We start from the raw sequence: 57,671 nt of genomic DNA, 5'->3' as shown, positions 1-57,671 counted from the left end.
GCGTCGACGCCGGTCGCGATCGATAGCGGACTGACCGTAGCGGACGGCAGCAGCACGACGCTGGCGTCGGCGACGGTGCAGATCACCGGCAACTTTCATGCAGGCGAGGACCTGCTGCTGTTCGTCAACAACCCGGCGACGATGGCCGACATCACCGGCTCGTATAACAGCGGCACTGGTGTGCTGACATTGACCTCGGTGTCGCACGCGACGCTCGCGCAATGGCAGGCCGCGCTGCGCTCGATTACCTTCGACGACACAGCGGTCACGCCGAACAGCGCGACCCGTACGATCTCGTTCACCGTCAACGACGGCAGCAACAGCAGCCCGATCGCGACCCGCACGGTGAGCGTGACGGATACCGATCAGACGCCGATCCTGACCACCTCGGGCGGATCGAGCGCTTTCGCGGCAGGTGACAACGCTTTGTCGACGCCGGTGGCGGTGGATTCCGGCATCACCGTCTCGGACCTGGACAACACGACGCTGGCTTCGGCGACGGTATCGATCACCGGCAACTTCCATGCGGGTGAAGACTTGCTGTCGTTCATGAACGTCAGCGCCTCGACATTCGGCAACATTACCGCGTCGTACAACGCGGCGACGGGCATGCTGACGCTGAGTTCGGCTGGCGCGACGGCGACGCTCGCGCAATGGCAGGCGGCGTTGAGCGCGGTCACTTATACGGACACGGCCGTGACGCCGAGCAGCGCGACACGCACGGTGAGCTTCTCGGTCAACGACGGCACGGCAACGAGCGCGACCGTGACGCGTACAGTCACCATTGCGGATACGGATCAGACGCCGGTGCTGAGCACGTCGGGCGGCTCGGCCTCGTTCGTCGCGGGCGACAATGCGCCGGCGACGCCGGTGGCGATCGACTCCGGCGTCACGTTGTCGGATCTGGACAACACGACGCTCGCGTCGGCGACGGTGTCGATCACCGGCAATTTCCATGCGGGCGAAGACGTGTTGATGTTCGTCAACAATGGAGTGACAGAGGGCAACATCACCGGCAGCTATAACGCCACCACGGGGGTATTGACGCTGACTTCGGCTGGCGCGACGGCGACGCTCGCGCAATGGCAGGCGGCGCTGCAGGCGGTCACTTACACGGACACGGCCGTGACGCCGAACAGCGCGACACGCACGGTGAGCTTCACCGTCAACGACGGCACAAAAACGAGCGCGACCGTGACTCGCACGGTCACCGTCGCGGATACGGATCAGACGCCGGTGCTGAGCACGTCGGGTGGCTCGACCTCGTTCGTCGCTGGCGACAACACCACCTCGACGCCGGTGGCGGTCGATTCCGGCATCACGGTGTCGGATCTGGATAACACGACGCTCGCATCGGCGACGGTGTCGATCACCGGCAATTTCCATGCGGGCGAAGACGTGTTGATGTTCGTCAACAATGGAGTGACAGAGGGCAACATCACCGGCAGCTATAACGCCGTGACGGGGGTGTTGACGCTGAGTTCGGCTGGCGCGACGGCGACGCTCGCGCAATGGCAGGCGGCATTGCGTGCGGTGACTTACACGGACACGGCCATCACGCCGAACAGCGCAACGCGCACCGTCAGCTTCTCGGTCGACGACGGCATCAAGGATAGCGCCGCCGGCACGAAAACCGTCACGGTAACCGCCACCGACCAGACGCCGATCGTCAGCGCATCGACCAGCGGCGCGAACTATATTTCGGGAGCATCGGCGCAGAACATCGACAGCGGTCTCACGCTGAGCGATGCCGACAATACGACCCTGACCACGGCGACCATCCAGTTCACGTCCGGCTTCCATAACGGCGATCTGCTGGCCTTGAACTACGTCGCGGCGACGATGGGCTCGGGTCTCTCGGTTTCGTTCAACGGCGCGACGGGCACGCTGATTGTCAGCGGTGGGCCGAGGACGCTGGCGCAGATGCAGGCGATTCTCGACGGCGTGCAGTTCTCGACCTCGGCCGGCGCGGCCCTCGGCACGCGCACGCTGTCGGTCACGGTGTCGGACGGCACCAGCACCAGCGCAGCGGTTTCGTACGACATCGACGTGGTCAGTTCGGCGCCAATCGTCTCCGTGTCGGGCAGCAGCGCGGCGTTCGTCGCCGGGGACAACACGGTGTCCACGCCCGTCGCGGTGGATAGCGGCCTCACCGTCAGCGATCCTTTGACTGCGATGCTCGCGTCGGCGACAGTGTCGATCACCGGCAACTTTCATGCGGGCGAAGACGTGCTGATGTTCGTCAACGACGGATTGACAGACGGCAACATCACCAGCAGCTATGACGCGGCGACGGGGGTATTGACGCTGACTTCGTCGGGTGGGACGGCGACGCTCGCGCAGTGGCAGGCGGCGCTGCGTTCGGTGACCTACACGGACACGGCCATCACGCCCGACACCGCGACCCGCACGATAAGCTTCACTGTCGACGACGGTACGCAATCGAGCGCGACGGTGACGAGTACCGTCACCATCGCGGACACGGATCAGACGCCGATACTGACCACATCGGGCGGCGACACGTCGTTCGTCGCGGGCGACAACAGCGCGTCCACGCCGGTTGCGATCGATACGGGCATCACCGTGTCGGATCTCGACAACACGACAATGGCTTCGGCGACGGTGGCGATCAGCGGCGGCTTCCACGCGGGCGAGGATGTGCTGTCGTTCACGAACTACAACGCAGCGAATTTCGGCAACATCGTCGCGTCGTATGACGCAGCGACCGGCGTGATGACGCTCACGTCGGCGGGCGCCACGGCAACGCTTGCGCAATGGCAAAACGCATTGGGTTCGGTGACGTACACCGACACGGCCGTCACACCTGATACCACGCAACGCACGATCAGCTTCACTATCAACGATGGCGTCAAATCCAGCGCAGTCAGCACCCAGGCGCTCGATGTGACCGCCACCGATCAGACTCCGATCGTCTCGACCACGACCGGCGACGCGAGCTTCGCATCGGGCGACAACACAGCCAGTACGCCGGTTGCGATCGACACGGGCATCACGGTATCCGACCTCGACAACACGACCTTGGCTTCGGCGACGGTGGCGATCACGGGCGGCTTCCACGCGGGCGAGGATGTTCTGTCGTTCACTAACGGCAACGCGGCCAGCTTCGGCAACATCACCTCGTCGTACGACGCGACAACCGGTGTGATGACGCTGACCTCAGCGGGCGACACGGCCACGCTTGCGCAATGGCAAGCCGCCTTGCGCTCGGTCACTTACACCGACACAGCCGTCACGCCCGACACCGCGCAGCGCACGATCAGCTTCACGGTCAACGACGGCGTCAAGTCGAGCGCGGTCAGCACGAAAGCGCTCGATGTGACGGCCACCGATCAGACGCCGATCCTCACGACCACGACCGGCGATGCGAGTTTCGTTTCGGGCGACAACACCGCCAGCACGCCGGTGGCGATCGACACGGGCATCACCGTGTCGGACCTCGACAACACGACGCTGGCTTCGGCGACGGTGGCGATCACGAGCGGCTTCCACGCGGGCGAAGATCAACTCGCGTTCACCAACAACAACGCGACCAGCTTCGGCAACATCACCTCGTCGTACGACGCGACAACCGGCGTCATGACGCTGACCTCCGCAGGCGACACAGCAACAATCGCACAATGGCAAGCCGCACTGCGCTCGGTCACCTACACCGACACAGCGGTCGTCCCCGACACGACGCAACGCACGATCAGCTTCACGGTCGACGACGGCGTCAAATCGAGCGCGGTCAGCACGAAAGCGCTCGACGTGACGGCGACCGATCAAACGCCGCTCGTCACCACCACAACCGGCGACGCGAGTTTCGCGTCGGGCGACAACACCGCCAGCACGCCGGTTGAGATCGACACGGGTATCACCGTATCCGACCTCGACAACACGACGCTGGCTTCAGCGACGGTGGCGATCACGAGCGGCTTCCACGCGGGCGAAGATCAACTCGCGTTCACGAACAACAACGCAACGAGTTTCGGCAACATCACCTCGTCGTACGACGCGACAACCGGCGTCATGACGCTGACCTCCGCAGGCGACACAGCAACGCTCGCGCAATGGCAGGCCGCCTTGCGCTCGGTCACCTACACCGACACGGCGGTCACACCCGATACCACGCAACGCACGATCAGCTTCACGGTCAACGACGGCGTCAAATCGAGCGCGGTCAGCACGAAAGCGATCGACCTCAGCGCGACCACGCAAACGCCGACGATCGTCGGCGGCACCGGCGGCACGCCGACCTTCGTGGCGAGCGGCGCGGGCGCAACGCCGGTCGCGATCGACGGCGGCATCTCGATCAGCGATGCCGATGCGAGCGCGCATCCGTCGTCGGCGCTCGTGTCGGTGAGCGGCAATTTCCAGCCGGGCCACGACGTGCTCGCGTTCACCAGCAGCGCGGCGACCGGCAACATCAGCGGCAGCTACGACGCCGCCACGGGCGTGCTGACGCTGACCTCGGCGGGCAACACGGCGACCCTCGCGCAATGGCAGGCCGCGCTCGCAGCAGTGACCTACGCGGACACCGCCGCCGAAGTCACCAGCAGCACCCGGACGATCAGCTTCGCGATCGCCGTCGACGGCAAAGAGAGCGGTGTGGTCACGCGTACGGTGAACGTCGCCGCCGCGCCGACCACCGTGTCGGCCACCGGGGCTCCGCCGAATCCGGCCACGCCGACCACGTTGCCGCCGCGTTCGCCGTTTATCGGCAACGGCAGCGACAACGGCAGCGGCAGCGGCAGCGCCACGCCGGTAAACGCGCCGTCGCCGTTCGCGAATGCGCCCGATTCGATCGTCGCGTTCCCGATGAATCTCGGCGACTCGATCTCGAATCCGCTGATCGTGCTCGACATCTTCGCCGACACGCCGGACATCGGCTCGATCCCGGCGATCCACACGTCGACCTTCACCGCCGACAACTTCGGCGACCTCGGCGCGAGCAATGGCGCAGGTGGCGCCGCACATCGCTATGGCTCGCTGTCGCAAACCTCGGTGGAGAATCTGCAGGCTGTTTCTGCGCCGCAGGCCGCGCCGCTCGCGCTCGATCTGCCGAACCTCGCGCTGCACCTCGACATCGCGCCGAACCAGCCGTTCTCGGTGTCGCTGCCGGTCATGCTCGGCGGAGCTGAAGGCTTGCCGGTCGGCACGGACGCGCATGTCGAACTGCGTCTCGCGGACGGCCGGCCGCTGCCTGGCTGGCTGCACTACGACCCGGTGCGCGGCACGTTGAGCGGCAAGGTCCCGGCTAATCAGGGCGCGCTGGCCATCGCGATCATCGCGAGCGATGCGGCGGGTCATCAGACGCGCCGTGAAGTCGCCATCAATTTCGGCACGACTCGCGATTCCACGTCGCACGGTGCGGTTCATGGCGCCACGCGCGCGCCGGTGAAGGCCACGCCCGCCACCCACGCGCCGCATGCCGCCGTCACGCCCGCGAAGCCTTCGCTTGCCGAGCAGTTCGCCCGCGCGCACGCGTCGCTGCATGTCACGCGTCCCCCGGTTGCTCACGCTGCCACGCTGCCTTCCGCTGCAGAGACGGCTGGCCGGGGCGTCGCATGAACTCACGATTTTTTCCCGCTCCCATAACCTTGAAGAAGAGAGCCTCCGAAGTGAACATCTCGATCGCTGCGGTGCGTACACCGCGTCCTGCGCTGCTGGCCCTGTCGCTTGCCGTGATCTGGTTGTCGGGCTGCGCCGTCAAGCCGGTCCCTTTCACCGACGCCGAACGCACGCAGACGGCGCAAACCGATCGCACATCGATGTTCGCGCAGCAGCAGGCGGTGTCGGGTCCGATCACGCTCGACGAAGCGATGGCGCGCGCGATTCGCTACAACCTCGACCACCGGCTGAAGATGATGGAAGAGGCGCTGGCGCAGAAGCAACTCGATCTGTCGAATTTCGACCTGCTGCCGAAGCTCACCGCGCAAGCCGGTTATACGACGCGCAATCATCCGCTCGCGTCGTCGTCGACCAACGTGTTCACCAACGAGCAATCGCTCGCGCCGTCGTATTCGACGGACAAGAACGAGCGCACCGCCGATCTCTCGTTCTCGTGGAATCTGCTCGACTTCGGCGTCAGCTACTACGAGGCGAAAGAGCAGGCGGACCATGTGCTGGTGCTCGAACAGCGCCGCCGCAAGGTCGTGCAACTGATGATGCAGCAGGTGCGCGAAGCGTACTGGCAAGCCACCGGCGCGCAGCGTCTGCATGACCGGATCGGGCCGTTGCTCGACCAGGCGCGCCAGGCGCTGAACGATTCGCGTCAGGCGCAAAAGGAGAACCTGCGCGCGCCGATGGAGACGTTGAACTATCAGCACGCGCTGCTCGATCTGATGCGCCAGCTCGAAGAAATCCGCGATCAGCTCGACGAAGCCAAACCGCGTCTCGCGGCGCTGATGAACCTGGAGCCGGGCAAGGATTACACGCTCGCGCCGCCTCAGGACTTCGCCGCGCCGAGCTTCGACATGCCGATGGAGAAGATGGAAGAAACCGCGTTGGAGCGCCGCCCGGAACTGGTCGAAGCGAGCTACAACGAGCGGATCAGCGTCAACGAGACGCATAAGGCAATGGCGAAGATGCTGCCGGGGATCGAGTTCAGCCTCGGCACGCATTACGACAGCAACAGCTTCCTGGTCTACAACGCGTGGCGGGCGGCCGGTATCAGCGTGAGCTGGAACCTGCTGAATCTGCTGAACGTGAAGAACATTCGCGGCATGGCGAGCGCGCAGCTCGAAGTGGCGAAGACGCAGCGGCTCGCGCTGAGCATGGCGGTGCTGACGCAGGTTCACGTCGCGCGGACGGAACTGGGCGCGAAGCAGCGCCAGTTCGATCTGCTCAAGCAGATGAACGACGTGGATCAGCAGATTCTCGAACATACGCACAACGCGACGCAGGCAAACGCGCAGGGCAAGCTCGATGAAATCCGCGCGGCAACCGGCGCGATGATGTCCGAGTTGCGCCTGTATCAGAGCTACGGCGAGCTGGAAAACGCGTACGGCCAGTTGCTCGCCACGCTCGGTCTGGACCCGGTGCCCGACACGGTGCAGGGACACGACCTCGCGTCGCTGCAAAAGTCGATCGACGAAGAACAGCAGCGCTGGGACGCGTTGGGCCGTCCCAACAGCACGCCTGCCGCTGCCGACGCGGCCGGTGCGGTCGCAGTCACTGCCGCAACGGCCACCACTGCCACGGCCACCACGAACTCAGCAACCGGAGTGAAGACGCAATGAAGTTGTCGCAGTTCGCAGATCAGGTCGTCAGGCAGTTGGCAGGCGTAGTTGGAATGGCAGCGATGTTGTTCTCCATGCAGACGGCGCTCGCCGTGCCGCCTGCTGCTCCTCCCACCGCACCGGCTGCCTCCCCCGCGCCGGGCATGATGCCGGTCGCAGCCGCCACGCAGCCGGATCTTTCCGGCGACGCAGGCCGTATCCGCATTCAACTGGTGTCGCGCGATCAGGTCGATCTGTCGAGCGAAATCGCCGCGAAAATCGCCACGCTGCCGTTCCGCGACGGCGATTCGTTTCGCGCGGGTCAAACGCTGGTGTCGCTCGATTGCTCGCTGTACGCGGCGCAGTTGCACAAGTCGCAAGCCGAAGCGGGCGCGGCCAGCGATCTGCTGCAGGTCGACCAGCGCCTCGCGCAACTGCATTCGGTCGGCGAACTCGAAGTGCAGCAGGCGGCCGCGAAACTCAAGGCAAGCAACGCCGAAGTCGCCTACATGCAGGCGACCGTACACAAATGCGTGATCGCCGCGCCGTTCGACGGCCGCGTGTCGAAGCGCTCGGCCGCGCCGCAGCAATTTGCGGAAGCGGGCAAGCCGCTGCTGACGATCGTCGACACGAGCCATCTCGAACTGAAGATGATCGTGCCGTCGAAGTGGCTAGTCTGGCTGAAGCCCGGTCACGCGCTGAGCGTGCAGGTGGATGAAGTGGGCAGGACCTATCCGGCGAAAGTGGCGCGCATCGGCGCGCGTGTCGATCCGGTCACGCAGACCGTCGACGTGACCGCGGCCCTCACCGGCAGCGTGCCGGAACTGCTGCCCGGCATGAGCGGCTGGGCCACTTTCGCGACGCGGTAAGCGCCATGACGCCCACTTCCGATATCCCGGCCGCCGAAGAAGCCGCCGCGCAAAGCAACGTGCGCATCGACGCACAACAACTCGCGTTGCTGTGGCAGCTCGCGTCGCGTGCCCGCAGCGCGGCTAGCGAGGCGATCCTCGGCTTTACGGTGGTCAACGAGACGCTCTCGCTGATTCCGTACCGGCAGGCGGCCTGGTGGCGCGGCACCGCGCCCGGCACGGTGGCGGCAGTCTCCGGGCTGCCGCAAAGCGATCCGAACGCGCCTTACGTGCAGTGGCTCGGCGGACTGTGCCGCGCGTTGTCGCGCGGCACCGCAGCGGGCATCGACGTGCCGCCGGTCTCGCAGCCGCATGCGTTCACGGCGGCGGATCTGCGCGAGGACGCGCCGCACATCGCCGACGAGTGGGACGCATGGTGGCCCGCGCACGGTTTGTGGTTGCCGCTGACCGATCGCCACGGCCATCCGCTCGGCGGCCTCGTGTTCGCGCGCGATGCCGCGTGGACGCCCACCGACTACGCGTTGCTCGCGGAACTCGCGCAGGTCTGGGCGCATGCGTTCGAGGCGTTCGGTCCGCGCCCGTCGTGGCTCGAACGGGCGCGGGCGGTGCTGCGCCCCGGCAAGCTGCAGCGCCGCCTGCTGATCGGGCTGGCCGTGCTGTGCGTGATTCCCATGCGCCTGACTGTGCTCGCGCCCGCCGAAGTCACGCCGAAAGATCCGTTCGTGGTGCGCGCGCCGCTCGATGGCGTGATCGACCGTTTGTACGTGCAGCCGAATCAGCCGGTCAAAAGCGGCACGCCGCTGCTCGGTCTGGACGCGACCACGCTGCAATCGCGCTACGCGGTCGCGCGAAAAGACTTCGATACGGCGCAGGAAGAGTATCGGCAGACGGCGCAGCTGGCCGTCACCGACGACCACACCCGCCTCGACATGGCCGAGCGCAAAGGCAAGCTCGATCAGAGCGCCGTGCAGCTCGACTACACCGCCGCGCAACTCGCGCGCGTGAGCGTCAGCGCGACGCGCGCGGGCGTCGCCGTATTCGCCGATCCGAACGAGTTGACCGGCAAGTCGGTCGCGGTCGGCGAACGGATGCTGCTGCTGGCCGACCCCGCACATGTCGAACTGACCGCGTATGTGCCGGTCGCCGATAACGTCGATGTGAAGCCCGGCCAGATCATCACGCTGTATCCGAAAAGCTCGCCGCTCGCGACTTACGACGCGCGGATCGATTCGGTCGCCTATCGCGCCGAGCCGACGCCCGACGGCGTGCTCGCCTATCGCGTGCGGGCCACTTTCAGCGATGCGCAGGCGAATGCGCGGCCGCCGCTCGGCGCGATGGGCACCGCGCGGATTCACGGCAACTGGGTGCCGCTGTGCTACTACGTGCTGCGCCGTCCATTGACGCTCGCGCGGCAGTGGCTGGGCTGGTAATCCACGGACGTATTTCATGGCCCGACTTCCCCAACTCCGTCAGGAACTGACGCTGACCGCCGGCGCGCCGTCCACCGAAGGCGCGCCGACGTGGATGCTGCACGACCCCGCCGCGAACCGTTTCTTCCAGCTCGGCTGGCCCGCGTTCGAACTGCTGTCGCGCTGGGCGCTCGACGACGCCGCGGCGATCGTCGCGAGCGTGAATCGAGACACCACGCTGACCGTCTCGCTCGACGATATCGAAGCGCTGCTGCGCATGCTGCGTCAGCAGAATCTGCTGGTCTCGCAAAGCGCGGCCGACACCGCGCATCTGAACGCGCATGCCGAGGCCGGGCGTCTGGGTCAGGCGATGTGGCTCCTCAAGCACTATCTGATGATCCGCATTCCGCTGTGGCATCCGATGGCTTTTCTGCGGCGCGCGGCGCGCTTTGCGTCGTTCGCATACCGGCCCGCGTTCTGGGCGGTGGTCGCCAGTTGCGCGGTGGCGGGCCTGTTTCTCGTGTCGCGCCGCTGGGACGAATTTCTGCACACGTTCCACGGCTACGCGGACTGGCAGGGCGTTGTCGCGGTGGGCATCGCGCTCGGTTGCGCGAAGGTACTGCACGAATTCGGGCATGCGTTCACTGCGCAGCGCTACGGTTGCCGCGTACCGACCATGGGCGTTGCGTTTCTCGTGATGCTGCCGGTGCTCTACACCGACACCACCGAAGCGTGGAAAGTCCCCGGCCGCGCGCAGCGTTTGCGGATCGGCGCGGCGGGCATGCTGAGCGAGATCGCGCTGGCCGCGTTCGCGACGCTCGCGTGGAGCCTGCTGCCCGACGGTCCGCTGAAGGCCGGCGCGTTCCTGCTCGCGACCACCAGTTGGGTCGGCACCCTCGCGATCAACGCCAGTCCGTTCATGCGCTTCGACGGCTACTTTCTGCTGTCCGATTGGCTCGACATGCCGAACCTGCACGACCGCGCGTTCGCACTCGGACGATGGTGGCTGCGCGAATGGCTGTTCGGCTTCGGCGATCCTCAACCCGAACCGTTCGCGCCGACGCGGCGGCGCTTTCTGATCGGCTTTTCGTTTGCGACGTGGCTGTACCGGCTGGTGGTGTTTTTCTCGATCGCGCTGGTCGTGTATCACGCATTTTTCAAGGTATTGGGGATCGCGTTGTTCTTCGTCGAATTCGGCTGGTTTATCGCGCGGCCGGTGGTGCGCGAGGCATCGGAATGCTGGAAGCGCCGGGTCGAACTGCATTGGCGCAAACAGACCCGGCGCACCGCCTGGCTCGCCGCGCTGCTGATCGGCATCGTCGTGCTGCCGTGGCATGCGGGCGTTCGCGCGCCTGCGGTGCTGGGACCGCAGCAGGCGCAGGGGCTGTACGCGGTATCGGCGGGATACCTCGCGTCGGCGCCTGCGCCTGCTCGCGACGGCCAGCAGGTTCATGCGGGCGACGTGCTCGCCGTGATGGTGTCGCCCGATCTGGCGTCCCGGCTAAAAGGCGCGCAGGCCGACGAGGCGATGTTGCGCTGGCAGGTCGAACAGCAATCGTTCGACGACCGGCTGAAGGAGCAGGGCGTGGCGTTGACGAAGCGCTGGGACGCGGCCCGTCAGACCGTCGCCGGTTTGCAGGCCGAAATCGCGCAACTGACGATCCGCGCGCCGTTCGCGGGCACGTTGCAGGTTCCCGGCGACGCGCTCGCGCCAGGCACCTGGCTGCCGCGCGGCGAGCATCTGTTCGACGTAGTGGGGCCGGTGGGCGTGAAGGGCGATGCATACGTCGACGAAAACGAGGTGACGCGCATCGCGACCGGCGATCGCGCGGTGTTTATCGCGTCGCTCACCGAACTGCGGCCGATCACCTGCAAGGTGCAGGCGGTCGACAAGGTCAACGTGAGCACGCTCGACGAACCGTCGGTGGCAAGCGTGTATGGCGGACCCATTCCCGCCGAGCAGGACCCGCGGACGCATCAGATCGTGCCGTTGCAGGCGACGTGGCAGGTGCGGATCGGCGACTGCGAAAACGGCCGCACGCTGGACCGCGAACTCGAAGGAACGGTCACGTTGGGCGCAGGCAGGGAAAGTTACGCGGGACGCGCGATTCGCGCGCTGATCGCAGTCGTGCAGCGGGAGGCGGGTTTCTAGAACCCGGCGTCGGGCGGGGCAGTGCCTCGCCGCCGGGTCTGTTTCCAGCTATACCTGTAGCGTGTTTTTATAAACCTTGCCGTCTTTCATGATGACGCGCAGGTTCTGATCCGGGTTCGCAATCAGTTCGAGATTTTCAAGCGGATTGCCGTTGACCAGCAACACATCCGCGTAAGCGCCTTCTTCGAGCACCCCCAGTTTTCGCGGATACGGATTACGCAAACCGGACAGCGCGAGCAATTGCGCATTCGCGCTGGTGGCCATCCGCAACGCTTCGCCGGTGCTGTACCAGCGCGTGAGATGGTTCAGCATGACGCCCTGGCGCGTGGCCAGCGCGGCGGAGAAAATCAGGTCCGTGCCGAACGCCGTCTTGATGCCGTGCTTGCGGGCGAGCCGGTACATGTTGTCGGTGCCGGCGAACACCTGCTCCATTCTGGCGCGGCCCGGTCCGGTGATCGGCGCGACGTCTTCTTCGCTGACAAACGGCTGGGTGCTCAGCCACGTGCCGTTTTTCGCCATCATCTCGGCGGTTTTGTCGTCCATCAGATGAGCGTGCTCGATGCACTGCACGCCCGCCGCCAGCGAACGCTGAATCGCCTCGGGCGTGTACGCGTGCACGAGCACGTAGGTGCCCCAGTCGCGGGCGGTCTCGACCCCGGCGCGCAACTGCTGTTCGGTGAACGTCAGCATGTCCAGCGGACTGCGCGGCGTGGAGACGCCGCCGCTTCCCACCATCTTGATCTGCGATGCGCGCTGCACGAACTGCTCGCGCACGCGCATCCGTACCTCGTCTTCCGAATCGGCGATAGCGGTCGCGCCTTCCCTTTCCGTGACGCTGATCTGGCCGCCCGAGCGGGGGAATTCCGACAGCGCGCGAAAGTCGCCGTGACCGCCGGTGGTGGTGATCATCGCGCCGGACGGATAGATGCGCGGCCCCGAAATCAGGCCGGCGTCGATCGCCTGTTGCAGCGCGAAAACCGGGCCGCCCGCGTCGCGCACGGTGGTGAAGCCGCGCAGCAGCGTGCGTTCGGCCTCGGCGCTCGCCGCGAGGTGAACAAAGGCCATGTCGGCCTGGAGAATCGTGGCGATGGGCAGCGCGGCGAGCAGCGAATGCCAGTGCATGTCGATCAGGCCGGGCATCATCACCATGCCGCGGCAGTCGATCACCGTGCTGTTGTCGGTCGACGGCGGTTGCCCCTGCCTCAGTTGGCCGATGCTGTCGCCGTCGATCACCATGTACAGACCGTCGCGCAAGGCGGCGGATTTGCCGTCGAACAGCCGGAAGTTGGTGAAGATCACCGGTTTGGCCGGCGCGGCCGGCGGCGGGACGCTTTGAGCTTCGCTGAGACCGGGTATCACGAGACTCAGCATCGACGCCGCCATCCCGGCGACGAAACCCCGCCGCGACAGATCGGCGCTGATGCGGCGGTTCGCGTACTGAGCCTTCGCCTTGTCACAAAAACAGGAGTACGACGGACCGATCGTTCTGTTGCCACTGGACTTTCTTGAAGGCATAGATCACCCGCGAGCTTAGATCACCGTTGCCGAAGCCGCCGGGTAAAGAGAATGACCGGTGGCGAAGAATAGTGAAGCGCTTGCAGATTATCTTTTATGAATCGGGATGGCAAATAGGGGATTAATCCACTATTTTTAGTCAGGGGCGATCGACTGGAAGAAGATTGAAAGGACGATACCCCCGCTGCGCCGCTTTAACGCAATCAGATAATGCCAGTGGCGATGGCTTTGACCACCGCCTGGACCTTGTTGGTCGCGGCCAGTTTTGCCAATACGTTATTCACGTGAAAATTGACGGTGCGCTCGGAGATGTTGAGGATCTTGCCGACCTCGTACGATGTTTTGCCTTCGCCGGTCCAGCGTAGAACCTCGCGCTCGCGGGCCGTCAGTCTGGCGCCCGATTCCGGTGCGAGTTTGTTCTGAAGGAACTGGCCCATGCGCATATGACAAAGTTGCGACAGCCAGTTGGCCGAAAATTGCAGATGCGTAAGTTCGGTATTCGTCAGCGCGTCGGCGTGACGCGACATGCTCAGAAGTCCGAACGCGCCGCGCGCGGTCCAGCTCGAATGAGCCACGCCGAACTTGATGCCGTAATCGTTTGCGTCGGACCAGAGTCGCGGCGCGTCGTCGTGAGCGGGGCCGGGCCAGATGATCAGATTGGCGCTGTGCTCACCGGCTCGTACGATCGGATCGATGTTGAGAAAGTCGTTTGCGCGGTAATGCGCCATCCAGCCCGGCGGATACGTATCGAAGATTCTGACGACCGGATTGGACACCGGCAAAGGCATCCGAATCCCGTAACAGCAGTATTCGAAACCGAGATCTTTGGCGAAAGAAGCGGTCTTCGCGAAAAGATCGTTTTCGTCGCTGGCAGCGGCAAATGTCTGGTAAGCATCCTGAAATCGTGATTCCATTCCATCCCCCGAACTCACCGTTTTTTATGGAAATTATTTAGCGAAGCAAACTATTGATACTCAAAAAAAGGCACTCGCGTGATGATACCTACCTCGATATCGCCGTTGTACTTCTATTCGTTCGACGGCTACGTTCGCGTTCCCGGCTTCATGCTGTCCCGGCTGACGCTGACCCATCTCTCATCGGGCCTCGATCAGGCCGTACTCACCAGTCTGCGCGCCGAAGCAATTGAAACGCTGGGCGCGGGCTATACGGAATGGCAAGGCGTCGTCGATATGTCACGCGATACGCCGGGCCCAACGATAACGTTGAGCTGGGACTGGTATATCGATGAAAAGTCGCTTGCATTCCAGATCGCCTGGGGTGACGTAAGAAGCAATCTCATGGCCGTGGATTGCCGGGGTGCCGATCTTGGAATGGTGAGCACGGTGCAGGCGCTCAGACGCAGACTGACTGCACTTGACTGGCCGCACACCGTAGCGGCCACTGTTCCTTTGAAGCGCGGGAATCAGCGGCTCGACTTCTCTGCCGTTCACCGGCACTGACCGTCGCAGTGCGAGCGAATGTACTCCGAAAGCCTGCTCTATTTATATGCAAATGTTCGTCGCTTTGCAATCGCAATTGGTGAGCCCGAGCGGTTCTCCCGACGAGTGGGATGGCATTCGGCAACCTGTCAACTCTGACAGTTACCGGGCGGCTATTGCCGCGCTGTAATGCGCTCGATAAAAACTGACGGGGGTGCGGAATGCAGACTTTCGTTCACGACGAGGGACGATTACCCGAGAGCGTGGGTAACGCGTTGGCGCAGTATCGTCATCAGATATTCGTCGAGCAGTTAGGCTGGAGTCTGCCTTTGGCAAACGACGGTTTCGAGCGGGATCAGTACGACCGTGACGATACCGTGTATGTCGTGGCGCGCGACGGGAGCGGTTCGATCTGCGGATGTGCGCGCCTGTTGCCGACTACGCTGCCTTATCTGCTCAAGGACATATTCCCGTTTCTGATCGCCGAATGTGCTTCGGCTCCGCAATCGCCCGATGTCTGGGAGCTTTCACGATTCGCGGTGAGTCAACGCGGGGCAGAAGATTCCGGCGAGAGCGGCAATGCGTGGGACTTCCGGCCCATGCTCGCTTCGGTCGTCCGATGCGCCGCGCAGTTGGGCGCGCGGCAATTGATCGGCGTGACGTATCTCAGCATGGAACGGTTGTTCCGGCGGATTGGCGTACACGCGCATCGTGCCGGACCGGCGCAGTCTATCGACGGGAAAATGGTCGTGGCGTGCTGGATCGATATCGACAGCCAGACATTGTCGGCGCTCGGTATCGATTTGCCGATGGCTCACGCTTTGAGTTGATGGCCTGCCGGACCCGGCAGGCCGGTTGCGATGCGTGCGACTGATACGAAGCATTGCAGCCGCGTCAGCCGGTGATCGTAATGGTCGGGTCCCACCAGAAGTAGCCGTACAGTTCCTGGTTCTGTCCGTTGGCGGCCAGCGTGTAAAGCCCGAATGCGAGGCCGAGTCCCTCGCGGCCGTTCGTGCGGATTTTCGAATCGAAGACGGCGAAGTTGGTCGGTTTTTTCACTGGCGGCAAACCGTTCCTGTTGGGCGAATCGGCGTTGGGTTGAACCGCGCCGGTGCGCACGACCATATCGGCGTAGAACGGAGTGAATACCTGCTGGCCGCAAAAGTGCTTCAGGTCGTACACGATCACGGCGTCGTCGGAATTGTTGTAGATCGACACCCCGGTGAAAGTGATGTTGTCGCCGGGGTTGGCCTTGAGTTCCAGATCTCCTGATCCCTGGCCGGACACGATGCCGCGCGAGCCCGTGCACAACATGTATTGACGCGCGTGGTCGATTGCGGTCGGGTTGTTGTGGTCCTTGCTCGGGTTGGGATACGTGCTTTTCAGATACTCGGTGTCGATCACGACAAGTACATTGATCTCATGCACTCTCGGGCCGAGAACATTATCGGTCATGCTGAAACTCCCATTTATTGATCGCCGTGCGATTGATCCATGACAGCCGGTTCATGAATTACCGGCAATGTCGCCCCATTCATCACGTCGCGCACCTCGCAGAGTAAACAGGCACGCCTAGATGACGGTGACGACGAAATGACACCGGTAATAGCCGAAAATCATCTGCTTTCCGCCATCGTCTTCGAGCCTGTACAGCGCGAAAGAAAACGCTAGCGACTCCACGCCGCGCTCCTGTGCCGTCGATGAAAACCTCGAGAAATTCGCCCGTCTTCTGAGCGGCGGCAGTCCGTGGCATTGAGGCGAGTCCGGGTCGGGTTCGACCGCGCGCTTCAGGACATTGAGCACCGGTTGCGCGGGAGCGAAAACGTGACCGTCGACCGGCGGCAGCAAGCTGTAGAGCAGCACCGCATGGTGCGCATTGCCGCAACTCGATACGCCCGAAACCGAAACCACATCTCCCACATGCGCGAGGAATTTGAGCTGGCTGGTTCCCTGCCCATAGACCTTGCTCTGCGCATCCGTGCATATCGCGACCGGACGGTCGTAGCGCAATGCAATCGGCGAGCACGGGTCGCAATTCGGCCCGTATGTATCGATGATCTGATCTGTATCGACAACGATGAGCACATTGATATGACGCGAAGCCGGTCGGATCGAATCGACAGGTTCCATAGTTCCTCGGTGGATTTTTTATTGGCCTGGCAGCCGCAATAGATGCAGAACGGGTAGCCGGATTTTGCGGGCGAGACGGCTTTTTGCGTACCTGTCAGAGTCGTCAGGGCGGGGCCGAAAACGGGCTGGCCACCGGGTCGCCGCGACCGTTAGGTGGATAGCCAGACCGGCCCGCCGCCGCGCTTTGTATCGCAATGTATCTGGACTGTACGTAGTTACATTACGTTGCGCTGGCCTGCTTCGCCGACATACGCCAGATACGTCGCGCGACTCTAATATCTCCAGGCCGTTTAGCGAGCTTCAATTTATTTTCCCGCCTGCACGGATTTGCTCTCTGGCTCGTCTCGCCGCCTTGAACGGGCGTCGATATCTCAAGTGCACGCGGCTTCTCAGAGCTTTCGAACCTAAAGGTAATCAGCCATGTCGGATCTGGATCAAGTCAATACACGGCGGCGTCGTCTGCTGGGCACTGCGGTTGCGAGTCTCAGCCTGATGGACCTCGGCCTGAGCGGAATCGCTCATGCGCAATCGGGCGGTGCGTCGACGGGTTCGGCTGCCGCATCGTTCGCGAATCTGAGGCAGGTCAATGCGGGCACACTCAGCATGGGCTACGCGGAAGCGGGTCCGCAGAACGGGCCGGTGGTGATCCTGCTGCACGGCTGGCCGTACGACATCCACGCCTTTGCGGAAGTCGCGCCGCTGCTGGTGGCGGCCGGCTATCGCGTGATCGTGCCGTATCTGCGCGGCTACGGCACGACGCGTTTCCTGTCGGCGGATACGCCGCGTAACGGTCAGCAGGCGGTGGTCGCGGTCGACATCATCGCGCTGATGGACGCGCTGAAGATCGACAAGGCGGTGCTCGGCGGCTTCGACTGGGGCGCGCGCACGGTGAACATCATCGCCGCGCTGTGGCCGGAGCGCTGCAAGGCGATGGTGTCGGTGAGCGGTTATCTGATCGGCAGCCAGGAAGCGAATAAGGCGCCGTTGCCGCCGAAAGCGGAGCTGACCTGGTGGTATCAGTTCTACTTCGCCACGGAGCGCGGCTACGCCGGTTATGACGCGAACCGCCACGACTTCAACAAGCTGATCTGGCACACCGCATCGCCGAAATGGAATTTCGACGACGCAACCTACGAGCGTTCGGCCACCGCGTTCAACAACCCCGATCACGTGGCGGTGGTGATTCACAACTACCGCTGGCGCCTGGGGCTGGTGCAGGGCGAATCGAAGTACGACGAACTGGAAGCGCGTCTCGCGAAAGGGCCGACCATCGCCGTGCCGACCATCACGATGGAAGGCGACGCCAACGGCGCCGCGCACCCGGACCCGGCTGCCTACGCGAAGAAGTTCACCGGTCCGTACGCGCACCGGAATCTGACCGGCGGGATTGGCCACAATCTGCCGCAGGAAGCGCCGAAAGCATTTGCCGACGCGATTATCGATGTCGCGCGCCTGTAATGCGGCTTGTTAATCGAGCCACAAAGAGGAACGAGCCGATGCAGAAAACCCGGACCGCGCGCGCTGTGCTGAACATGGCGAAGCTTGCGCTGTTGCTGTGCGTGGCGGCGGATCACGTATCGGCGGAACCCGCGAAATCTCCGCCGTCGCCGATCTATGGCGTGACGATTCCCGACGGCTACCGGAAGTGGCAAATGATCGCCCCGGCCGAAGAAGCTGCGCCGCTCGACGAGTTGCGCGTCGTGCTAGGAAACCCCGCCGCGATCAAGGCCATCGAGAACTCGACGTTGCCGTATCCGGACGGGACCATTCTGGTCAAGCTCGCGTACAAGCGGAAGCAGTCGCCGGAATTCGAAACGGCAACGGTGCCAGGGCAGGCCACCACCGTGCAGATCATGGTGAAAGACTCGCGCCGTTATGCATCGACGGGAGGGTGGGGCTTCGGGCGCTTCGTCAATGGGCAGCCTGCGGACCTCGCGCAGCATCAAACGTGCTTTGCGTGCCATGCCGCGCGTGTGAAAGATCGCGACTACGTGTTCACGCGGTTTGCGCCGTAACGTTTTGCCGGCAAGCGGATAGTCGATAGAAAACGGGCTGCAGCGATAGAGAACATCGCTGTGGCCCGTTTTAACTTTGGCGTGCCGGTGCAATGTTTTGTGTACCACGACAGAGCAGATACATTGGGACACATACGCCTCGCCATACCGCGCTATAAAGCAGTCATCGATTCATCACATACGTCGCTGCGGTTATTGGAGATCTCATGAACACCACTCTGCTGAAAGGGTCCTGCCATTGCGGCGCGGTCAGATTCGAAGTCGATACGCCGGTGGTGCCCGCCGGCCGCTGCAATTGCAGCCTGTGCCGCCGCAAGGGCGCGCTGATGACGCCGCTGTTTCCCGCGAATCAGCTGAAGATCCTGCAAGGCGAGGGCGACCTGACGCTGTACCAGTTCAACACGCGCGTGGCGAAGCACTATTTCTGCAGGCACTGCGGCATTTACCCGTTTCATCAGACGCGCAAGGACCCGCTGCAGTGGCGCGTCAATATCGGTTGCCTCGAAGGGATCGATCCGTATACGCTGGATGCTTCCGTTGCCGATGGCGCCAGCCTGTCCGTCCTGGAGGACGCATGAAGCGGCTACTGGCAATCATCGCGTTCGTCGCGGGCGGGGTGGCGGCGGAAATGGCGCATCCGGTGAATTGTTCGCTGCTCAACGCGAGCCGGGTGCAGGTGAAACGTCACAAGAGATGATGCATTGATGGACACGACCGACCACGTACTGATCGTCGACGACGATCGCGGCATTCGCGAGCTGATCGCCGGCTACCTCGAGAAAAACGGCATGCGCGTGTCGCTCGCCGCCAACGGGCGGCAGATGCACGCCGTGCTGGAGCACGGCGCGCCCGACCTGATCGTGCTCGATCTGATGATGCCGGGTGAGGACGGTCTGGTGCTGTGCCGCGAACTGCGGGCGAGCAAGTTCCGCACGGTGCCGGTGCTGATGCTGACCGCGCGCAACGAAGAAGCCGACCGCATTCTCGGTCTGGAAATGGGCGCCGACGACTATCTGCCCAAGCCGTTCGCGGTGCGCGAGCTGCTCGCGCGCATTCGTGCGGTGCTGCGTCGCGCGCGCATGCTGCCGCCCGGCATGCAGGTGCAGGAATCGGCGCAGATCCTCGAATTCGGCGACTGGAAACTCGACACCACCGCGCGCCATCTGCTCGATTCGGACGGCACGATGGTCGCGCTGAGCGGCGCCGAATACCGGCTGCTGCGCGTGTTTCTCGATCATCCGCAGCGGGTGCTGACGCGCGACCAGTTGCTCAATCTGACGCAGGGCCGTCAGGCCGATCAGTTCGACCGTTCGATCGATCTGATGGTGAGCCGCCTGCGTCAGCGCCTGCGCGACGTCGCGCGTGAACCGCGTTACATCAAGACGCTGCGCAGCGAAGGCTATGTGTTTTCCGCCGCCGTGAACGCGATCGGAGACGCTCAATGAGTTTGCGCGCATGGTTGCATTGGCCGCGCACGCTGTTCGCCAGGTTGACGGTGATTCTGTTCATTGGTCTTGCGTCGGCGCAGGCTCTGTCGTTCTGGCTCACGATGACCGAGCGCGACCAGACCATGACCAATGTGATGATGGGTTACATCGAGCGCGAGGTGGCCAGTTCGGTCGCGCTGCTCGACCACCTGCCGCCCGACCAGCGCGCGCAATGGTTGCCGCGTCTCGCGCGGCGCAGCTACGAATTCATTCTCGGACCGGGCATCACCGGCGGTCCGATCGACGCGCATCTGTCCGAGCGGGTCGCCCAGTCCATCTCCGAGGGTATCGGCACGAACTATCCGCTGACCGTGAATGCGGTGCCGGGGGACAACGAACGGCTCCAGGTGCATCTGAAATTGTCCGACGGCACGCCGTTGACGATCGATCTGCGGCCCATGTCGAGCGCGCCGCTGTCGCGCTGGCTGTTGCTGGTGATGTTCCTGCAACTGGTGCTGCTGGTCGCGTGCTGCTGGGTGGCGGTGCGGGTCGCCACGCGTCCGCTGAACGACCTGGCGGTGGCCGCGGATACGCTCGGCCCCGATCTGAAAGCGGTTCGCCTGTCCGAAGACGGGCCGTCGGAAGTGGCCCGCGCGGCCAGGGCGTTCAACGCAATGCAAGACCGCATCGCGACGTACATGACCGAGCGCATGCAGATTCTCGCGGCGATTTCGCACGATCTGCAAACGCCGATCACGCGCATGCGCCTGCGCGTCGACGTGATGGACGGCGAATCGGAAGGCGCGAAACTGCGCCAGGATTTGCAGGAAATGGAAGCACTGGTCAAGGAAGGCGTGACGTACGCGCGCACGCTGCACGGCGCGACGGAGTTGCCGCGCCGCATCGATCCCGACGCGCTGTTCGACAGCCTGGTGTGCGATTACGTCGACGCGGATCAGGCCGTATCGCTGCAAGGGCGCTTCGGTATGCCGCTGATGACGCGTCCGCAGGCGTTGCGCCGCATCGTCGGCAATCTGGTGGATAACGCGCTGAAATTCAGCGGCGCGGCGGAGATCAACGTCGCGGCCGTGCATGACGGGCAAGCAACAATCTCGGTGTTCGATCGCGGTCCAGGCATACCGGACGAATCGCTGGAAACGGTGTTTCAGCCTTTTTTCAGGCTCGAAGGATCGCGTAATCGCAATACGGGCGGCACCGGCCTCGGCCTCGCCATCGCACGGCAACTCGCGCTGGCGATGGACGCGACGCTGTCGCTGCATAACCGCGTGGGCGGCGGGCTGGAGGCGAGACTGACGCTAAGGAATCTTGGCTAGCGGAGGTGCCTGCATGCGATTCCGCAGTGAAGCGGCATGCCCGCATCACGAATGCGCGTAGAAACCGGAAGCGCCAAAAAGAAAAGCAATCCGGCTCGCGCCAGGATTGCTTTTCGTCACACCGGTTGTTTAACGCGAACGGCTTTCGCGCAGGCGTTCAATTCTTCGGCCAGCCGAACGCCTGAATCCGCGTGACCGGCTGCGCGACCGAAACGGCTGCGCGAATCTTGCCCGGCATCGGCACGTCGACGATATGCCAGCGTCCCGTGCTCGGCAGATCGACGAAGGTCGCCACCGCGTTATCGCGTAGCGCTTGAGGCGAGACCTCGATAGACGGCCTTTTCAGCGCGTTCGACAGACTGTTGAAGCGCGCGGCCTGCACCGATTCCTCGGCGTAGCGGAAGCGGTCCTCGTGACAATCCGGTTCGGCCGACGGCCAGATGCTGGTGCGCCGGACTTCCGGGATCACGTTTTCACCGCCGGGCGCTGGCATCGTCACGCCGAGACCGAGCGCCGACGACGCAATCGCGATCACGATCCAGATGCCGCCGTACGCGATGTCGATCGTCACCGGATGACCATCTGCCGTGAGTTGCACGCTGGTCCCATCGGCGGGGCCATCGATGAATTGCACCTCGTGCGGCGTCGTATTGAACAGGTTCGCGACGATCCACCGCAGCACCACCCGGCCGCCGACAAAACGCTTGCGCAGCGCGGAATTCGGATTCAGCCGCGCACGTTCGCGCTCGGCCTCCGACAACCACAGGTCACCTTCCTGAATCGACACCGGCAGCCAGCCGCTTCGAAAGCGCCACAAATGCAACTCGCCGGGGCGCGGCGCCTCGACCCACGACGGGTACTGGCGCGTCATCCGGTGCGGAGAAAAGCGGATTTCGCACGGATCGAACACGACTTCGCGCGGCCGGTCGTAATAGGCGCTGCGCGCCGGAACATCGAACTGTTGGGCTAGTTGAATGGACATGCGATCAGGTCCTCCATGCCAGTTTGGTGTTATCGCGCTTGCGCGTCCGACGAACTCAAGGTGCGCACGCTCAACGCGGGGTCGCGTGCAATCGACGCTTCGGAAAACGGAATCTTCAGCCAGCGCTTCACGGCGAACTCGCGGGTGGCGTCGGCGTAATGAGGCGATGCGGGGTCGTCCGATTCGGACGACGCGAGCAAGGTCTTCGCGATCACCTCGTCGCCCGCGAACGACACGATCTGCAGGTAGGTGTCGCCGCTCGGGTTCACGTTCATCGAGTAGCCGCGCGTGTCGAACGGATGCGCCGCGCAAGCCGCGGTGAAGTAGCCGCCCGCGTCGCAGCCGCCGTACAGCGGAATGCGTTCGCCGTTGCGCTGCACGTAAAGCGCGGCGCTGCGCGGTGCGTCGATGGCGATGCCGGCCTTCTGCAACGCGCCGATCGCATCATGCAACGTCGCGGCGAGCTTCGCGGGATCGGCGGCGATGCCTGCGGGCGTCGCCAGCGGTTTCGCGGGGTCGAACGGCACGGCATAAAGCTGCGCTGCCGGAATCGTCTGCAGACGACGCCACCATTCGTCCCACAGCGTCGCGCCCACGGCGTCGGCGTTCGCTGTGTCGTCCCACGCGGCCAGCACGGTGCACGCGTGACGCAGTTCGTCGGCGCTAGCCCCGGTTTGATCGCCGACACCGCAGACACGATCCAGCGCCGGCTGCTTGAACAGCAGCGCCGACATCGACCGGCTGTCGAGAGTCGCGCGACCCAGCGAGTCGGCAGTGACGCCAGCCGGATCGCTCTGCAATTGCGTGGCGATGCTATGGCCGAGACGCGTGCGCAGCGATTGCGGCGTGTTCGTCGCGCCGATCACCTGCGCGAAGCCGGTCAACGGCGCAGCCGGATTGGCGAGCCAGAAGCTGCCGTTGAAATTGCCGACGTAATCGTGCCGCAACAGGCTGGGCATCTGCGCGACCGGCAACGCGCGGTGCTGCACCGTGCCGGGCTGATCGCGCCAGTCGCAGTCGCTGCGCGAGCCGTCGAGAACCGGCACGCCGGGCATCGACGGTGCGAGCGCCTTGCCGACCGGCGGCGTGCAGCGCTGCGCCAGTTCGTCGGGCACGTCCGGCACCGCGCCGATATCCGCGTACCACACGCGCGGATCGTGGCGGCCGATCGCCAGCGTATTCACCCACGGCACGGCGGCATTTTTCTTTTGAATGCGGATGAAATCGTCCAGCGAACTCGCCTTGTTCCATTCGAGGAAATTCTCGAACACGCGGAAGTTATCCGCGTTGATATCGCGCAGCGCGAACGCCTGCTGCGCATTCCACGCGAGCGCGGGCGACATCGCGCCGAGGTTGACGAGCGGGCCGAAACGCGAGCGATACAGCGTGCGCGACACGGTATGCAGCGAACCGTCGGCGGCGCGCACGTCGACGTCGACCCGGGTCGGCGTCATCGCTTCGGTTTTGCCGTCGACCTGATAGCTGGTCGGCGCACCCGGCGTCAGCGTGAGTTTGAACAGGCCGAAGCGCTTGGCCGTCGAGACCGTGTGCGTCCACGCGATGTTGTCGTTGAAGCCCATCACGATCAGCGGGACGCCGAGGAACGACACGCCGCTGACGTTGAGCTTGCCGGGAATCGTCAGTTGCGCCTGATAGAAGCGGTCCGGGCCGCTCCAGAACCAGTGCGGATTGCCGAGCAGCAGCGTGCTGCCGTCGCGGGTCGCGTCCGCGCCGAACGCAAGTCCGTTACTGCCGATGCCCGAATGGCCGCCAATATGCGCGAGCGGAGCGTTCGACGCGAGTTGCGCCGCGCCGGTGTCACCGTTGCGCGAAGCATGGGGCGCTTGGGGTGCCTGAGGCGCTTGAGCCCCGGCAACCGGCGGCTGCGCCGTCGCGATTGCGGCGGCAAAACGCGCTTCGCCGCCGGCCAGGTTGGCCGCGTAAAGACGCCGGTACACGTCGGCGCTGGTGATCTTGCCGGCCCACGGCGCAGCGCGGCATTCCGCGTGCGCCGCCGGGAATTCGCCGTGCGCGAGATCGCCGACATAGCGGTTGTAGCCCGCCACGAAACCGTCGATCAGCGTGCGCATTTCGTCGGTCTGACTCGCGCGATAGCGCGCGACGGCAGCATCGTCGTCGACGAAACGGAAGAAGAAATCGGCGTCGAGATTGTCGGGTTGTCCGAAGGTCGATTCGGACGTCGGTCGCGCCTGCGGGCCGAAATAGCGCGAACGTTCGCCGCGATAGGTGACGAAGCCGTCGGCCATCGTGCACAGATTGTCCTGCGCCTGCACGTAGCCATAGCCGTAACCGAGGCTGCCCCAGTCGTCGGCCTTCACATGCGGAATGCCGAGCGACGTGCGGCGGATATCGACGTGATACGGTCCCGCGAGCGCGTCGGTGCCGGTGCCCGGCGTCGCGGCGCAACTCAGCAAGGCGAGGGCGGCGGGCACGGTGGCGAGCACGCGCGCAAGACGTTTGAAAGAGCCGCAGCGGCGCAGGGAGACATTCAAAGGCATAAGTTCTTCACTGACTGACGGTTGGCGGTATCAAGTGTATGACTGGTACGGGGGTTAGCCGCGCATCACGACGCGCTTGCTGCAAGCGGCGAAGCAGGTGCGGCAACCGGCACGCGCACCGGCCGGACTTCTTCGACGATGAGCCCTTCTTCGAGCCGGATATAGCGGTCTGCCGCGCTGAAATAGCGGTCGTCGTGCGAAATCACGATCAGCGTCTTGCCCTGGCGTTTCAGGTCGGGAAGGATTTCCGTATAGAAGATACGACGGAAAGTCGGGTCCTGATCGGCAGCCCATTCGTCGAGCACCATCACCGGACGGCGCTCCAGATACGCATGCACGAGCGCGAGCCGTTTGCGCTGACCGGTGGACAGATCGGTGGTCGTGAACGCGCCGTCGCGAATCGACACCTTGTGCGCGATTTCCAGGCGTTCGAGGTACTTCTGCGCCTCGGCGGTCAGCTCGGCCTCGCCGGGAATCAGCGTGTCGAACAGGTAGTAGTCGGAGAACACGGCGGAGAACAACTGGCGGTAATCGTCGAGATGTTCGTCGCGCACGGGTTCGCCGTTCAGCAGCAGTTGCCCGGCATCCGGCTGATACAGGCCGAGCAGCAGCTTGATCAGCGTGGTCTTGCCGCAGCCGTTTTCGCCGACGATAAACAGCGTCTCGCCACGTTCGATTTTTAGGCTTACCGGACCGAGTTCGAAGCCGCCCGCGCCCTGAACCGGCGTATCGCGTTCGTCCTGCGGCTTCGCGAAGCGATAGTGCGCGTCGGCGAGCGCAATCGTGTCGAACACGTCGGCGAGGGGCGTTGCCGCGCGGTGTTCGCGTGTGTCGATGAGCGACGGTTCGCGAGTCGAAAACCGCGCGGACAATTCGGCGATACGTTGAAACGCGACCTGAGCGCGGCCAATCGCCGGCAATGAACCGACGATCTCCTGGATCGGGCCTTTCATGTACAGCAGCACCAGCACGAAGCCGGTGATCACGGTCCGGTCCGTCTCCGGCGACCACGTCTGGAACGTGAGCATCAAGCCGACCAGCACGAAGAACAGCAGCGAGCCAAACGCATTCGCGCTGACGAAAATATTCGCGGCCCGCACGCGCAGCGTGAAAATCGCTTCGATGGTGCCCGACAGTTCGTGCTCGTAGACGAAGTTGCGCCGTTGACCGTTCAGGCGCAGTTCCTTCGCGCCGTCGGTAATCGAGCGGTAGTGCTTCTGCAAGCGATCTTCCGCTTCACGCGCAGCGCCGAAGCGGCGCAGGCCGACGCGCCGGGCCAATGTTTGCACCGCGGAACCAAGCGCGATCGCCACGAGCGCGGCGACCAGCATCAGCGGCGACAGGAAGAACAGGTAACCGAGACAGCCGACGATCGTCGCCGTCGCAATCGCGAGACTCGAGAAGATGAAAGAAAACGTGCTGATGGTGTCGATATCCTGATTCAGCGCGGTAATCAGCTTGTGCGTGCGGAATGCTTCGATCTGACCGATCGGCGCAGTCATGATCTTTTCGCAGAGGCTCTTGCGCAGCATCGCGATCACGCGCTGGCCAACGAGGTTGTTGCCGATGTCCGAGATGACTTCGCCCGCGAGCGCCAGCACGCAGAGTCCGGCGAAGCTCCAGAGCAGGGTCGGCAGCGCGGCGGCGCCGTCATGCAAGGCGCGATTCGTGACCGCCAGCAGCGCAGCGGTGGCAATACCGCTCGCGGCACCCATCGTGGTGGCGAGTACGGTGATCGGCCAGAGTCGCTTGAGCAATCTGAGCAGTTCCGCAAACATCGTGTTCTCCTGGAGTGTCGAAAGTTCTAAAAGCAGATAAGACGCTGAGGCGGCTTAGCGGCGTCGGCCGAGCAGCCACATCAGATAAGGCGCGCCGATCAGCGTCGCGACGAGGCCGGCGGGCAGTTCGCGCGGCATCAGCAGCGCACGCCCGAGCCAGTCGGCGACGACGATCGTCAACGCGCCGATCGGCGCGGCCAGCAGCACCTGCTGCAAAGGCCGGCGCGCGCCGAGAAGCCGCGCGAAATGCGGCGCGGTCAGACCGACAAACGACAACGGACCGACCACCAGCGTGGCGGCCGCCGTCAGCAACGCAATTAGCAGAAGCAGCGCGAAGCGCGCGCCGCGCGTGGACACGCCGAGCGCGCGCGCCGACGCTTCGCCGAGCGGCAAAATTTGCAGCCAGCGGTTGAACAGCGGCGTCGCCGCGCACAACCCGACGCACAGAACGAGCGCGAGCGCCGCGTCGGTTGGCGTGATCGTGTAGGTCGAACCGGCGAGCCATTGCAGCAACGTGGTCGCGCGTTCGCCGCCGCTCGCGATGGCAACCGCGACCACGGCCTGAAACAGCGCGCCGATGGCGACGCCTGCGAGCAGCACGCGATCCGGCGCGAAACGCGAACGCTGCGAGAACCAGAGGATCGCGAGCAACGCGGCCAGTGCGCCGGCCGCGCTCGCCGCGATGCGCGCGGTGTGTCCCGCATCGCCGAAACCGACCACCATCGCGATCAGACCGAGCGCCGCGCCCGCGCTGACGCCGAGCACCTCGGGACTCGCCAGCGGATTGCCGGTGACGCGCTGCATCAGCGTGCCGGCAACCGCGAGCATCGCTCCGGCGGCCAGCGCGGCGAGGGCGCGCGGCGCGCGCCAGATCGCCACGCGCGAGAACTCGTCGAGGCTGCTGAAGTGCCAGCCAGCCGGGCCGTGACCGAAGTCCAGCGCGAGCACGAGCGCGACGAGCGTGATCACCACCACGCTGATCAAGCGCCGCCGGAACGAAGCCGCAGCGACCGGATGCTGACGCGCGGCGTTGTCGTTGCCGTCCGGCAAACGTGTCGCGCGATGCATGCGCGCGAGCAGCATCAGCATCAGCGGAGCGCCGAACAGTGCGGTGGCAGCGCCGGTCGGAATCAGGTCGCCCATCACGCCGGATAGCTGCTGCACGGCCTGATCGGTGAGCCACAGAATCAGCGCGCCGCACAACGGTGCGATCACCAGACGCTGCGACAGGCGTCGCGCGCCCGCCATCTGCGCGAGCGCGGGCGCGGCCAGGCCGACAAAGCCAATCACGCCGACTGCGCTGACCACCGCCGCGCTCAGCACGACCGCGAGCGCGAGGGCGGCGAGCCGCATGCGCCGCAACGACATGCCGAGGCTGCGCGCGTTGACGTCGTCGAGACCGAACAGCGTCATCGGACGCAGGAGCACGAACGCGAGCACGCCGCCGATCGCGAGGCGCGACGCGAGCATCGTCACGTTGCTCCAGTCCTGCTGGACCAGCGAGCCGCCGCCCCAGATGAACAGCCCGCGCAGATACGGCGCGTAGAACAGTTGCAGCGCGACGCCGATCGAGCCGCAATACAGCGTGACGACGAGTCCCGCGACCGCGACGGTGACCGGCGCGAGTCCGCTGCGCCACGACAGGCCGAACACGATTGCCGCCGTGATCAACGCGCCGCCGAGCGCGATCCATTGATCGGCGCCGAGCAGCGCGGGCGCCCACAGCGTCGCGACCGTCAGCGCGAGTTGTGCGCCGGCCGATACGCCGAGCGTCATCGGTTCGGCGAGCGGATTGCGCAGCACCTGCTGGAAGATCGTGCCGGCGAGCCCGAGCGTCGCGCCGCACAGCCAGCTGATGACCAGACGTGGCAGCCAGCTATCGTGCGTGATGATTTGCTGGATGTCTTTCGTATCCGGCGACCACAGCGCATGCCACCACAGCGACGGCGGCAGGATCGCCGACAGACTGTCGACGCTCAGCGCAAGTGCTGCGCCGAGCGCGAGCAGGCCGATCGCTGCGGGCAGCCACACGCGTAGCGTGAAGCGCCGTGCATCGGGGCGGGTGGGGCGAATGGGGCGACTGGGTCGGGCGATGTTCATCGGCGTGTCGGCAGGTTCGCTACGGTGTTCGACGCAGTTTTCTGCGAGGGCGCTTGCGTCAGCGCGGCGCTCAATGCATCGGCGAAGCGCACGGCCGAGGGCAGCATGCCGAAGCCCCAGAACGGCGGCAGCGTGCCGACGCGGCCTTCGGCGACCGCGGGCAACGCATGCCACAGGCGGTTCGACGCGAGCGTGCGCGCGACGCCGGTGGGCAGCGGGTCGAAATAGAACAGATCGGCGGACGGCGATGCCGCGAGCTTTTCGAGTCCGGCGACGCCGATGCCCCAATAATCGGTGGGACCGTGCCAGGCGTTGGTCACGTCGAGCGCGTCCATCACATCCTGGAACAGACTGCGCGCACCGTAGACACCGATATGCCGGCCGTCGAAAAAACGGATCAGGTAGAGCGGACGCGGCGCGACCGGCGGTTGGCAGCGCGCGCGATGCGCCGCGATTTGCGCGCGGCTGGCCGCGAGCGCGCGGTCGGTCGCGTCGATCAGCGCGTGGCCGGCAGCGGGACGGCCGCACAGGTCGGCGAGTTGCAGCGTGACTTGCTGCGAGTGACGCAGCGGCGCGCCTGCATCGGTATAGACGGCGAACGCGCGCACCGGCGCAATGCGTTCGAGCATCTCGCGCTGCGATTCCTGACTCGAATTGATGAGGATCAGATCGGGCGCGAGCTGTTGCAAAAGTTCGAGGCTGGGCGCGAGACGCAACCCGACATCGGGCACGTGCGCGGGCACCAGCGGGCTGACCACGCTTTCGTTATAAGCATCGATTTCGCTGACGCCAACCGGCGTGACGCCGATCGCCAGCAGGGTTTCGACCAGACCCCAGTCGAGCACGACGAGACGCGGCGCGGCGCCTGGCGACTTCGTCGCGGACGAAGCAGCCGGACTCGCGGCAAGGCCGACGGCGGCGCGCGCGCTTTGCAGCGGCGTGCCGAGTAGTGACGCGCCAGCCAATGGCGCCAGCAGCGGCGCCCACGCGGCAGAACGGAGAAACTCGCGACGGCGCATGGTCAGCGCGCCACGCCAAGCCGGCTACCGCTATGCGGATGCATGACGATGTCCATCGGAATGCCGTAAATCGATTCGAGCACGTCGCTCTGCATGACGTCGGCGGGCGTGCCGCGCGTCAACAGACGACCGGTGTGCAATGCAATCAGTTCGTCGCAGAAACGCGTGGCGAGGTTGATGTCGTGCAGCACGATCACCACGGTCAACGCGTGGCTATCGGTGAGTTGGCGCAGCAGTCGCAGCACGTCGATCTGATGCGCGATATCGAGTGCGGAAGTCGGCTCGTCGAGTAGCAGGCACGACGCGCCTTGTGCGACCAGCATCGCGAGCCATACCCGTTGCCGCTCGCCGCCCGACAGATGATCGACCAGTTGCGATTCGAAACGCGCGGTGTCGGTGAGTTGCAGCGCCTCGTCGATTTTCGCGTGATCGGTCGCGCGCAAACGGCCGAGCGCACCGTGCCACGGATAACGCCCCAGCGCGACGAGTTCGCGCACGGTCATACCCGTGCCGGTCGGCGGATTTTGCGGCAGATAAGCCACCTGCCGCGCGAAATCGCGAGCCGGCCAGTCGGCGAGATCGGTGCCGTTCAGGCGGATCGTTCCGCGCGACGGCTTCTGCTGATTCGCGATCAGCTTCAGCAAGGTGCTCTTGCCCGAACCGTTGTGGCCGATCAACGCGATCATCCGGCCCGCGTGCAAGGTGAGGGTGAGCGGTTGCAACAGAACCCGGCCATCGGCCTCGAACGACGCACCGTCGAGTTGATACAACGCGGCGGGCGTCGCGCGAGCGTCCTCGTCATGAAGATCCTGCTTCGCCGCCGGCTGTTCGAGTTGCTGCTGGGTCATGTCGATCAACGCGCTCATCCTTGATTGCTTACTGCTCTGTCAGTCTTACCAGCGGTAGCGGGCCGTCGCCAGAACCTCGACGCCGTCGCCAAAGTGGCAGATGCCATAAGTCTGGCAGGACGCTGTGTAGGTGCGATTGAACAGGTTCGTACCGTTCACCGAGAACAGCCAGTGCTTGCCGGTGTCGTAGCGGATAGCCGCATCGAGCAGCGTGCGCGAGCCGACGTGGATCGTGTTCGTCTGGTCATAGCTCGCACCGACGTAACGCACGCCGCCGCCAAAGCTCAGGCCGCGCAGGATGCCCGCATGCAGCGTGTAGTCGAGCCACGCCGACGCGACGTTGCGCGGAATGCCCCACGTTTGCAGACCTTGCAGCGACACCGTCGAGCCGTCGATGGTGGTGCCGGTCAGGTTGCTTTCCGTCGAGACGCTGCTCAGATAGGTGTACGACGCGATCAGCGCGAGGTTGTCGGTCAGTTCCGCATGAGCTTCGAGTTCGAGGCCGCGTGCGCGCACCTGGCCGACCTGCACGGAGTAGGCCGAGTTATTCGGGTCCGAGCTGGCCACGTTGCGTTCCCTCAGGTCGAACAAGGCCGCCGTGACAAAGCTATTGAAGCCCGGTGGCTGATACTTCACGCCGATTTCGTACTGATCCGCAGTGGTCGGACGCAGCGGCGTGCCGCTGGCAGTCACGCCGATCTGCGGTGTGAACGACTTCGAGTAGCTCGCGTAAGGCGCAATGCCGTTGTCGAACAGATAGACGAGACCGGCCCGCCATGTGAACGCGCGATCCGACTGATTGATGTCGTAGCCCTGAATCGGATTGTTGTCTTCCGAACGCGCCCAGTCTTCACGCATGCCGACCAGGAAGCGCCATTTGCCGTAAGCGATCTGGTCCTGCGCGTAGGCGCCGAATTGCGACATCCGGTCCATGTCGTCGGAGGTGACGGTCGTGCCCGAGATCGGCAGATAGACCGGCGCGAACAGATTCAGGCTCGGCTGGACGAAGTTCGAACCGACCGTTTCGTTGTACAGCACGCGCTGGAAGTCGAAGCCGAACAGCACCGTATGCGACAGCGGGCCGGTGTTGAATTTCGCCTGGGCCTGGTTGTCGATGGTGAAGAACTTGGCGGTTTCCTCGTTCGTGAACGAGTACCGGTTGACCGTGGTCGTCGAACCCGAGATGAAACCGTTCGGGTACGGGAACACGTTCGCGAGGTCGTCGCTGACCACCGTGTAGCGCACGTTCTGACGGACCGTCCACGTCGGATCGAAGCGGTGTTCGAACTCGTAGCCAACCGAATATTGCGTGCGGGAGTGGTGATCGTAATCCGGGTCGCCGACGTTCGTGTGGCTCGAAATCTGGCCGTTCGGATTGAACAGCGCGCTGCCGCTCGCGGGCACGTAGTTGAAGTAGCCGACGTTCGGGTCGCGCTGATATTTCGCGAGCACGGTCAGCGTGGTGTTTTCGTCCGGCTTCCACGTGACGGCCGGCGCAATGTAGAGAGTCGACTCCTTCACGCCGTTCACCTGGGTTTTGGCGTCGGACGCCATGCCGGTCAGGCGGTACGTCAGCTTGCCGTCCGAGGTCAGCGGGCCGCCCATGTCGAAGCCGAATTCGGCGTGGTCATGGCTGCCGGTGGTCGCATAGATTTCGTGGATCGGCTCGTCGGTCGGGCGCTTGCTGACCAGGTTCGCGATACCGCCGGGGTTCGCCTGGCCATACAGCACCGACGACGGTCCCTTCATCACGTCGACGCGTTCGAGGCCGTACGTGTCGAAGTTCGGCACGCCGTAGCCGAAGGCCGAGCTGCTCGGCATCCGCGAGCCGTCCAGATACTGCTCGAGAACGAAGCCACGGCTGTAGAGATAGGGGGCGGCGGCCGTCGAGTTGCCCAACTGCTCGGAGACCACGCCGGCGGTGTAGCGCAACGCTTCCGCGACGGTGTTCGCGCCTTGCATCGTCATCTGGTCGCGCGTGACCACCGAAACCGACTGCGGCGTTTCGATCAGCGGCGTATCCGTCTTGGTCGCCGTGGCGGCGCTCACCGGCACGATGCCGTCGGCGGAACCGACTCGCGGATTGTCGCGCGAGCTGGACACCTTGACGGTCGGCAGGCTGGGCGAATCGGCTGTCCCGCCAGCCGGTGCATCCGACGATGTTTGTGCATACACCGCCGAGCTTCCGCTCAGCAGACAGAACAGCAAGCTAAGCGCGGTCGATCCGCGCACCCCGGTACTCATGTTGACTTCCCAAAAAAGACTGTTAATGAGAGTGATAATGATTCGCAATAAACTATAAACTGCTGGTTTGGCTAGCTCTTGGCGGCTATGGGACTACATGAAAATCGGGTGGGGTACGACAGATGGGATGACCAACAGATGCGGCCATGCGTCACTATAATCTGATAGCCTGTCGTTAGTCAGGACAAGATGATCGTGAAAATGGACAAAATTGGCTGGTTAGATGTATCGATTGGGTTTTAGGGCGCTAATTCGGACATGATCCAACCCAAGCTGCAAACTTTCGGCGACCGTTTCGCCACCCGCCCGGTCATTGCGCAAGCTATCGATTACGCCGACGGAACCCACGAAATCGCGCATGTTCACCACCGTGCGCAGCTCGTTTATGCAACCAGCGGCATCGTGCGAGCCGTCACGCCGCTCGGTCTCTGGATGCTCACGCCCGGCAACGCCTTGCTCATCGGATCGCAGATCGAGCATGAATTACATATGATCGGTCAAGTTTCGATGCGCACACTGTACATCGAGCCGGACGCGCTCGCGCCGCAGAAACCGGAGTGCCGGGTGATCGCGGTGGGCGATCTGCTGCGCGCGAGCATCGTCGGCCTGTTCGATGCGGGTTCGGACGAAGCGGGTGAAAGCCGTGCCGCGCTGATCGTCCCGCTGGTGCTGCGGTTGCTTCAGGACGCCGAGGACGGCGCGCTGGTGTCGCGGCTGCCGCTGCCGTCCAATTCGCGACTGCGCAATATCTGCGAAAGCCTGATCGCGCAGCCGGACAGCAACGACACGCTGGAGTTGTGGGCCGAGCGCGTCGGCGCCAGTTCGCGCACAGTCGCGCGGTTGTTTCGCCAGGAGACCGGCATGAGCTTCGGGCAGTGGCGCGAGCAACTGCGGCTCGCCGAGGCGATGTCGAAACTGTCGACCGGTCATTCGGCAAGCGACGTCGCGCAAGACCTCGGTTATGCCGATGTGCGCACCTTCACGGTGATGTTCAGGCGCGCGTTCGGCAGCACGCCGCAACAGTTCCGTCAGCAGTTTGGCGAGCCGGCGGTGGGTTAATGCGAGGTTGGGGCGCGCGGTTCATCCCGGTATCCCGCCACGTGGGCAGAACCCCGACCCTTCACCGCAATCCACCTCATCCAAACAGCCCCCGCACACTGTCGAGCAGCATCGGGTGATGCATGATGCTCGTGTGTCCCGCCGGCACGACCGCCAGCACGCTCTCGCTCGCGCCCGTGCGCGCCGACCAGTCGCGCGGCTTGCCGCTCTCCACCGATTCCGTCGACCACCACAACGTTAGCGGCGTGCGCAGTCTGGGCGTGCGGAACGTGTCGACGATCCGGCCGTGTTCGAGAATCACGTCGCATGCATCGTCGAACAGCGCGCGCTCGGTCGCGTTCACGCCTTGCGCCGCGTGCTGCGCGATCCAGATGCGCAGCGCGCGGACTTCGGCCTGAACATCGTCGTCGAGTTCGCGATCGGGCATCGCGTCGATCAGACCGGCCAGCGCGACGTCTTCGCCGCAGCGTTCCAGTTGCTCGAGCATCGCCATCACCACGCGTCCGCCAAACGACCAGCCGAGCAGCCGATACGGCCCATGCGGTTGCACGGCGCGAATGCGCGCGACGTAGTCGGCCGCCATCGCATCGAAATCGTCGGCGTACCAGTTGCGGTCGCTCAGCGACGGCGCCTGCAAGCCGAACAGCGTCGCGCGACCGTTCAGCGCCTTGGCGAGCGAGCGGTATTCGGCGACGAGGCCGTGTCCCGCGTGAATGCAGAAGACCGCGTGCGGCGCGTGGAGATCGTTCATCGGCACGACCCCGGCGGGCAGCGGCGCGAAGCGCGCGGCGTGTTGGGTTTCCGCGGTTTGAGTGGATGCCGAAGGTGCAAAACGTGAGCGCGCGAGAGCGCCGAGCGTGACTTCGAAGCGGACTCGTTGCATCCACAGCGCGAAGACTGCGCGGTCTTTCTCGTCGGCGGTGTCGGCTGAGTTCGCTGCAACGGAATCCTGCGCACTGGACACCGGCACACCATCTCTGACCGCCGCCTCGCGCAACCCCGCACCCGCCGCCTCGCCATCGATCAATCCCAGCAACAGCTCCTCGAACCGGTAAGCCAGCCGCTCCACGCCCGCTTCGCTCAACACCCCGGGGCTGTAGCGCCAATGCACGCTCAACCGCTCGCCGGAAATCAATGCGCCGATATCGAGCGCGTGATCCATCGTGTCGCGCTCGTCGGCCTGCGGGCCGGATCGCTCGTTTGCAAAACCGAAGCGGCCGCCCGACGGCAACGCCTGATCGAATCGGCCGAGGTAGTTGAAGCGCAGCGACGCGACCGGCAACGCGGCCAGCGCCGCGCGGCTCGCGTCGTCGCCCGCGTATTTCAGCGCGCCCCACGAGAAGCCGCGATCGGGCACCGCGCGCAACGTGTCGCGCACCATGTCGAGTGTGCGCGACGGGTCGGCATGATGAGCCAGAGCGAGCGGATATTGCGTCGTGAACCAGCCGACCGTGCGGCTCAGATCGACGCCGTCAATCAGGTCTTCACGCCCGTGTCCTTCGAGATCGATCAGCAGACGCGAACTGCCCGCCCAGGGCCCGAGCGTCTGGGCGAGCGCGGCCAGCAGCAGTTCCTCGGTACGCGCGTCGTCCGCGCGCGCGCCGCGTTGCACCAGACGCCGGGTCGCATCGGCGGACAGCTTCACCGTCACCACGCGGCTCGCCGACAGACGTCGATCGCCGTCGCCTTCGAGCGGCAACGCGGCGCTCGCGCCGTGCAGCATCTGCTGCCACCACGCCAGTTCCCACAGACGCTCGGCCTGCTGCGCGTAGTCATGCTGACGCGACGCCCAGATGCTCCACGGCGTGGTGATCGCGGGCAACGCGGCATCGGGACGCTCGTACAGCGCCTGAAGCTCTTCGAGCAGCACGCGCCACGACACCCCGTCCACGACCAGGTGATGAATCACGATTAGCAGACGCCGCTGCGTGCCCGCTTCAAAATACGCGGCGCGCAGCAGCGGACCTTGCTGCAGATCGAGACTGCGATGCAGCGCCGTGCCCGCGGCGGCGAGTTCGCTTTCCCACGTCTGCGGGTCGAGTTCGATGTGTTGCAGCAGGCTGGCCGTTTCCACCGGTGCGACGCGTTGCCGCCAGCGTGACGAACCTTTCGCCATCGCGTCGTCAGTGTTCCGTTCGAACCGCAGCCGCAGCGCATCGTGCCGCGCGACCCACTGCTGCAACGCGCGCTCGAGCGCGGCGGGATCGAGCGCCTCGCGCACCTCCAGCAACACCGCCTGATTCCAGTGCGCGAGTCCTTCGGGATGCTTGTCGAAGAACGCCGCCTGGATCGGCGTCAACGGTTGCGCGTCGTGCAATTCGGCGGCCTGGGCCTGCTCGGTTCCGTCGATGTCGCGCGCTACCTTCGCCATCTGCTCGACGCTTGGATGTTCGAACACCTGCTTCGGGGTCAGCAGAAGCCCGGCTTCGCGCGCGCGCGCCAGCAGTTGCAGGCTCAGGATCGAGTCGCCGCCCGCCGCGAAGAAGTTGACGGTTACGCCGCCGACTTCGCAGCCGAGCACCTGCTGCCAGATATCGAGCAACACCTGTTCGCGCCGGTTGCGCGGCGCGATGCGTTCGGCCGGTGCGGCATCGGCGAGGGCGGGCGCGGGCAACGCGCGGCGATCGAGCTTGCCGTTGGGCATGGTCGGCAAACGTTCGAGCGTGACGAAGGCGTTCGGCACCATGAAGGCGGGCAAACGCTGCGCGAGCGCATCACGCAACGCGTCGATCTGCGCGACGCCGACCACGTAGGCCACCAGTTGCTGCTGTTCTCGCTGCGTGTGCAGCATGACAGCCGCTTCGTCGATATCCGCGCAATCGCGCAGCGCCGCTTCGATTTCGCCGAGTTCGATGCGCTGTCCGCGCAGCTTGACCTGCTGATCGAGTCGTCCGAGAAACTGGATCGCGCCGTCTTCGCGGACCCGGCACAGGTCGCCGCTGCGATAAAGGCGCGCGCCGGGCGTGCCGTCTTCGTCCGGCACAAAGCGCTCGGCGGTCAGCGCCGCGCGGCCCAGGTAGCCGCGCGCGACGCACGCGCCGGTGATGCAAAGCTCGCCCGCGCCGCCGTGCGGCATCTGGTTGCCGTACGCGTCGAAGACGGCCGCGCCGCGACCCGGATACGGGCGGCCGATCGGCACGACGGTCTGGGTTGCATCGTCGGCGCTGGTGGTGTGGCGCAGCGCGGCGATTGCGGTCTCCGTTGGGCCGTAGAGGTTATCGAGCGCGATGTGCTTCAGCGGTCCGCGTTGCCAGCGTTCGAGCGCATCGCCCGGCAGCGCTTCACCGCCGACAGTGATCTGGCGCAGCGCGCGCAACGCATCGGCGGACGGCGCGCTGCGTTGCCACTGCTGCCACAGCGCGGTCGGAATGCGCGCAAACGTGACCTTGCCGCCGGTCAGCGTCGCGTTCAGTGTGTCGAGCGTCCAGGCCTGCGGCCCGCGCATGCGCACCGCGCCGCCTGCGAGTAGCGCGGGCAGAAGCTCGTGCAGCGCGACATCGAAATTGATCGTCGACGATTGCAGCATGATGTCGTTCGCGCCGATCCGGTAGGCGTCGCCGAAATCGCGCAAGTGCAGGCTCAGCGCTTCGTGATCGAGCGCGACGCCTTTCGGCCGTCCGGTCGATCCCGACGTGTAGAGCACATACGCAAGCTGACGCGGATGCACGGGCTCGTTCCAGCCGCTTGAATCTTCATCGGCGTGTTGGTCGATAGCGTCGATATCGATCTGCGGGCAGGCTCCGAACAGATCGCCAAGCCGCTCGCTGCACGCCCGGTCGACCACCACGGCCACCACGCCCGCGTCGTCGAGCATGTCGCGCAGACGCTCGTCCGGATAATCCGGGTCGAGCGGCACGTAGGCACCACCGGCCTTCCACACGGCGAGCAGCGCAACCGGCAGTCCGACCGAACGTGTCATGCACACGCCCACGCGCGTATCGCGGCCCACGCCCGCACGCTTGAGGCGGCGCGCAATCTGATTGCTGCGCCGGTCGAGCGCGGCGTAGGTCAGCATCGTGTCGCCGCAATAAAGCGCGGGCGCGTCGGGCTGCGCCGCCGCCCGCGCGACGATGCGCGGCACCACCGGCTCGAACGCGTACAGCCGCTCCGCCTGCGACGCGAGCGTCGCGCCGGATAGCACGATGTCGCCCGGTTTTAGCGACGGCGAGTCGGCGAATTGCACGAGCACCGCACGATAATCGCGCGCGAATCGTTCGATCGTTGCCGCGTCGAACATATCGCACGCGTAGCTGAAAATGGCGCGCAGACTATCGGGCGCTTCGATCACGTTTAGCGTGAGGTCGAAGCGTGCGGTGCCCGCGTCGCTGTCCACCGGCGTCGCGGTCAGGCCGGGCAGATCGATACATGCGTTCGGGTCCGCGTAGTCGAGGTTGAACATCACCTGAAACAGCGGCGAGTGCGACAGATCGCGGCCGGTTTGCAGACTGTCCAGCAGATGCGCGAACGGCAGGTCTTCGTGAGCCTGCGCGTCGAGCACGGTATCGCGCAACATGCGCAATTGCTGTTGCAGCGTAGCGGACGGAGAAATCTGGCTGCGGATCACCAGCGTGTTGACGAAAAAGCCCATCACCGGATGCGTCTCGACACGCTGACGCCCGGCCACCGGCACGCCGACCCATAGATCGGTTTCGCCGCTATAGCGATGCACCAGCAGATTGAACGCGTGCAGCAATGTCATGAATAGCGTGGCATCGTTGCTGCGCGAAAGCGCCTTGAGACGGCTCGCGAGAACGGCATCGAGATCGAGCGCGAAACGTGCGCCGACACCGTCGCGCACGGCGGGCCTGGCGCGATCCGCGGGCAGTGGCAGAACCGGCGCCGTGCCCGCGAGTTGCGTCGACCAGTACGACAGTTGTCGCGCGAGCGTGTCGCTGTCGATCCATTCGCGCTGCCACATCGCGACATCGCTAAATTGCAACGCCGAGTCGGGCGAACGGGTGACGTGGCCGCGCAACGCGTCGCCGTAGAAAGACACGAAATCGCGGATCAGCATGCCCATCGACCACGCATCCGAGATGATGTGGTGAATCACGATCTGCACGACGTAGGTGTCGTCGCTGAGCCGCAGTACGTCGAATCGCAATAGCGGATCGCGTTCGAGATCGAACGGCTGCGAGGCGGTTTGCCGCAGTTGCGCGCGCAACTGCGCGTCGGCGTCTTCCGCGCTCAAGCCGTCTACGGCATGACGCAGATCGCGATACACCGCGCGTGGCCCCGTGTCTGCCCGAACCTGCTGGAACGGCACGCCGTGGTCTTCGCCGAAACCGGTGCGCAGCACTTCGTGACGCGCAACCAGCGCGGCGAGCGCCGTGTCGAGCGCGGCCGTATCGAGCGCGCCGTCGATCCGCAACGCACGCGCAATGTTGTACGCGTGACTCGCGGGATCGAGCCGCCACAAGAACCACAAGCGCTCCTGCGCATGCGACAACGGTGCACGAGACGGACGGATCGCGAGCGGCACGATTGGCAGGATCGAACCGTCGATGCCATGCTCGCGCAAGCGCGCTTTGAAGCGCGCGCGCTTGTCGGCGGGCAACGCCGCGTAACGATGCGCGATTTCCAGATTTTCCTGATTCGCGTCGGGCGGCGCGCTGGAGTTCAAGCCTGCATTTGTAGCCAGATTCGCGGCTGTTTTCACGTCGGTAAGCATGAGGTTTCTCAATCCAGTTCGGCCAGCAGTTGTTTCATCGTGTCGCGTTGCGCGGCTTGCGTGGCCTGCGTCTGCGCGCCCGCCTCGGCGCTCTCGCGCAGATAGTCGGCGAGCTTTGCAACGGTGGCCTGCGCCAGCACGGCGGCCAGCGGCACCGGCCGCTGCAACGCACGGGTCAGTCGCGCGGCGATCTGCACCGCCAGCAGCGAATGGCCCCCGAGCGCATAGAAGTTGTCGTGGACGAACACTTGCGGCACGCCGAGCGCGTCCTGCCAGATATCGGCGATGGTTTGCTCGACCGGGTTGCGCGGTGCAACGGCGGGTGCGTCCGTGAGCGGCTCGGGTGGCGGCAATGCGCGACGGTCGAGCTTGCCGTTGGGCATCAGCGGCAAACGGTCGAGCCTGACGAACGCGCCGGGCATCCACGCATCGGGCAGGCGCGTGCTCAGGGTCTGCTGAAGCGTTGCGGTGTCGAACTCGCCGACCACATAGGCGATCAGCCGCTGATGTTCACCTTCGCCGTGCAGCGCGACCAGCGCTTGTGTGACGCCTGCGCAACTGCGCAGCGCCGCCTCGATTTCGCCGGGTTCGATCCGCTGACCGCGCAGCTTGATCTGCTGATCGATCCGGCCGAGGAATTGCACCGTGCCGTCCGCGCCGATCCGGCACAGGTCGCCGGTACGGTACAGACGCGCACCGGGCGTGCCGTCCGGATCGGGGACGAACTGCGCGGCAGTGAGGCCGGGACGGCCGAGATAGCCGCGCGCCAGGCAGTCGCCGCTGATGCACAGTTCGCCGAGACCACCTTGCGGCACGCGCAAGCCGTCTTCGTCGAGCAACGCGACGCCGCGCCCCGGATACGGACGGCCGATCGGCACGATCACGTGCGACGTGTCGCTCGCACTGGTGCGGTGATAGAGCGCGGCGACGGCGGTCTCCGTCGGGCCATACAGATTGTCGACGCGGATCGCCGCCAGCGGACCGGCCAGCCAGCGGGCAAGCGTATCGCCGGCCAGCGCTTCGCCGCCGACGGTGATCTGCCGCAACGCGCGCAATTGCGCGGCGGGCGGCGCGGCGCGTTGCCACTGCTGCCACAGCGAGGTGGGAATCCGCGCGAAGGTGACGCCCGCGTCGACCAGCGTCGCGTTCAACGAGTCGAGATCCCAGGCATCGGGGCCGCGCATTTCGACGCGGCCGCCTTGCAGCAACGCGGGCAGCAACTCGTGCAACGCGACGTCGAAATTGATCGTCGACGATTGCAGCACCACGTCGCCTGCATCGATCGCGTAGACCGACTGGAAGTCGGCGAGATGCAGACTCAGCGCGCGATGGCTGAGCGCGACGCCCTTCGGCTTGCCGGTCGAGCCCGACGTGTAGATCACGTACGCGAGTTGATCGGGCGCGACGGGTCGGTGCCAGCCTGGCGCGGGCGGCGGATTGTCTGCGGTGTCGCCCAGACACGCGGCCGAGTCGATGCAGATCACCTCGCGGCCATCGAACAGCGAGCCCAGTTGTTCGATGCACGCGGCGTCGGCGACTACATGGCGCACGCCCGCATCGTCGAGCATGCCGCTCAAACGCTCGCGCGGATAAGCCGGGTCGAGCGGCACATAAGCACCGCCCGCTTTCCAGATGCCGAACAGCGCAGCGGGCAAACCGACGCCACGCGTCACGCAGACACCGACGCGCTGATCGCCGCGCAATCCCGCGCGGTCGAGTTGCCGGCCGATGCGTGCGCTCCAGTCATCGAGTTCGCGATAGCTCAACGTGACGCCGCGGCAAGCGAGCGCGACGGCGTCGGGCTGACTCGCGGCACGCGCGCTGAAACGCGGCATCACCGGATCGAAGTCGTAGACGCGTTGCGGTTGCGTGTCGAACGCGTCGAACGTGTCGCCCGATAGCGCGATATCGCCGATTCGCGCGACACGTGCAGCATCATTCGTATCACGACCAACGTCGAGCACCGCCGACGCCAGTTGCGTCAGCACCCGCTCGTAATCCGCCGCCAGCCGCTCGACACTCGCGCGCCCGACGCGCTCGCCGTCCCACGCCCATTGCAGATCGAGCCGTTCGCGCGGCAGCACGGCGAGCGTCAGCGGGTAATGCGTGCGGTCGGCGCTGCGCAGCGCGCGAATCGTCAGGTCGTTGTCACTCGCGTCGAGCGCGCGGTCGAGCGGGTAGTTTTCGAACACGAACAGCGTGTCGAACAGGTTGTCGCCGCTGCGGCCGGTCCATTGCTGGATCCGCGTGATCGGCGTGTGTTCGTGTTCGCGCATCGCGTGATTCAGCGTGTGCAGTTCGCGCAGCCACGCAGCGGTGGGCGCGTCGGCGCGCGTGTCGACCCACAACGGCACGCTGTTGATGAACAGCCCCATCATCCGTTCGACGCCCGGCAGATCGGCCGGACGTCCCGACACGGTGACGCCGAACGCTGCGCGGCGGCGTCCGCCGTAACGCGCGATCAGGATCGCCCACGCGCCTTGCATCAGCGTGTTCAGCGTGACCTGCGCGCGTTGCGCCGCTTGTTGCAGATTCGCGTGCAGCGCGTCGGGCAGACGTGTCGCCCAGTCGTGCGAACCGGGTTCGGATTGCAGCGGACGGCCAAGACTCGGCGTGAGCAACGCGGCTTCGTCGGCCTCGGCCGACAACTCGCGCCACCAGTCAGCGTGATTGCGCGTGGCGTCGTCGTGAGCGAGCCAGCGGACATAGTCGCGATAGGCGACAGTCGGCGCACTCGTCGCCGGTGCAGCATCGCCCCGCACACGCGACCGATACGATCTGGTCAGCGCATTCAGCAATTGCGCGCTGCTCCAGCCGTCGAGCAACGCGTGATGGCTGGTCCAGACCAGATCGTGCGCGCCGTCGGGACGCGCGAACAGCGCGACGCGCATCAACGGCGCGCGACTCGGGTCGAAGTCGGTGCGCAGATCGGCTGCGAGCCATTGAGCGAGACGGGTTTCGTAGTTGTCGTTTGCGGCTTGATCGGCGTCGGGTTTAGCGTCGGCGTTGCGCCAGTCGTGCACGGCGAACGGCAACACCGCCTGGCGATGTACCACTTGCAGCGGCCCGCTTTCCTGGCCGAGTTCGAAGTGCGTGCGCAATACCGGATGCAGGTCGAGCGTGTCCTGCCATGCCGCCTGCAGGGCGCGCGGATCGAGCGTGCCGTCGAGCGTCAGACGTAGCTGGTTCAGATACATGCCCGCGCCGGCCGTCAGCAAACTGTGGAACAGCAGCCCTTGCTGCAACGGCGTGGCGGGATAGATATCGTCGATATCGTGAAGCGGCAGGCGCATCGCGTCCAGCGTGTTCTGGTCGATGCGCGCGAGCGGGAAATCGGCGGCGGTCGCGCCGGACGAAGCATCGACGCAATGCGCGATCAGTTCGCGCAGCGCCTGCACCGTTTGCGCGGCGAGGTGTTGCACGGCGGTGTGATTTAGCACGTCAGGGCTGAAGCGCCAGTGCAAGTCGAGCACACCGTCGACCACCAGCGCGGTGATATCGAGCAGATGCTCCATCGTGTCGCCGCCCGCGAGCGGCGCACCGGCGAATTCGTGTGAAAACCGCAGACGGGGTGCGTTATCGGCTGGATTCGCGGTGTGCGTGTCGGCGAGCGCCTGGTCGAATTGTCCGAGATAGTTGAAGCGTAGTTGCGCGCCCGGCCAGGCGGCGAGTTGCGGGTGTTTTGCTTCGTTGTTGCCGTTCGCGACGCTCGTGCGTTCGTCACGCAGACGGCCGAAATTGAAGCCTTGTTCCGGCACGCGACGCAGCGCTTCCTTGACTGCGATCAACGTGGTGGCGAAGGTCGCTGTTGATGCCGGCGCGCGCGGCAGTGCGAACGGATATTGAACCGTGAACCAGCCCACTGTTTGGCTCGGGTCGATGGTGTCGATCGGCGTGCTGCGGCCGTGTCCTTCGATATCGATCAACATCGGCGCAGTGTCGCCCGGCGACGCTGCGCCGAGCGTGTGCGCAAGTGCGGCAAGCAGTAGATCGTCGGCGCGGGTGCGATAGGCGTGCGACGTGTTCTGCAACAGATCGCGTGTGGCGGCTGCATCGAGTTCGACGCTGATCGTGCGGCTTGCGGCGAGGCTGCGGTCCGCGGTGCTGTCTACGTAGCCGCGGTGGCCGTGCATCAGTTCAGCGGGCAACGCCGGTTGTCCGACGCTCAGTGTGCGATGCCAGTAATCGAGTTCGGCGATGTCGGGTGACGCGGCGCTCGCCTGCGCGGCGACCCATGCGCTCCACGGAGCCGTGGGCGCGGACAGCGGCTGACCGGCGTAGAGCGAACGCAGATCGTCGAGCAGGACGCGCCATGACACGCCATCGACCGCGAGGTGATGAATCGCGATCAGCAGGCGGCGGCGCGGGCCCGCTTCGAAATAACCGGCGCGCACCAGCGGACCATGTTCGATATCAAGACTTTGCTGGATCGCCGCGCCTTCTCGCGCCAGCGCGTTGTCCCAATCGACGGAATCGAGGGCGATGTGGCGCAACAACGTTGCGTTCTCGCGCGGCGCGACCTGCTGTTGCCAGCCGTTTTCGCCGCGTGTGAAACGCAGACGCAATGCGTCGTGTCGCCGGACCAAACCGTTGAGCGCGTCGGCGAGGCGGGCGAGATCGAGTGACTCGGCGGCGTCGAGCAGCACGGACTGATTCCAGTGCGATTCGCCATCCGGGCGTCGCGCGAAAAACGCCGCCTGGATTGGCGTGAGCGGCAACGCGTCGTGACGCTCTACAGCGCGGTTCGATTCGTTGCTGCGTGCTGTCATGAGTTGCGCCTGCTGCGCGACGGTCGGATGCTCGAAAACCTGCTTCGGCGTCAGATGCCAACCGGCGCTGCGCACTCGCGAAATCAGTTGCAGACTGAGGATCGAATCGCCGCCCGCTTCGAAGAAGTTGACGTCGACGCTGTGGACAGGGTGGCCGAGGACGGTTTGCCAGATGTCCAGCAACGCGGCTTCGCGTGGCGAGCGCGGGGCGACTGCCTGCGAGTTGTCGTCGCTTTCCCATGCCGGTTCAGGGAGCGCGCGGCGGTCGAGTTTGCCGCTGGGTGTCAGCGGTAATGCGTCGAGCGTGACGATGGTCGACGGCAGCATGTGAGCGGGCAGCGTGCGCGACAGTTGCGCGCGCAGCGTAGCGCCTTGTGCTGTACCGGTGACATAGCCGATCAGACGCTGACGTGAACCCTCGCCCTTGATGGCGACGGCGGCGTTCTTCACGCCGTCACACGCGCAAAGGGCGGCTTCGATCTCGCCCGGCTCGATGCGGAAGCCGCGCAGTTTGATCTGCTGGTCGAGTCGGCCGAGCGGTTGCGGACGGCCTTCGTTGTTCAGTCGGCAAAGGTCACCCGTGCGGTACAGACGCGCCCCCGGCGCGCCATCGGGATCGGGCACGAAGCGCTCAGCCGTCAAGCCGGCCCGTCGCAGATACCCGCGCGCCAGATTGCTGCCGCCGATACACAGTTCACCTAGGCCGCCATCGGGCACGGCAAGGCCGTGCTGGTCGATCACGCGCAACACGGTTTCAGGAAGCGGATCGCCGTGCGTAATCGGCTGATCGGCAAACACCCGCGCACCCGACGAATAGATCGTGGTTTCGGTCGGGCCATACAGGTTCCACAACGATACGCCCCGCGCGATCAGCGCGGCGGCGAGGTCGGGATGCAACGGCTCACCCCCACTCAACCCCAGCAACGGACGATGCGCCGCCGACAGGTCATCGCGCCAGCCCGCTTCGAGCAGCATGCGCCATCCGCTGGGCGTAGCCTGGAATACGGTGGCCTGGCTGGCTTCGAGCCGCGCGGCCAGTGCGAAGCCGTCGCGCGCGGTCTGTGAGGAGACCATTTCAAGCGGCACGCCGCGCACGAGCGGCAGACAGAATTCGAGCAGCGAGATATCGAAGACAGGCGCGGATTCGCTGAGCCAGAGGTCGTCGTCGCGCAGGCCGGGGTTTAGCTCGATGCTGGCAACGAGGCGGTCGAGCGCGCCATGCGTGACGCCAACGCCTTTGGGCTTGCCCGTCGAGCCCGATGTGTAGATGACATAGGCAAGCTGGTCCGGGTGAATGGTGGCGAGTGCGGGAGGCGCGTGGAATTCCGTCCGATCGTTGCTCTCATACGTCCCTGCCGCCAGTTCTTCGTGCAACGCGCGAACATCGACCACATTGCGCCCTGCGAATGCATGTTCTGAAGAGTGTGTATCGGCAAGCACGTGCAGCACTTCGGCATCGTCGAGCATGGCGGCGATACGGTCAGCCGGATAAGCGGGATCGACGGGCAGATAAGCGGCACCGGCCATCCACGCGCCGAGCATCGCCGCGAGCAGCGAAGGCCCGCGCGCGACGCACACGGCGACGCAGCTATCGGGTTCAACGCCATCGCGCGCGAGACGTTCGGCGATTGCCGACGCCCACACCATCAGTTCGCGATAAGTCAGCGAAATATCCTCGCCACGAACCGCAATCGCATCCGCATCCGCCCGCAAAGCCGCCGTCTGCATAACCCGCTGCACCACCGGCACAAACGCATACCCGTCAAGCGGCACCGCATCACGCTTCGGCGCCGTCAACGTCAAACTCCGCAGCGCCAAATCCGGCCCCGCCACCAGCCAGTCGAGAATCTCGACGAAGTGATCCGCCATCCGTTCGATCGTCGATGCCGCGAAAATGTCGTCCGCGAAATCGAAATGCAGGCGCGCGTGATCCGCCGCGCCCGCAATATCGAGCTTCAGATCGAACTGCACTGCATCCGCCTGCTGGGCGAGCGGCTCGATCAGCAGGCCAGGCAGCGTGTGAGTCGAAGCGTCAGCCGCCTGCTGATAGTTGATCATCACCTGGAACAACGGCGTTGTATTCCGCTCGCGATTCGGCTGCAACGCTTCCACCAGCCGCGCGAACGGCAGGTCCGCGTGTGCATGCGCGTCGAGCGCGCGCTGGCGGACGTGATCGATCAACGCGGCGAACGTGTCCGCCGCGCCGAGATCCGCGCTCATCACGAGCGTATTCACGAAGCAGCCGATCATCGCGCCGGTCTCGATCTGCGTACGACCCGTAACCGGCACGCCGACGCGAATCTCGTTCTGTCCGCTATAGCGCTGCAACAGCACATCGAAAGCGGCCAGCATCACGATAAAAAGGCTGGCTTGCTGACCATCCGCAACCTGGCGGAGCGCGCGTATCCGTGCGGCGTCGAGCGTGCGCACCGTGCGTCCCAACTTGCGCCGGCGCTGTGCCGCACGCGGCTGCTTGAGCGGCAATTCGAGAACCGGATCGGTTTCGCCGAGCAATCCGCGCCAATACGCGAGCTGCTTGTCGAGCACTGCATCGTCCGCATGCAGACGCTGCCAGCGCGCGTAATCGCCGTATTGCACGCGCAATTCGGGCAGCACACGCGTGATATCGCCGTGTGCATGCGCCGTTCGATACAACGCGACCAGTTCGCCGATCAGCAGATCGACCGATTCGCCATCGCCGATGATGTGATGCAGCGTGAGATGCAGCACATACTGGTCGTCGTCAGACTGAATCAGCGTGACGCGCAACAGCGGATCGCGAGTGAGATCGAATGGCAAAGAAGCGGCAGCGCGCAGCAGCGACATGACTTCGTTTTCGCGCGTTTCAGGCGTACAGGTACGCAGATCGCGCGCGCTCCACACACAACGCGGTTCCGCATGAATCTGCTGATAGCCGACGCCATCCTCTTCGCCAAATGACGTACGCAACGCTTCATGCCGCAACGACAAAGCATCGAACGCACTGCGCAGTGCGGCGACATCGAGCGCTCCGTGCAGATTGACCGCGCACGTGATGTTATAAGCCGTGTCTTGCGGATCGTATTGCCACAGGAACCAGAGCCGCTCCTGGGCATGCGAAAGCGGCACGCGATTTTGCTCAGCGGGACGGCGTTCGAGCGGCGCGCGCTGCGTTCGCGTCTGCTCCTGCGCAATCGTACCGGCCGTTTCCAACTGCGCGGCCAGCGCACCGAGTCGCGGATGATCGAAGAACACGCGCAGCGGCAATTGCACGCCGAAGCTCTGTTCGATTCGCGCGGCCAGACGCACCGCGAGCAACGAATGGCCGCCACGCGCGAAGAAATCGTCGTTTGAATCGACATGCGCGACGCCAAGCACTTCACGCCAAAGCTCACCCAGCTTGTGACCGACCGCCGACAACGGCGCGGCATTCTCGTTGCGTTCTGCGGCGAATGATTCGTCGCCAGGGGCGGGCAGCGCGTGACGATCGAGCTTGCCGTTGATCGTCAACGGCAGGGCGTCGAGCACGACGAACGCGGACGGCACCAGGTGCGCGGGCAGATGCGCGGCGGCATAATCGCGCGCACTTTGCGCCAGCGTTGCCGGGTCGTGACGCGCGACCAGATAGGCGATCAACTGTGTGCCACGCTGTGGATGTTCGCGCGCAATCACCTCAGCCGATGCAATCTCAGGATGCTTCAACAGCGCCGCGCGCACCTCACCGGGTTCGATGCGAAAGCCACGCAATTTCACTTGCGCATCGTTGCGGCCCTGGTAGGCGAGATCGCCATCCGCGAGACGCCGCGCGATGTCGCCCGATCGATAAAGACGCGCGCCGGGTTGGCCGAACGGATCGGGAATGAAACGCTCCGCCGTCAGCGACGGACGATTCAGATAACCACGCGCCAGCCCCGCGCCGCCGACATACAGTTCGCCCTTTGCACCTCGCGGCACGGGGTTCAGATCGGCGTCGAGCAGATGCAGTTGCAGGTCGTCGAGCGCGCTGCCGATCGGGCTCGACAACGCGTTCGCCGTGCCGTGAATGTCGTCGTCGTGCAGCACGCGGCGCGTGACGTGCACGGTCGTTTCGGTAATGCCGTACATATTGACGAGCGCGGGCGCGTTGTCGCCGCGCATGCGGTGCCATGCGGCCAGCGCCGCCGGTTCCAGGCGCTCGCCGCCGAACACCACGACGCGCACGTCGCCGAACGGCTCCAGCGCGTGGAGGTCGGCCTGCATCAATGCATTGAATGCGGACGGCGTCTGATTGAGCACGGTGACGCGTTGCTCGCGTAGCAGACGTTGCAGCGCTGCGGGTTCACGCGTCGTCCAGTACGGCACGACGACCAGACGGCCGCCATGCACCAGCGCGCCGAACAGTTCCCATACGGAGAAATCGAATGCGTGCGAGTGGAACAAGGTCCACACATCGTTGCAACCGAAGTTGAATTTCGACGCGGTGCTGTCGAATAGACGTGCGAGATTTGCATGCGTGACGCCGACGCCTTTCGGCTTGCCGGTCGAGCCGGACGTGTAGATCACGTACGCGAGTTGCTCGGGGTGCAACTGCGTTTGCAATGGCGGCGTGTCCCGCGAATCGTCGCTGCCGGGCGTTTGCAGATTGGACGCATCGATTAACGTGACGTTGTGCGCGGCCGCCCACTCGCCGAGCGTCGCGACGCCATCGGCATCGGCGACGATGCAGCGCACGCTCGAATCGAGCAGTGTGTCTTGCAGACGTTCCAGCGGATATCGCGGATCGAGCGGCACATACGCAGCACCCGCTTTCAGAATGCCGAGCGCGCCCGCGACGAGCGCGAGCGAGCGTCCCGTGCACAGGCCGATGCGCGTATCAGTCATTGCCGATGCGCCGGATTGCGCGGCGAGTCGGCGCGCAATCCGGTTCGACCAGTCGTCGAGTTCGCGATAACTCAGCGCGCCTGTTTCGCCGGTGACCGCTTGCGCGTCGGGACGCGCGCGAACGTGATCGGCGATCCGGCTCAATACGTCGCGCGGGGCTTCCGGTTTTTGCTGCGCGACTTGAGCCGGTGCATCATCGCTCAGCGTGAGATCGGCAATGCAGCGTGACGTATCGCTTGAAAGCTGTTCGAGCAATTGCAGATAGTGTGCGATGAGCCGCCCGATGGTCGATGCGTCGAATCGGCCGGACGCGTAGACGACGTTCAACCGCGCGCCACGATCGTGTTCGACCAGATTGAACGACAGATCGAATTGCGCCGCGCTGGAATCGATTTCGCGCGTCGTGACGCTCAGGCCGGGTAGCGACAACAACGCCGCGCGATCGCTGCGTTGCATGCTGAACATCGCGTGAAACAGCGGGGTGTCGTCGTTGCGCGAAGCTTGCAGCGCCTGTACCAGACGCGCGAATGGCACCGCGCGATGTGCCTGCGCGTCGAGCAGGGTCTGACGGGTCTGCGCGAGCAGCGTGTCGAACGGGAGATTGCCGTTCAATTGCTGGCGTACGACCAGCGTGTTGACGAAATAGCCGATCAGGTTCTCGGTTTCGACGCCGTCACGTCCGCTCGACGGCACACCGATCCGCAGATCCGTTTCGCTGCTATAGCGATACAGCAGCGCGCCGAATGCCGCGAGTAGCGTCATGAAAAGCGTTGCACCTTGCGCGCGCGCCTGCGTCTGCAGATTGGTCAGTAAAGACGTGTCGATTTCACGCGTGATGCGGCCACCCGCAGCATCCGGCCGATGCGCGCGGGGACGGTCGAACGGCAGCGGCGACGGCGGCGTGTGCGTGCCGAGTTGCGCGCGCCAATAGTCGATGTGCGTTTGCAGCGCGGTGTCGTCGAGCCATTCGCGCTGCCATGTCGCGCAATCGCGGAATTGCAGCGCGTCGGGCGCGGGGTCGTGCGTGAGGGTGCCGTTCGACGCGTTCTGATAAGCCTGCGCGAGCGCACGGATCAGCACCGTCATCGACTGACCGTCGGTGATGATGTGATGCAGCGTCAGCAGCAACACATGCCGCATCGCGCTGATGCGGAACAGGTCGGTACGCATCGGCGGACCTGCTTCGAGATCGAACGGCTCGGTGACAGCCTGGCGAAGTGCGGCATCGAGCGCACTGCTTTCCACATGGCCTTGCGCGTCACGCAAATCGTGCACACGACACTGCGGCCACGGCGTGCCGTCGATGGTCTGCCGCGGCTCGCCGTCTCCGCGCTGGACAAAACGCGTCACGAGACTTTGATGCTGCCGCGCGACGTGACGCAACGCGAGATCGAGCGCGGCGATGTCGAGGTCGCCGTCGAGTTCGATTGCGCCCGGCATGTGATACGCCGGGTTGTCCGGTTGCAGTTTCCACAGGAACCACAGCTGTTCCTGTTCGAACGACAACGGCGCGGTGTTTTCCGCTGCTGCAATCGGCACGACCGGCAACGTCGCCGGATCGATCGATTGGGCGGCCACACGTTGCCGGAATTCCGCGCGCCGCTCGGGCGGCAGCGCTGCGTAACGGCGCGAGAGGGCGAGCATCTGCGGATTCGGTTGAGTCATAACGTCAGGGTCGGAATCGGGTCGGTTGGCCATGGCTTTATTCAAGGTCCGCCAGCAACTGGCTTAGGGTGGCGGCGTCGGCCTGCATCGCGTCGACGCGTGCGGTTTCGGCGTCGAGGTAATCGGCGAGCGTGCGGATCGTCGGATGCTGGAACAGCGCGGCGAGCGGCACGTTGCGCGGGACCATCTGGTTGATGCGCGCGGCCACGCGCACGCCGCTGATCGAATCGCCGCCCGCTTCGAAGAAGTTGACGTCGACGCTGTGGACAGGGTGGCCGAGGACGGTTTGCCAGATGTCCAGCAACGCGGCTTCGCGTGGCGAGCGCGGGGCGACTGCCTGCGAGTTGTCGTCGTTTTCCCATGCCGGTTCGGGAAGCGCGCGGCGGTCGAGCTTGCCGCTGGGTGTCAGCGGTAATGCATCGAGCGTGACGATGGTCGACGGCAGCATGTGAGCGGGCAGCGTGCGCGACAGTTGCGCGCGCAGCGTAGCGCCCTGTGCTGTACCGGTCACGTAGCCGATCAGACGCTGACGTGAACCTTCGCCCTTGATGGCGACGGCGGCGTTCTTCACGCCTTCGCACGCGCATAGGGCGGCTTCGATTTCGCCCGGCTCGATGCGGAAGCCGCGCAGTTTGATCTGCTGGTCGAGTCGGCCGAGAGGTTGCGGACGGCCTTCGTTGTTCAGTCGGCAAAGGTCGCCCGTGCGGTACAGGCGCGCCCCCGGCGCGCCATCGGGATCGGGCACGAAGCGCTCAGCCGTCAAGCCCGGCCGACGCAGATACCCGCGCGCCAGATTGCTGCCGCCGATACACAGTTCACCGAGCCCGCCATCGGGCACGGCAAGGCCGTGCTGATCGATCACGCGCAACACGGTTTCAGGAAGCGGATCGCCGTGCGTAATCGGCTGATCGGCAAACACCTGCGCACCCGCCGAATAGATCGTGGTTTCGGTCGGGCCATACAGGTTCCACAACGACACGCCCCGCGCGATCAGCGCGGCGGCGAGGTCGGGATGCAACGGCTCCCCCCCACTCAACCCCAGCAACGGACGATGCGCCGCCGACAGGTCATCGCGCCAGCCCGCTTCGAGCAGCATGCGCCATCCGCTGGGCGTGGCCTGGAACACGGTGGCCTGGCTGGATTCGAGCCGCGCGGCCAGTGCGAAGCCGTCGCGCGCGGTCTGCGAGGAGACCATTTCAAGTGGCACGCCGCGCACGAGCGGCAGACAGAATTCGAGCAGCGAGATATCGAACACAGGCGCGGATTCGCTGAGCCAGAGGTCGTTGTCGCGCAGGCCGGGGCTTAGCTCGATGCTGGCAACGAGGCGGTCGAGTGCGCCATGCGTAACGCCGACGCCTTTGGGCTTGCCCGTCGAGCCTGATGTGTAGATGACATAGGCAAGCTGGTCCGGGTGAATGGTGGCAAGCGCGGGAGGCGCGTGGAATTCCGTCCGACCGTTGCGCTCATGCGTCCCTGCCGCCAGTTCGGCGTGCAACGCGCGAACGTCGACCACATTGCGCCCCGCAAACGCATGTTCTGAAGAGTGTGTATCGGCAAGCACATGCAGCACTTCGGCATCGTCGAGCATGGCGGCGATACGGTCAGCCGGATAAGCGGGATCGACGGGCAGATAAGCGGCACCGGCCATCCACACGCCGAGCATCGCCGTGAGGAGCGAAGGTCCGCGCGCGACGCACACGGCGACGCAGCTATCGGGTTCAACGCCATCGTGCGCGAGACGCTCAGCAATAGCCGACGCCCACGCCATCAGTTCGCGATAAGTCAGTGATACATCCTCGCCACGAACCGCAATCGCATCCGCATCCGCATTCGCCCGCAAAGCAGCCGTTCGCATAACCCGCTGCACCACCGGCACAAACGCATGCCCGTCAAGCGGCACCGCTTCACGCTTCGGCGCACTCAACGTCAAACTCCGCAACTCACGCAACTCACGCGACTCACCGTCAGCGCATTGCACCAACTGCTCAAGCAACTCGACATACCCGCGCGACAGCAGCTCGACCTCCGGGCGATCGAGCCGCAACCCGTCCCATTCCCATTCGAGCGTGAGCGTCGGTTGCGGCACCACCATCAACGTCAGTGGATAGTGCGTGCGGCCCACCGACTGCACCGCGCTGACCCGCAAGCCGGCGCTCCCGTCAGGCTCACTGGAGACAGAAAGTGCATCCAGCGCGGCATCGAGCGGGTAGTTCTCGAACACGAACAGGCTGTCGAACAGCGCGTCGCCGCTGCGTCCCACCCAGCGTTGCAAGTGCGCAAGCGGCGTGTGTTCATGACGACGCATCTCCGCCGACTGCGCCTGCATCCGCCGCAGCCAGCCGCCCACATCTTCGGCACCCGGCAGCGTCGCCCAGACCGGCAAGCTGTTGATGAACAGCCCGAGCATCTCGTCCGCACCATCGAGCGATTCGGGACGGCCGGACACGGTCGTGCCGAACGCCACCTGTTCGCGATTGCCGAGCCGCGCGAGCAGCAACGCCCACGCGCTCTGCATCAGCGTATTGAGCGTGACGCCGAAGCTGCCGGCAGCCGCATGCAGACGCGCGTCGAGCGCGGCGTCCAGCGCGAATTCCGTGCGATAAGCGCCATCGACAGCCACGCGCGGCGCGGCAACCGAGGTGGTCAGCAACGCCGGATCGTCACAAGCCGCCGCCGCTGCGCACCACCACTCGCGTGCATCGGTTTGTGCCGCGAGCCATTCGATGTAGGCGCGATACGGCGTGGCGGAGTGCTGCGCCGTGCGGGCCGAATCGACAGCCCGATAAGCGTCGCCCGTTTCCGCCAGCAGGCGCGCGGCGCTCCATCCATCGAGCAGCGCGTGATGGGTCGTCCAGACCAGGTCGTGCGCGCCATCGGGCCGCGCGAACAGATCGAGTCGCGTCAGCGGCGCGCGAGCCGGATCGAAGCCGCGCGCGAGGTCGTCGCGCATCCACGTGACAAACCGCGTTTCGTACGCGGCGAGCGTTTCATCGCGTGATTCGTGCACGCCGAAAGGCAACTCGACGTGTCGTTCGACGACCTGCCACGCTGCATCGTCGCGCCATTCGAAACGCGTACGCAAAATGTCGTGCCGTTCGACAGCGTATTGCCACACCGCGCGCAGACGTTCGATATCGAGTGTGCCGGTCAACGTCAGTCTGCGCTGCGTGATGTACATGCCGCCATCGCCGCTCTGCTGCGCGATGCTGTGAAACAGCAGCCCCTGCTGCATCGGCGTCGCCGGATACGCATCCTGAACACGCTGCGGATCGAAACCGAGCGCGGCGAGCGCCTGCGCATCGAGCGGCTGCACGGCGGCAGTCGCGGATTCGTTGCCATCGCTTTGATTTGCAGCGCCGGTCTGCACGACGGCGCAAAGCGCCCGCACACTAGGCCGCGCAAACAGATCGCGCGACGAAAACACCAGCCCCGCGCGACGTGCCTGTGCGACGACCTGGAACGCGTTGATCGAATCGCCGCCGGCCGCGAAGAAGTTGTCGTCGATACCGAGCGCCGGTTGACGCAACACGTCGCGCCATACGGCCAGCAGCGCATGTTGCAGCGGGGTTTCTGGCGCGACGCCGCTATCGGCGCACGCAAATTCCCGAGGCTCGGGCAGCGCGGCGCGGTCGATCTTGCCATTGCGCGTCAGCGGCAATACATCGAGTATTTCAATCGATGCGGGCACGAGCGCAGCAGGCAGGCGTGCGGCGAGCGCATCGCGCAATTGCGTTGCATCGAGATCTTGCCCCACGACATAACCGAGCAGACGCATCCGCTGATGCTTGTCCGCACGGCCAATCACCACCGCATCCCGCACGCCGGGCAGCGCGCGCAATTGCGTTGCCACTTCGGCGGGCTCGACGCGATAGCCGCGGATTTTCAGTTGATCGTCGACGCGTCCGAGGAATTCGAGTTGACCGTCGTCGCGTCGCCGCGCCTGGTCGCCGGTGCGATAAACGCGCGCGCCCGCGACAAACGGATCGGGCGCGAAGCGATCGGCGGTGAGCATCGCTTGCCCCCGATAGCCGCGCGCCAGCGCGACGCCGCCGACGTGAAGCTCTCCGCGCGCGCCATCCAGCGCCGGATGACCGTCCGGGTCGAGCAGATAAACGCGCGTGTGATCGAGCGCATGGCCGAGCGGCAGACGTCCTGAGGCATCGCGCTCCGAGGTCATCACGCCGACCGTCGATTCGGTCGGTCCGTAGTGGCCGATGATTGCGCAACCGGCATGCAACTGGCCGACGCGTTCGAGCAGCGCAACAGCGCTTGTTTCGCCGCCGAGCAGCAACGCCTTGCGTGGAATCACCGAAGCGGGGTCTGCGGCGTTGAGCAAACCTTCGAGGTGGCTCGGCGCGATTTTCAGCAGATCGGCGGGATTCGCGCGGCACCAGTCGGCGTAGCGGTCGGCGTCGAACGCGCGTTGTTCGTCGATTAGCTGCAGGGTCCAGCCCGAATACAGCGCGGCCATCAGCGTCGAGTGACCGAGATCGGCGGCCGGTGTCGACAGATAGACGGCGCTGCGGATGCCGCCGGGCAAACGCGCGAGCAACGCCTCGGTGTAAGCGGCGAGCGAGCGATGCGAGACGAGCACGCCTTTGGGCGTGCCGGTCGAACCGGACGTGTAGATCAGGTACGCGGCGAGGTCGGCGTGCGCGGTGGCCGACACGTCGTGTCCGGCGGATGCAGACGCGGTTTCCCACATGTCCGACGGCTCGACCAGTGCAATATCGTCGGGACGCCATGCGTGATCGGCTTCTTTATCTGCGATTACACACCGTGCCTGGGCATCGCGAATCTGCCAGTGCAGGCGTTCGGCGGGTGCCAACGGATCGAGCGGCAAATAGACACCGCCCGCGCGCCAGATCGCGAGCATTGCCACGATCAGGTCCGCGCGACGCGGCAGCACGACAGCCACCACGGTTTCGATCCGCACGCCCGACGCGGCCAGGCGAGCGGCCAACGAGCCGGATCGCTGCCACAGCGTCGCCCAATCGAGTGTGCCGCTTTCGTCGTGCAACGCAATTGCCGTTGGCTGGCTGCATGCGTGTTGCGCAATGCGAGCTAGCATGCCGCCGTTCCATGCGGACGGCGCGAACCCGTCGTTGTCGAATGACGTGACAGGATGCGCTTCGCCGCGCACATGAAGCACACCCAGCGCGCGTTCTGGATCGACAATGAACTCGCCGAGCGTCTGCTGCAATTGCGCGAGCAGACGCTGCACGGTGGTGCTGTCGAAGCGAGCCGATTGCGCGGCGAGCGTCAGGATCAACTCGTCGCCCGGCACCGCGATCAGGCTCAACGGGAAGTGATTGCGGCCGTCATGCGAGTGTCCTTCGATACCGGTCGCAAGTCGCTCGATCGCGAGACCCTGCACCAATGGTGCACGCAACGCGGCATCGAGCGGATAGTTTTCGAACACGAAAATGCTGTCGAATAGCGGCTCGTTCGCGGCACCCGTGATCTTGCGTTGCAATTGCGCAAGCGGCGTCTGCGCGAGTTCCTGCAACGCGAGATTGCGCGTTTGCAGCGCATTGAGCCATGTTCGAACGCTTGCCGAAGGCGGCAACTGGACCGTCAGCGGCAGCGTGTTGATGAACAGGCCCACGGTCTCGCCGGCATTCGGCCAGCCGTCGCCGCGTCCCGATACGGTGACGCCGAACGATACGTCACGCCGGTTCGCGTGACGCGACAGCAGCCACGCCCACGCGCCCTGAAGCAGCGTGTTCAACGTGACGCCGCAAGCGCGGGCGAAGCGGTCGGCTTGCGCGGTCAGCGCGCGGGGCAGACGTACCGTGTGTTCAATCTGTTCGCTGTTTTGTGCGTGTTCTGGCAAGGCCGAAGTTGCATGTTCAGCAGCCGCCAGCGGCAACGGTGTACGCGACCAGTCGGTGAGTAAGTCGCGCCATTTCTGCGCCGTGTCGTCGTTGTTTGCGGCACCGCTTTTCTGTTCGAGCCAACGTACGTAGTGGGCAAATGCCGGTGCGGGGGGCGCCGTAACGTCGATCTCCGCCGTGGTCCCAGATAAAGCCCGGTCATACGCCTGCAACACGTCGCGTAACACCAGCCCGATACTCCAGCCATCGAGTTGCGCATGATGAAAGCGCCACACGAACCAGCGGCATCCAGCATTGCGTTCGATCAGCAGCAACTGCGCACGCGCGGCATCCGCGAAATCGAAACCTTGCGACTGCGCGTCGCGCCATTGCGACGCGAGCGCGTCGCGAGCCTCGCCGTCAGTCAGATGACTCCAGTCGAGCGACCGTATTTCTATCTCGACGTGCTGGCGCACCAGTTGCAACGGCGTGTCGAGTCCGTCCCAACGGAAATCGGTGCGCAGCGCCGGATGTCGCGCGACCACCGCTCGCCATGCCGCAGCGAACGCATCCGGCGAGAATGGTCCCTTCAATTCGAACACGCGTTGCAGATAGTACGGATCGCGAGTCGAGCGCTGAGCCAGCGACAGCAGCCCTTGCTGAAGCGGCGTCGCGACGCACAGGTCTTGCAATCCGGCGCGTTCGGCGGCGCTCAGTTGCAGCGAGTCGGCCAATGTGACGTCGATTGCGATGCCGGTGGCTGCTGTTGCGCGCGATTTCGCTTCCGGTGCCGCGAGTTGCGCCACCCGCGCCAATTGCTCGACGGTCGGGTTCTGAAAAACCTGTCTCGGC

The 57,671-nt window shown here is 64.9% G+C and carries 28 protein-coding genes (2 of these 28 cut by a window edge); 14 read left to right on the top strand and 14 right to left on the bottom strand.

Features of this window, described 5'->3' with window-relative positions; translation table 11 throughout:
- The 5 genes in view from ABH945_RS27065 to ABH945_RS27045 are tightly spaced (at most 16 nt apart) and all read left to right on the top strand, a layout consistent with a single transcriptional unit that may run on beyond the window.
- A protein-coding gene (locus tag ABH945_RS27065; protein WP_429252571.1) for a DUF4347 domain-containing protein crosses the window boundary here: on the top strand, nt 1–5,571 show its 3' portion. The gene continues 2,307 nt to the left of window position 1, outside the view; only the last 5,571 of its 7,878 coding nucleotides appear in the window; its start codon lies off the left edge, out of view; its stop codon occupies nt 5,569–5,571.
- Nucleotides 5,568–7,241, top strand: a complete 1,674-nt coding sequence (locus ABH945_RS27060) for a TolC family protein (RefSeq protein WP_429252570.1) — start codon at nt 5,568–5,570, stop codon at nt 7,239–7,241. Before ABH945_RS27065 ends, ABH945_RS27060 begins: the two co-directional genes overlap by 4 nt.
- The gene (locus ABH945_RS27055) at nt 7,238–8,089 is read left to right on the top strand and encodes an efflux RND transporter periplasmic adaptor subunit (protein ID WP_429252569.1); all 852 of its coding nucleotides are present in this window, start codon (nt 7,238–7,240) and stop codon (nt 8,087–8,089) included. Before ABH945_RS27060 ends, ABH945_RS27055 begins: the two co-directional genes overlap by 4 nt.
- Before the next feature lie 5 nt (nt 8,090–8,094).
- The gene (locus ABH945_RS27050; RefSeq protein WP_429252568.1) at nt 8,095–9,519 is read left to right on the top strand and encodes an efflux RND transporter periplasmic adaptor subunit; all 1,425 of its coding nucleotides are present in this window, start codon (nt 8,095–8,097) and stop codon (nt 9,517–9,519) included.
- Between the two features lie 16 nt (nt 9,520–9,535).
- Nucleotides 9,536–11,650: an HlyD family efflux transporter periplasmic adaptor subunit gene (locus ABH945_RS27045; RefSeq protein ID WP_429252567.1), complete on the top strand. Its 2,115-nt coding sequence runs from the start codon at nt 9,536–9,538 to the stop codon at nt 11,648–11,650.
- Nucleotides 11,651–11,698: 48 nt separating this feature from the next.
- Here ABH945_RS27045 and ABH945_RS27040 read toward each other — a convergent pair whose 3' ends face one another.
- Together ABH945_RS27040 and ABH945_RS27035 are read right to left on the bottom strand one after the other, a co-directional pair.
- The gene (locus ABH945_RS27040) at nt 11,699–13,165 is read right to left on the bottom strand and encodes an amidohydrolase family protein (RefSeq protein ID WP_429252566.1); all 1,467 of its coding nucleotides are present in this window, start codon (nt 13,163–13,165) and stop codon (nt 11,699–11,701) included.
- A 203-nt stretch (nt 13,166–13,368) separates the two neighbouring features.
- The gene (locus ABH945_RS27035) at nt 13,369–14,079 is read right to left on the bottom strand and encodes an autoinducer binding domain-containing protein (RefSeq protein ID WP_074767201.1); all 711 of its coding nucleotides are present in this window, start codon (nt 14,077–14,079) and stop codon (nt 13,369–13,371) included.
- A gap of 105 nt (nt 14,080–14,184) precedes the next feature.
- Here ABH945_RS27035 and ABH945_RS27030 point away from each other — a divergent pair, with 105 nt between their 5' ends.
- Complete coding sequence (locus ABH945_RS27030; RefSeq protein ID WP_429252565.1) at nt 14,185–14,625, top strand: DUF4902 domain-containing protein; 441 nt, start codon at nt 14,185–14,187, stop codon at nt 14,623–14,625.
- Between the two features lie 200 nt (nt 14,626–14,825).
- Nucleotides 14,826–15,434: an acyl-homoserine-lactone synthase gene (locus ABH945_RS27025; RefSeq protein WP_429252564.1), complete on the top strand. Its 609-nt coding sequence runs from the start codon at nt 14,826–14,828 to the stop codon at nt 15,432–15,434.
- A gap of 64 nt (nt 15,435–15,498) precedes the next feature.
- Here the strand turns inward: ABH945_RS27025 and ABH945_RS27020 are convergent, their stop codons facing one another.
- Both ABH945_RS27020 and ABH945_RS27015 read right to left on the bottom strand, forming a co-directional pair.
- Nucleotides 15,499–16,059, bottom strand: a complete 561-nt coding sequence (locus ABH945_RS27020; protein ID WP_429252563.1) for an inclusion body family protein — start codon at nt 16,057–16,059, stop codon at nt 15,499–15,501.
- Nucleotides 16,060–16,176: 117 nt separating this feature from the next.
- Nucleotides 16,177–16,734, bottom strand: coding sequence for an AidA/PixA family protein (locus ABH945_RS27015; RefSeq protein ID WP_429252562.1), 558 nt, complete (start codon nt 16,732–16,734; stop codon nt 16,177–16,179).
- Between the two features lie 420 nt (nt 16,735–17,154).
- Here ABH945_RS27015 and ABH945_RS27010 point away from each other — a divergent pair, with 420 nt between their 5' ends.
- From ABH945_RS27010 to ABH945_RS26985, 6 genes are all read left to right on the top strand, one after another.
- Nucleotides 17,155–18,192, top strand: a complete 1,038-nt coding sequence (locus ABH945_RS27010; RefSeq protein ID WP_429252561.1) for an alpha/beta fold hydrolase — start codon at nt 17,155–17,157, stop codon at nt 18,190–18,192.
- A 74-nt stretch (nt 18,193–18,266) separates the two neighbouring features.
- Nucleotides 18,267–18,749, top strand: a complete 483-nt coding sequence (locus tag ABH945_RS27005; RefSeq protein WP_429252624.1) for a cytochrome P460 family protein — start codon at nt 18,267–18,269, stop codon at nt 18,747–18,749.
- Nucleotides 18,750–18,955: 206 nt separating this feature from the next.
- Complete coding sequence (locus ABH945_RS27000; RefSeq protein ID WP_429252560.1) at nt 18,956–19,327, top strand: GFA family protein; 372 nt, start codon at nt 18,956–18,958, stop codon at nt 19,325–19,327.
- Nucleotides 19,324–19,446: a hypothetical protein gene (locus tag ABH945_RS26995; protein WP_290439524.1), complete on the top strand. Its 123-nt coding sequence runs from the start codon at nt 19,324–19,326 to the stop codon at nt 19,444–19,446. The genes ABH945_RS27000 and ABH945_RS26995 overlap by 4 nt, the downstream gene beginning before the upstream one ends.
- Before the next feature lie 7 nt (nt 19,447–19,453).
- Entirely contained in the window at nt 19,454–20,194 is a 741-nt protein-coding gene (locus ABH945_RS26990; RefSeq protein WP_074767222.1) for a response regulator, read from the top strand.
- Nucleotides 20,191–21,510 carry an ATP-binding protein gene (locus ABH945_RS26985; protein ID WP_074767225.1) on the top strand — a complete coding sequence of 440 codons (1,320 nt, stop codon included), beginning with the start codon at nt 20,191–20,193 and terminating at the stop codon, nt 21,508–21,510. The genes ABH945_RS26990 and ABH945_RS26985 overlap by 4 nt, the downstream gene beginning before the upstream one ends.
- A gap of 157 nt (nt 21,511–21,667) precedes the next feature.
- Here the strand turns inward: ABH945_RS26985 and ABH945_RS26980 are convergent, their stop codons facing one another.
- The 7 genes from ABH945_RS26980 to ABH945_RS26950 form a co-directional block, all read right to left on the bottom strand.
- Nucleotides 21,668–22,492, bottom strand: coding sequence for a hypothetical protein (locus ABH945_RS26980; protein ID WP_429252559.1), 825 nt, complete (start codon nt 22,490–22,492; stop codon nt 21,668–21,670).
- A 29-nt stretch (nt 22,493–22,521) separates the two neighbouring features.
- On the bottom strand, nt 22,522–25,011 hold the full coding sequence (locus tag ABH945_RS26975; RefSeq protein ID WP_429252558.1) for a penicillin acylase family protein: 2,490 nt from the start codon (nt 25,009–25,011) through the stop codon (nt 22,522–22,524).
- Between the two features lie 65 nt (nt 25,012–25,076).
- Nucleotides 25,077–26,789 (bottom strand): cyclic peptide export ABC transporter, encoded by a 1,713-nt coding sequence (locus tag ABH945_RS26970; protein ID WP_429252557.1) that lies wholly within the window; start codon nt 26,787–26,789, stop codon nt 25,077–25,079.
- A gap of 54 nt (nt 26,790–26,843) precedes the next feature.
- Nucleotides 26,844–28,889 carry a Fe(3+)-hydroxamate ABC transporter permease FhuB gene (fhuB, locus tag ABH945_RS26965; RefSeq protein ID WP_429252556.1) on the bottom strand — a complete coding sequence of 682 codons (2,046 nt, stop codon included), beginning with the start codon at nt 28,887–28,889 and terminating at the stop codon, nt 26,844–26,846.
- Entirely contained in the window at nt 28,886–29,908 is a 1,023-nt protein-coding gene (locus ABH945_RS26960; protein WP_429252555.1) for an ABC transporter substrate-binding protein, read from the bottom strand. The genes fhuB and ABH945_RS26960 overlap by 4 nt, the downstream gene beginning before the upstream one ends.
- A 2-nt stretch (nt 29,909–29,910) precedes the next feature.
- Nucleotides 29,911–30,765, bottom strand: a complete 855-nt coding sequence (locus ABH945_RS26955; RefSeq protein ID WP_253189793.1) for an ATP-binding cassette domain-containing protein — start codon at nt 30,763–30,765, stop codon at nt 29,911–29,913.
- A 36-nt stretch (nt 30,766–30,801) separates the two neighbouring features.
- Nucleotides 30,802–33,000, bottom strand: coding sequence for a TonB-dependent siderophore receptor (locus tag ABH945_RS26950; protein WP_429252554.1), 2,199 nt, complete (start codon nt 32,998–33,000; stop codon nt 30,802–30,804).
- A 258-nt stretch (nt 33,001–33,258) separates the two neighbouring features.
- Between ABH945_RS26950 and ABH945_RS26945 the strand changes: the two genes are divergently transcribed.
- Nucleotides 33,259–34,059, top strand: a complete 801-nt coding sequence (locus ABH945_RS26945; RefSeq protein ID WP_074767236.1) for an AraC family transcriptional regulator — start codon at nt 33,259–33,261, stop codon at nt 34,057–34,059.
- Nucleotides 34,060–34,135: 76 nt separating this feature from the next.
- Here the strand turns inward: ABH945_RS26945 and ABH945_RS26940 are convergent, their stop codons facing one another.
- The 3 genes in view from ABH945_RS26940 to ABH945_RS26930 are tightly spaced (at most 37 nt apart) and all read right to left on the bottom strand, a layout consistent with a single transcriptional unit that may run on beyond the window.
- A complete protein-coding gene (locus tag ABH945_RS26940; RefSeq protein WP_429252553.1) occupies nt 34,136–39,730 on the bottom strand; it encodes an amino acid adenylation domain-containing protein in 5,595 nt (1,864 codons plus the stop codon).
- 8 nt (nt 39,731–39,738) lie between these two features.
- Entirely contained in the window at nt 39,739–51,003 is an 11,265-nt protein-coding gene (locus tag ABH945_RS26935; RefSeq protein ID WP_429252552.1) for an amino acid adenylation domain-containing protein, read from the bottom strand.
- Between the two features lie 37 nt (nt 51,004–51,040).
- Nucleotides 51,041–57,671, bottom strand: partial view of a non-ribosomal peptide synthase/polyketide synthase gene (locus ABH945_RS26930; RefSeq protein ID WP_429252551.1) — the 3' end only. Its footprint extends 10,610 nt past the window's final position; 6,631 of the gene's 17,241 nt are visible here — the last part of the coding sequence; its start codon lies off the right edge, out of view; the stop codon is at nt 51,041–51,043.

Source organism: Paraburkholderia sp. GAS333 (assembly GCF_050435665.1).
GTDB lineage: Bacteria > Pseudomonadota > Gammaproteobacteria > Burkholderiales > Burkholderiaceae > Paraburkholderia > Paraburkholderia fungorum_A.
The sequence above is the reverse complement of the archived record's forward strand: the minus strand, read 5'-3'. Positions and strand labels throughout refer to the sequence as shown.

What these genes read in the sequence shown, in the direction of transcription:
- ABH945_RS27060 (WP_429252570.1), top strand. Translation starts at nt 5,568, where the DNA reads ATGAACTCACGATTTTTTCCCGCTCCCATAACCTTGAAGAAGAGAGCC.
- ABH945_RS27055 (WP_429252569.1), top strand. Translation starts at nt 7,238, where the DNA reads ATGAAGTTGTCGCAGTTCGCAGATCAGGTCGTCAGGCAGTTGGCAGGC.
- ABH945_RS27050 (WP_429252568.1), top strand. Translation starts at nt 8,095, where the DNA reads ATGACGCCCACTTCCGATATCCCGGCCGCCGAAGAAGCCGCCGCGCAA.
- ABH945_RS27045 (WP_429252567.1), top strand. Translation starts at nt 9,536, where the DNA reads ATGGCCCGACTTCCCCAACTCCGTCAGGAACTGACGCTGACCGCCGGC.
- ABH945_RS27040 (WP_429252566.1), bottom strand. Translation starts at nt 13,165, where the DNA reads ATGCCTTCAAGAAAGTCCAGTGGCAACAGAACGATCGGTCCGTCGTAC.
- ABH945_RS27035 (WP_074767201.1), bottom strand. Translation starts at nt 14,079, where the DNA reads ATGGAATCACGATTTCAGGATGCTTACCAGACATTTGCCGCTGCCAGC.
- ABH945_RS27025 (WP_429252564.1), top strand. Translation starts at nt 14,826, where the DNA reads ATGCAGACTTTCGTTCACGACGAGGGACGATTACCCGAGAGCGTGGGT.
- ABH945_RS27020 (WP_429252563.1), bottom strand. Translation starts at nt 16,059, where the DNA reads ATGACCGATAATGTTCTCGGCCCGAGAGTGCATGAGATCAATGTACTT.
- ABH945_RS27015 (WP_429252562.1), bottom strand. Translation starts at nt 16,734, where the DNA reads ATGGAACCTGTCGATTCGATCCGACCGGCTTCGCGTCATATCAATGTG.
- ABH945_RS27010 (WP_429252561.1), top strand. Translation starts at nt 17,155, where the DNA reads ATGTCGGATCTGGATCAAGTCAATACACGGCGGCGTCGTCTGCTGGGC.
- ABH945_RS27005 (WP_429252624.1), top strand. Translation starts at nt 18,267, where the DNA reads ATGGCGAAGCTTGCGCTGTTGCTGTGCGTGGCGGCGGATCACGTATCG.
- ABH945_RS27000 (WP_429252560.1), top strand. Translation starts at nt 18,956, where the DNA reads ATGAACACCACTCTGCTGAAAGGGTCCTGCCATTGCGGCGCGGTCAGA.
- ABH945_RS26995 (WP_290439524.1), top strand. Translation starts at nt 19,324, where the DNA reads ATGAAGCGGCTACTGGCAATCATCGCGTTCGTCGCGGGCGGGGTGGCG.
- ABH945_RS26990 (WP_074767222.1), top strand. Translation starts at nt 19,454, where the DNA reads ATGGACACGACCGACCACGTACTGATCGTCGACGACGATCGCGGCATT.
- ABH945_RS26985 (WP_074767225.1), top strand. Translation starts at nt 20,191, where the DNA reads ATGAGTTTGCGCGCATGGTTGCATTGGCCGCGCACGCTGTTCGCCAGG.
- ABH945_RS26980 (WP_429252559.1), bottom strand. Translation starts at nt 22,492, where the DNA reads ATGTCCATTCAACTAGCCCAACAGTTCGATGTTCCGGCGCGCAGCGCC.
- ABH945_RS26975 (WP_429252558.1), bottom strand. Translation starts at nt 25,011, where the DNA reads ATGCCTTTGAATGTCTCCCTGCGCCGCTGCGGCTCTTTCAAACGTCTT.
- ABH945_RS26970 (WP_429252557.1), bottom strand. Translation starts at nt 26,789, where the DNA reads ATGTTTGCGGAACTGCTCAGATTGCTCAAGCGACTCTGGCCGATCACC.
- fhuB (WP_429252556.1), bottom strand. Translation starts at nt 28,889, where the DNA reads ATGAACATCGCCCGACCCAGTCGCCCCATTCGCCCCACCCGCCCCGAT.
- ABH945_RS26960 (WP_429252555.1), bottom strand. Translation starts at nt 29,908, where the DNA reads ATGCGCCGTCGCGAGTTTCTCCGTTCTGCCGCGTGGGCGCCGCTGCTG.
- ABH945_RS26950 (WP_429252554.1), bottom strand. Translation starts at nt 33,000, where the DNA reads ATGAGTACCGGGGTGCGCGGATCGACCGCGCTTAGCTTGCTGTTCTGT.
- ABH945_RS26945 (WP_074767236.1), top strand. Translation starts at nt 33,259, where the DNA reads ATGATCCAACCCAAGCTGCAAACTTTCGGCGACCGTTTCGCCACCCGC.
- ABH945_RS26940 (WP_429252553.1), bottom strand. Translation starts at nt 39,730, where the DNA reads ATGCTTACCGACGTGAAAACAGCCGCGAATCTGGCTACAAATGCAGGC.
- ABH945_RS26935 (WP_429252552.1), bottom strand. Translation starts at nt 51,003, where the DNA reads ATGACTCAACCGAATCCGCAGATGCTCGCCCTCTCGCGCCGTTACGCA.